The following is a 56,608-nucleotide window of genomic DNA, read 5'->3' as shown; positions in this document are numbered from 1 at the left end:
GGTGTCGCCGTTGCTGTACTTGTAGACGTTGCTCTGCCGCGTCGCGTCCGGGTTGCCCTCGGGGACGTCGATCACCAGGTAGAGCACGATGAACGCGCCCATGCACAGCAGCACGAACCCGAAGAACGCCCCCAGGATCTTCTTCCAGGTGAAGAGACGGCGTATACCCGTCCGCCGGGTGGACGAGCCCCCGCGCCCCGCCCGGCGCGCGCCGCCGCGCTGCCGTGCTCGTCTCTCGTCCGCTCGACCCATGGCTCCCGTTACTCCGCTTCTAGTCGCTGACACGTCAGCGCGCACGTGCGCACTTCACACTCATCGGTGCTGAATCAGCTCATGAAGCTAACACCGCACCTAAGGGCAAAAGGCTGCCGATCCGGGCATTTCCGGACGTGACAATCAGCACCCACCCCACTGGGAACCGACGATCGGGAGGTGCAGATGGTTGCCGCACGCGATAAAGTGATATCACTTTGCTAGAACTGGTTCGCGAGAACCGCCAGCTCACAGAACGGGGACCCTCATGTCCGAGACGGACACCACAGCCGACGTACCCGAGATGCCCAAGCCGCGCGTCAAGGAGGTCGTCGCCCACAGCATCGGCGGCGGGCTCGCCCTGCTGCTGGGCCTGCTCGGCCTCATCGCGGGCGTCGCCCTCATCGCGACCGGCGCTTCACTGCCCTCGGCGGGCGCGAAGGCGGGCCTGATCGTCCTCGGCGTCGTGGTCGCGATAGTCGCGTTCTTCGCGATGTGCGGGCTGAACATGGTGGCGCCGGGCGAGGCCCGCGTCGTCCAGCTCTTCGGCCGCTACCGGGGCACGATCCGCGAGGACGGCCTGCGCTGGGTGAACCCGCTGACGTCCCGCACCAAGATCTCGACCCGCGTACGCAACCACGAGACGGCCGTCCTCAAGGTCAACGACGCCTACGGCAACCCGATCGAGCTGGCCGCCGTCGTCGTGTGGCGCGTCGAGGACACGGCGCAGGCCACCTTCGAGGTCGACAACTTCCTGGAGTTCGTGGCCACGCAGACCGAGGCCGCCGTGCGGCACATCGCCATCGAGTACCCCTACGACGCGCACGACGAGGCCGGCCTCTCGCTGCGCGGCAACGCCGAGGAGATCACCGAGAAGCTCGCCGTCGAGCTCCACGCGCGCGTGGAGACCGCGGGCGTGCAGATCATCGAGTCCCGGTTCACGCACCTCGCGTACGCCCCCGAGATCGCCTCGGCCATGCTCCAGCGCCAGCAGGCGGGCGCCGTGGTCGCGGCACGGCGGCTCATCGTGGACGGCGCGGTCGGCATGGTCGAGGACGCGCTCGCCCGGATCACGGAGCAGGACTTCGTGGCGCTCGACGAGGAGCGCAAGGCGGCCATGGTCAGCAATCTGCTCGTGGTCCTGTGCGGTGACCGCGCCGCCCAGCCGGTCCTGAACACGGGAACGCTCTACCAGTGAGCCCTCCAGACGAGGCGCACGAGTCGCACGAGGAACCCTCTCAGGGGCCCGCACGCCGGTCGCGGCCGCAGCGCAAGCAGGTGCTGCTGCGACTCGACCCGCTCGTGTACGACGCGCTCGCGCGGTGGGCCGGGGACGACCTGCGCTCGGCGAACGCGCAGATCGAGTTCCTGCTGCGGCGCGCTCTCGCGGAGGCCGGGCGGCTGCCCGGCTCGGCGGGGCCGCTGCCGCGGCGGGGGCGGCCGCCCAAGGGATCCACGGGAGGCGAGGCGCAGTGAACGGTCCGGGGCACACGCCCCGGACCGTTCACGTCTCCCCCCCGAAGTCCTCCCGGAACCCCGCCCCCGAACAGCTATACACGCAACGTATACCCGCTATGTATAGTGACCGCCATGTCCATCGGTCACACCCTTCTGGGACTTCTCGAGTCGGGCCCACGGCACGGCTACGACCTCAAGCGCACCTTCGACGCCACCTTCGGGCACGACAAGCCGCTGCACTACGGACAGGTCTACTCGACCATGTCCCGGCTCCTGAAGAACGGCCTGGTCGAGGTCGACGGGATCGAGGCCGGCGGCGGCCCGGAACGCAAGCGCTACGCCATCACCGACGCCGGCATCACCGATGTCCAGCGCTGGCTCGCCACCCCCGAGGCGCCCGAGCCCTACCTCCAGTCCGTCCTCTACACCAAGGTCGTCCTCGCGCTGCTCACCGAGCGCGACGCCACCACGGTCCTGGACACCCAGCGCGCCGAGCACCTGCGCATGATGCGCATCCTCACCGACCGCAAGCGCAAGGGCGACCTCGCCGACCAGCTCATCTGCGACCACGCCCTGTTCCACCTCGAAGCGGATCTGCGCTGGCTCGAACTCGCCGCCGCCCGCCTGGACAAGCTCGCCGCGGAGGTGCGCACGCCATGACCCCCGCCGGCTCCCTCCTGACCGCCCACGGTCTGCACAAGACCTACGGCGCCACCAAGGCCCTCAACGGCGCCGAGTTCTCCGTCCACCCCGGCGAGGTCGTCGCCGTCATGGGCCCCTCCGGCTCCGGCAAGTCGACTCTCCTGCACTGCCTCGCCGGCATCGTCACCCCCGACGAAGGCACCATCACCTACGCGGGACAGAACCTGGCCACCCTGTCCGACGCCGCCCGCAGCGCCCTGCGCCGCAGCGACTTCGGCTTCGTCTTCCAGTTCGGCCAGCTCGTCCCCGAGCTCACCTGCCTCGAGAACGTCGCCCTGCCCCTGCGCCTCAACGGCGCCAAGCGCAAGGCCGCCGAGGCCACCGCCCGCGCCTGGATGGAGCGCCTGGAGGTCGACGACCTCACCGGCCAGCGCCCCGGCGAGGTCTCCGGCGGACAGGGCCAGCGCGTCGCCGTCGCCCGCGCCCTGGCCACCAGCCCCCGCGTCCTGTTCGCCGACGAACCCACCGGCGCCCTCGACTCCCTCAACGGCGAGCGCGTCATGGAGCTGCTCACCGAAGCCGCCCGCTCCACCCACGCCGCCGTCGTCCTCGTCACCCACGAAGCCCGCGTCGCCGCGTACTCGGACCGCGAGATCATCGTCCGCGACGGCAGGTCCCGCGACATGGAGCGCATCGCATGAGCGTGACGCGTACGAAGCCGCAGCCCTCGCCCGCGGTCACGGCGCAGGCGTCCGCGCCCACCGGCGTGCGCGCCTGGATCCGCGATCTGGGCATGGGCATGCGCTTCGCGGCCGGCGGCGGGCGCGAGGGCTGGGTCCGCACGATCCTCACCGCCGTCGGCGTGGGCCTCGGCGTCGCGCTGCTGCTGGGCGCCGCGTCCGTGCCGTATCTGACCGACCACCGCGGCGACCGCTCCTCGGCGCGCGAGGCCGCGGACCGGATGACCCTCGCGGGCAAGATCAAGCGGTCCGACACGACCGTGCTGATGCGGGACGCGTTCACGACGTTCCGCGACCACTCGCTGGAGGGCAGGTTCGTACGCGCCGAGGGCAGCCGGCCCGTCCTTCCGCCCGGCCTCGGCAAGCTGCCCGGCGACCACGAGTTGGTGGTCTCGCCCGCGCTGCGCGACCTCCTCGACGACCCCGGCGCGCAGCTCCTCAAGGAGCGCTTCCGCGACTACCGCGTCACCGGAACGATCGCCGACGCCGGCCTGGTCTCCCCCCAGGAGCTCTTCTTCTACGCCGGATCCGGCACCCTCACGACCCGCGACGGGGGCTACCGGGCGGCGCGGTTCGGCTACGACATGTCGGAGCCGCTGAACGCGCTCCTGATGGTGCTCGTCGTACTGATCTGCGTCGTACTGCTCACGCCCGTGGCCGTCTTCATCGGTACGGCGGTGCGGTTCGGCGGCGACCGGCGCGACCGGCGCCTGGCCGCGCTGCGCCTGGTCGGCGCGGACGCCAGGGCGGTACGGCGGATCGCGGCCGGTGAGTCCCTGTTCGGAGCGCTGCTCGGCCTGGCCGTCGGCGCCGTGTTCTTCCTCGCCATCCGGCAGCTGGTCGCCGTGGTCGACGTCGACAGGGTCAGCGCGTTCCCGTCGGACCTGCGGCCGGTGCCGGTGCTCGCCGCGCTGATCGTCGTGGCCGTGCCGCTCGCGGCGGTCCTGGTCACCGTCTTCTCGCTGCGCTCGGTGGCCATCGAGCCGCTCGGTGTCGTGCGCGGCGGCACGCCTCGCAGGCGGCGTCTGTGGTGGCGGCTGCTCCTGCCCGTCGCGGGCATCGGGATCCTCCTGGCCGTCGGCCGGGTCAGCAGTACCGACCAGGACATCAACACGTACGCCATCGCCACCGGCGCGACCCTGGCCCTGGTCGGCCTGAGCACGCTGCTTCCCTGGTTGCTCGAATCGGTCGTGGCCCGGCTGCGCGGCGGCCCGGTGCCATGGCAACTGGCCACGCGGCGGCTCCAGTTGAGCAGCGGCACCGCGGCCCGCGCCGTCAGCGGCATCACCATCGCGGTGGCCGGCGCGGTCGCCCTGCAGATGATGTTCGCGTCGATGCACGACGACTTCAACCGGGCCACGGGCCAGGACCCGCACCGCGCCCAGCTGACCGTGCACTCCCTGGTCGGCGACGGCAGGCTCGCGCAGCGGATGATCGACGACTTCCGTGCCACGAAGGGCGTCAGGAGCGTCATCGGCACCGTGTCGACGTACGCCACGCGCCCCGGCCCGGTCGCGGAGGGCGACATCCCGCCCACGACGACGATCAGCGTCGGCACCTGCGCGACCCTGCGCGAGCTGGCCCGCGTCGGCAGCTGCCGCGACGGCGACACGTTCGTCTCGCACACCGGCGACCGGAAGATGAACGACTGGGTCGACCAGTCGGCGCGCCCCGGCAAGCCCGTCGACGTGGGGCCCGGCGACGGCAGCAAGGCGAGCCAGAATCTGTGGACGCTGCCCCGGGACGCGCGCACGGTCCAGGCGCGGCCCAGCCCGACCGGCGACAAGGTCGACGGCATCCTCGCCACCCCCGGCGCGATCGACAGCACGAAGCTGACCGAGGCGACGACCACGGCCATGGTGCAGATCGACCCGAAGGTGCCGGACGCCGAGGAGTACGTGCGCAACACCGCGGCCCACATCGATCCGATGCTCGACGTGATGTCGATCAAGGCGGTCAACCGCGACAAGCAGTACGCGAGCATCGCGAGGGGACTGCAGATCGGCGCGGCCGCGACGATGGCCCTGATCGCGGCGTCCATGCTGGTCTCCACGCTGGAGCAACTGCGGGAGCGCAAGCGGCTGTTGGCGGCCCTCACCGCGTTCGGCACGCGGCGCCGCTCCATGGCCTGGTCGGTCCTGTGGCAGACGGCGATCCCGGTCGCCCTCGGCCTCGGCCTGGCGATCGGGGGCGGGCTCGGCCTGGGCTACGTCATGACCCGCATGATCGACAAGCAGGTCACCGACTGGTGGGTGTTCGCCCCGCTGACGGCGGGCGGCGCCGCGCTCATCGCGGTGGTGACACTCCTCAGCCTGCCGCCGCTGTGGCGCATGATGCGGCCGGACGGCCTGCGCACCGAGTAACGCACCCTGCCGGTACGGGAGTTGCCACGGCCTCTCGAGGTCACAACACCCGTACCGGCAGCGACCGCACCGCCTCGCGCAGGGCCGCGGCCAGCTCCTCGTACTCGGCGCTGCGCGCGGCGCCCGTCCGCATGGCGAGGGCGATGCGGCGGGTCGGCGCCGGGTCCTCGAAGAACCCGGTGAGCAACTGGCTGCTGCGGCTGGTCTCCACGGCGAGCGCGGTGCGCGGCAGCAGCGTCACGCCGAGCCCGCCCGCGACGAGCTGGACCAGCGTGGACAGGCCGGCGGCCGTCGTGGTCACCGGGGCGTCCGCGCGGCCGGCCTCGCGGCAGATGTCGAGCGCCTGGTCACGCAGGCAGTGCCCCTCGTCGAGCAGCAGGAGCCGCAGCTCGCGCAGCGCCTCGCGCGGGATCCCCTCCCGGCCCCCGAGCCAGTGGTCGAGCGGCGTGACGAGCACGAAGTCCTCGTCGAACAGGGGCAGTTCGGTGACACCGGGCACGCCGAGCGGCACGGCGAGCAGCAGCAGGTCGAGCCGCCCGGCCGCGAGCCCTTCCAGCAGGGACGACGTCTGCTCCTCGTGGACCTGGAGATCCAGGTCCGGGTACTTCTCGTGGACGAGGCGCAGGACCGCGGGCAGGAGGTAGGGCGCCACGGTGGGGATGACGCCGAGCCGGAGCGCGCCCGTGAACGGCGCCCGCACCGCCTCGGCCTCCTCCATCAGCGCGCCCACCTCGTCGAGCACGGCCTTCGCGCGCACCGCGAGCCGCTCACCCGCGGGCGAGAGCAGCACCTTGCGGGTCGTGCGTTCGAGCAGGGTCACGCCGAGGGACTCCTCCAGGGCGGACACGGCGCCGGAGAGCGCGGGCTGGCTCATGCCGATCGCGGCGGCCGCGTCCCGGAAGTGCAGATACTCCGCGACGGCGGCGAAGGCGCGCAGCTGAGCAAGGCTCGGCTGTCGCCGCTTGGCGCTTGCCACGATCACTCCCCTTTACCCAGGGCTACTGATAGCTGGTTCCGATCAACACAACCGAGTCTAGCTATTTCCATAATCAATGCACCCTGTGCCACGATCGTGACCAGTCCAACCCCCTTGGAAAGCCCCCAAAAAGGGCCCCTCCATGCTGCAAGGAGTAGTGCGTGCTCACTGTCGGTGACAAGTTCCCCCAGTTCGATCTGACTGCCTGTGTCTCCCTGGAGAAGGGCAAGGAGTTCGAGCAGATCGACCACAAGACCTACGAGGGCAAGTGGAAGATCGTCTTCGCGTGGCCCAAGGACTTCACCTTCGTGTGCCCGACCGAGATCGCCGCGTTCGGCAAGCTGAACGACGAGTTCGCCGACCGTGACGCCCAGATCCTCGGCTTCTCCGGCGACTCCGAGTTCGTGCACCACGCCTGGCGCAAGGACCACCCGGACCTGACCGACCTGCCCTTCCCGATGCTCGCCGACTCGAAGCACGAGCTCATGCGCGACCTCGGCATCGAGGGCGAGGACGGCTTCGCGCAGCGCGCCGTCTTCATCGTCGACCAGAACAACGAGATCCAGTTCACGATGGTGACCGCCGGTTCCGTGGGCCGTAACCCCAAGGAGGTCCTGCGGGTCCTCGACGCCCTGCAGACCGACGAGCTGTGCCCGTGCAACTGGACCAAGGGCGAGAACACCCTCGACCCGGTCGCGCTCCTGTCGGGCGAGTGATCTGACATGGCTCTCGACGAACTCAAGTCCGCCGTCCCGGACTACGCCAAGGACCTGCGCCTGAACCTCGGCTCGGTCATCGGCAACTCCGACCTGCCGCAGCAGCAGCTGTGGGGCACCGTGCTCGCCTGCGCGATCGCGTCCCGCTCCCCGCGCGTGCTGCGCGAGCTGGAGCCGGAGGCGAAGGCGAACCTGTCGCCGGAGGCGTACACGGCCGCCAAGTCGGCCGCGGCCGTCATGGCGATGAACAACGTCTTCTACCGCACGCGCCACCTGCTCTCCGACCCGGAGTACGGGACGCTGCGCGCCGGCCTGCGGATGAACGTCATCGGCAACCCGGGCGTCGAGAAGGTCGACTTCGAGCTGTGGTCCCTCGCGGTCTCCGCGATCAACGGCTGCGGCCAGTGCCTCGACTCGCACGAGCAGGTGCTGCGCAAGGCGGGCGTCGACCGCGAGACGATCCAGGAAGCGTTCAAGATCGCCGCGGTCGTCCAGGCCGTGGGCGTCACCCTGGACTCCGAGGACGTCCTGTCCTGACGGACGGATCACCCCGGTCACCGCATACGAGAACGCCGGGCGGGCTGAATTTCCTTCAGCCCGCCCGGCGTTCTCGTATGTCCGGACGCGAGCCCGGCCTGACCGGGCCGGGAGGCCCTAGGTCTTCGTGGCCGTCGGATCGACCGGTGCCACGTCGATGGCCGTCGCCCCGTGCGGCGAAGGTGCCTGCCGCAGCGCCGCCTCGCGCGAGTGCGCGCGCAGATAGCCGACGACCGTGTTCGTCACGGCCACGAGCGGCACCGCCACCACCGCGCCGCCGATCCCGTTCACCAGGCCACCGGCCGCGACGGAGAGCACCACCGCGAGCGGATGGACCCGCACGGCCCGGCCCAGGATGAACGGCTGGAGGATGTGGCCCTCGATCTGCTGCACGGCCAGTACCACCGCGAGCGTCATGACGGCCGTGAAGACGCCCTGGGTCACCAGGGCCACCACCACCGCGAGCGCTCCCGAGATCACCGCGCCCACCAGCGGGATGAACGCGAACAGGAAGATGAAGACGGCGAGCGGCACCGCCATCGGGACACCGAGGAAGAAGATGCCGAGCCCGATGAAGATCGCGTCGATCAGGGCGACTATCACCGTGCCGCGCACGTACGCGGTGAGCGTGCGCCACGCACGGGGGCCCGCACCCGAGATGCCCGGACGGGCCTGCGCCGGGACGAGCCTGGTGGTCCACTCCCAGATGCGCCGGCCGTCGTAGAGCAGGAACAGCGTCGAGAACACCGTGAGCAGGATGCCGGTGAGGGCCTCGACGATGACGGTCACGCCCTCGAGGCCGGCGGACGTGATCTGGTCGGTGTTGGCGCCGACCGCGTCGCGCAGGGACTTGGCGATGTCGTTGATCTGACTCTCGGTCACATGGAACGGGCTGTTGAGGAGCCACCTGCGCAGCTCGTCGATGCCGTCCTGGATCTGGTCCGAGAGGTTGTCGATGTTCTCCTGGACCTGCCAGACGACGAACCAGCCGACGAGTCCCATGATGACGAAGCCGAGGATCGCGGTGAGTGCGGTGGCCAGGCCCCGCGGCACACCGTGCCTCCTCAGGCGGGCCACGGTCGGCTGGAGGAGCGCGGTGATGAGCATCGCGGCGACGAACGCGTACACGACCAGCTGCACCGCGCTGATGACCTTCATCAGGACCCAGAGGGCGCCCGCGAGGACGAGCAGCCGCCAGCCGGCCTCGGCCGCGACCCGCATCCCCCACGGCACGGCCGCGACGGGGTCGGGCCTGGCCGCTATCGCGGGCGCGTACGCGGGCGGCGGGGGTACGTGGTCGCCGCCGCCGTTCTCCGGCCGGGTGACGGGCACTTGGGACGCTTCGGCGGCCAGGTGCGCGGGCGTCCGAGCGGCATCACGGGCGTGCGGAGCGACGTCCGGAGCGGAGTCGTGCCCGCCGTCGTCACGCTCGGCCTCGGCGCGGCGCTCGTCCAACCGCTCCCCCATCCGGCTCAGCTCATGGCCGAGCCGGCCGAGCCATCCTGGAACTCGCGACATGATCCGCCCTCTTCCCCCGTGCTCTCTCACCACTCCCCCGGGAGTCGTCGGCTCCGACCGTACATGCCCGAAGCCCCTCACCGTAGGACGGCAAGGGGCTCAGGAAGGTTGACGGGCTCCGGGGCCCGTCATGAAGCTGTACCGGCTTCTAGTACCAGTGGTTGGCCTGCCAGAAGGTCCAGGCCTCACACGGGCTGCCGTAGCGGCTGTCCATGTAGTTGAGGCCCCACTTGATCTGGGTGGCCGGGTTGGTCTGCCAGTCGGCGCCCGCGGTGGAGTACTTGGACGCGGGCAGCGCCTGGAAGAGACCGTAGGCACCGGAGGAGGCGTTGGTCGCGCGGTAGTTCCAGCTGGACTCGTGGTCCACGATGTTGCTGAAGCACTGGAACTGCCCGGCGGGCACCATCTGACGCGCCATCGCCTGTATCTGCGACGTCGAGTAAGAGGCCTGCGTGGCGAAGCTGGAGGCGTCGCGGGTGGCCGAGCGGCTGGCGACCTTCTTGGCCTCCTCGCGCTCCTTGGCCTCCTTCTCCGCCTTCTCCTTGGCGTCGGCAGCCGCCTTCTGCTTGGCGACAGCGTCCTCGGCGGCCTTCTTGCGGGCCGCTTCCTCCGCCGACTTCTGAGCGGCGTTGTCCGCGGCGATGGCCTGCGTCTCCGCCTGCTGCGTCAGCGTGGCGGTCTGCACCTGGGCCTGCTGACCCGCGGGTATGTCGGCGAGGAGGGTCGCGTCGCTCGCCGTGGCCTCAGCCTCGTTGGTGGAGGGCTGAGCGGTGCTGCCCGAGGCAACACCCACGACTGCGCCGACTGTGGTGACCGCGGTGGCCGAAGCCACTGCGAATCCCCGGACCGAAATCCGGCTCACACGGTTTCCTTCCAGCATCGCCCGCTGTAGGTGACCCTCGCGGACGCAATCTTGCCCCTGGCGCTGGCCTCCCACCTGCGGGGTCACGGGAGACACGGGCCCGGTGGGCAACTCCCGCTACGGGAGAGCCGCGTGGTGCTCGGGCGGCATACGACGGCCTCTGTGAAGTTCTGGTGTCCGTGGTGCTCTTAATGCTGTGGATGCACAAGTGTCGTATGCGGGGCCTGACAGGACTGAGACTCTGCCGGACGCGGTTGCCTCAAGGCAATTCTCATCCAAGTGGGAAAGCTCACACCTCGTTTGCCCCAGCGGTTCCACGGAAACAAGCGCACGGCACAACGCCGCCCGGCTAAGCTCCTTCGCTTCGCCGGGCGGCGCCAACTACCGCGTAACCCCTACAAGATGGGGCGCTTCGCTCGCTCTCTCCTCACAAGTGGCCGTCCTCCAGCATCTCGGTGACCAGGGCCGCGATCTGCGAACGCTCCGACCGCGTGAGCGTGACGTGCGCGAACAGCGGGTGCCCCTTCAGCTTTTCGACGACGGCGACCACACCGTCGTACCGGCCGACCCGAAGGTTGTCGCGCTGCGCCACGTCGTGCGTGAGCACAACCCGCGAATTCGCCCCGATCCTCGACAGAACGGTCAAAAGGACGTTCCGTTCGAGGGATTGGGCCTCGTCCACGATCACGAACGCGTCGTGCAGGGAACGGCCGCGGATGTGGGTCAGCGGCAGGACCTCGAGCATGCCGCGCGCGGTGACCTCCTCGATGACGGCCTTGCCGGCGACGGACCCGAGCGTGTCGAAGACCGCCTGCGCCCACGGGCCCATCTTCTCGGCCTCGGTGCCGGGCAGATAGCCGAGCTCCTGGCCACCCACCGCGTACAGCGGGCGGAAGACCATCACCTTCTGGTGCTGGCGCCGTTCGAGCACCGCTTCGAGGCCCGCGCAGAGCGCAAGCGCCGACTTGCCGGTGCCGGCCCGGCCGCCCATCGACAGGATCCCGATGTCCGGGTCGAGGAGCAGATCGAGCGCGATGCGCTGCTCGGCGCTGCGTCCCTTGATGCCGAACGCCTCACGGTCGCCGCGCACCAGACGGACGTTGCCCTCAGCCGTGATCCTGCCGAGCGCCTTGCCGCGCTCGGACTGGATGGTGAGGCCGGTGTGGACGGGCAGCTCCGCCGCCTCCGGTACGTACAGGCTCTCCTCCTCGAAGAGGAGGTCCACCTGCTCACCGGAGAGCCGCAGCTCGGACATCCCGGTCCAGCCGGAGTCCGTGATGGCGAGCTCGGCGCGGTACTCCTCGGCGAGCAGGCCGACCGATGATGCCTTGATGCGCAGCGGCAGGTCCTTGGAGACGACGGTGACGTCGTATCCCTCGGCCTGGAGGTTGCGGGCGACGGCGAGGATGCGGGAGTCGTTGTCCCCCAGGCGGTAACCCGCCGGGAGAACGCCCGGATCCGAGTGGTTGAGCTCGACGCGCAGGGTCCCGCCCAGATCGCCGATGGGGATCGGGGCGTCCAGGCGTCCGTGGCGGACACGGAAGTCGTCGAGCAGGCGCAGGGCCTGCCGGGCGAAGTATCCGAGCTCCGGATGGTGCCGCTTGGCCTCCAGTTCCGTGACCACGACGATCGGGAGCACCACTTCGTGCTCGTCGAACCTGGTCAGGGCGTTCGGGTCGGCCAGCAGGACGCTGGTGTCGAGAACATAAGTGCGCCGGTCGGGCTGGCGCTTGTTGCTGGTCACCACGGAAGGACGTACCCCCTCGGATGAGGTCGGGGAGCGACAGAGGGATCCCGGGCCGGGCGGGGCGGGTCGTACCCGCCGGTCGACGGCCGCGATGCGTGGGCCGTGGACCGGCCCCCAGCCTCTCCAGCGGAGCACGTGCTCTCCGCGTGATCGTTCTGGCGCAAAGGGCCTCCCGGGCGGACAGCCCCGTGCCGTCCGCTGAGACTCGACGTCCGTGAATCGGACATCGACCTGGAAGGCTTATTCCCTCGAACACGCGCGGCCATGCCACGGCATATGACGGCGCGCGCGTTAACTCCTGGTGACGTACGTCCCCGAGGTCAGCCGCCGTAACGCCGGTGGCGGGCGGCGTAGTCGCGCAGGGCGCGCAGGAAGTCCACCTTGCGGAAGGCGGGCCAGAAAACTTCGCAGAAGTAGTACTCCGAATGGGCCGACTGCCAGAGCATGAATCCGGACAGGCGCTGCTCGCCGCTCGTGCGGATGACGAGGTCGGGGTCGGGCTGCCCACTGGTGTAGAGGTGCTTGGAGATCTCGTCGATGTCGACGCTCTCGGCGATCTCCTCGAGCGCGGTGCCCTTGTCCGCGTGGTCGAGGAGCAGGGAGCGCACCGCGTCGGCGATCTCCTGGCGGCCGCCGTAGCCGACCGCGACGTTCACGAGTATTCCCGTGTTGTCCGCGGTGGCCTGCTCGGCCTCCTTGAGGACGGTCTGGGTGCGGGCGGGGAGGAGGTCGAGGGTGCCGACGTGGTGGACGCGCCAGCGGCCGTCGACGGCGAGGCTGCGGACGGTCTCCTCGATGATGCCGAGGAGCGGCCGCAGCTCCTCCTCGGGACGGTCGAAGTTGTCCGTCGACAGCATCCAGAGGGTGACGACCTCGACGTCCGTCTCGGCGCACCAGCCGAGGAACTCCTCGATCTTGTACGCGCCGGCCTGGTGACCCTGCGCCGCAGTGCCACCGGAGGCCTTCGCCCAGCGCCTGTTCCCGTCGAGGATGACCCCGATGTGTTTGGGCACCTGATCGTGGTCGAGACGGCCTTCCACCCGGCGTGCGTAAAGTCCGTACACCAGGTCGCGCAGGTTCACTGTCTTTCAGCCCCTCCGTGCAGACGGCAGTCCCCGAGGGCGAAAGCCTACCGCTGTGAGGCGTCGTCCTCACTGTGGGGTGTCTGTGCTCCGATGCTGTGGGCTGTCGGTGCTCTGACGTAGCTTCGTACCCATGAACGACACCTCTTCCTACCGCGCCGCCGCGGACCGCTACGACTCGATGGAGTACCGGCGCACCGGTCGCAGCGGTCTCAAGCTGCCCGCGATCTCGCTCGGCCTGTGGCACAACTTCGGTGACGACCGCACCCTGGACTCGCAGCGGGAGATCCTCCGCCGCGCTTTTGACATCGGTGTCACCCACTTCGACCTGGCGAACAACTACGGGCCGCCCGCCGGCTCCGCCGAGCTGAACTTCGGCAAGATGTTCGCCCAGGACTTCGCCCCGTACCGGGACGAGCTGGTCATTTCAACCAAGGCGGGCTATCTCATGCACCCGGGCCCGTACGGGGAGTGGGGCAGCCGCAAGTACCTGCTGTCGTCCCTCGACGCGTCCCTGTCCCGGATGGGCCTCGACTACGTCGACATCTTCTACTCCCACCGCTTCGACCCGGACACCCCGCTCGAGGAGACGATGGGCGCGCTCGCGTCCGCCGTGCAGCAGGGCAAGGCGCTGTACGTGGGTGTGTCCTCGTACAACAGCGAGCAGACCGCCGAGGCGGCGCGTCTGCTGAAGGAGATGGGTGTCCCGGCGCTCATCCACCAGCCCTCGTACTCGATGATCAACCGCTGGACCGAGGACGACGGCCTGCTCGACACGCTGGAGACGGCCGGCATGGGCTGCATCTCCTTCGTGCCGCTCGCGCAGGGCCTGCTCACGGACAAGTACCTGAAGGGCATCCCTGAGGGGTCGCGCGCCACGCAGGGCAAGTCCCTCGACCCGGGCCTCGCGGGCGACTCCGAGGTCATCCGCCGGCTGAACGGTCTGAACGACATCGCGCAGCGCCGCGGCCAGTCCCTCGCGCAGCTCGCGCTCAACTGGGTGCTGCGGGACGAGCGGATGACGTCGGCCCTGATCGGCGCCTCCAGCGTCCGGCAGCTCGAGGAGAACGTGGCGGCGCTGGCGGGCCCGAAGCTCACGGACGAAGAGCTGTCCGAAATCGACTCGTTCGCGGTGTCGACCCCGGGCACGAACATCTGGGCCGGGCGGAGCTGACCCCTCCCGTTCCGTTCCGCGGGCCGCGGCCCTCGCGCCAGGACACTCCCTAGGCGCCGGGGGTTCGCGGCCTGCGGAACCACGCGCCCGCGCTCGCCTGGCTGAGCAGGACGACCATGACGACCGCCCCCACCAGCGCGATGGGCCCGCCGATGTTGCCGCGCATCGTGGCGCTCAGGCCGAGCAGGATCTGCACGCTCGCGATGACGATCGACGCGACGCGCAGCCCACGCCCCGCCCTGCCGTAGAAGCAGGCGAGGACCAGCAGTGCGACGCCGAAGATGTTCCCGCCGAACGCGGCGCCGGCGCCCCGCGCCCCCTCCGTCACGCCGACGGCCACGGAGGCGAGGAGGGCGAGGCCGACCATCACGTACGTGGTCGTCCGGGCGGTGCGGAGCGAGGACGGCATGCTCAGGGACGGCTCGGGGGCGAACTGCGGGTTCGCCCCGTGCGGTCCGGGCCCGTTGTAGGGGCTGGGGATGTAGGGGACGGGGGCGCCGTGCTGACCCGGGCCGCCGTGCGGGCCGGAAGCGGCGGGCGGCGCCTGGTGCGGATAGTCGTTCGGCATGCCGGGGACTCTAATCGCGGCGCCGGGACCCGGGGGGCGCACGCGCGCGGCCCGGTCGGAGACAAAAAACGGGCCGGTCCGTGGGGGGGGAGACGGACCGGCCCGAGGGGGGGTTTCCACCATAACCCTTCGTAAGTGATCCTGGGTGCATCGGCGTGCCACAACTACTCTCCGAAGTCGCCCGACGACGGCTGGACGTCTGTTTCCGGCCGGTTCGGGCGGGGTTTCGCAATGGTTTTCCCGGCTTGCGGCCCACACGCGGCGTCCCTCTGACGGGTTAGTCGGGTGACGAACGCGCGCTTGACGTCACAGGCGCCCCAGAGGTTGGCTGCGCCCCCATGGCGACCTTCACCGTGCCGGGACTCGGGGCCGAACTGCCGCTGGAAATCGCGGAGTCGGGACCGGCGCGGCGACGTGGTCTCCTCGGCCGGGACGGGGTGAACGGCGCGCTCCTGCTGACGTCGTCTTCGAGTGTCCACACCATGGGGATGCGCTTCGTCGCGGATGTGGCGTATTTGGACCGGCGCGGCACGGTGCTCGCCGTGCGGACGATGCGGCCGGGGCGGATCGGACTCCCCCGTTTGCGCGCCCGGTGTGTCCTGGAGTCCGAGGCGGGGGCGATGGCGCGGTGGGGAGTGCGGCGAGGGGTGCGGGTCACGATCCTGGGGCGGTGACGGCGTCTCGCGTCTCGCGTCTCGCGGGACGGTCCCGTGATCGCGGTAGGTCCGGTGACCGTGGATCGGGAGACGGTGGATCAGCGACCCGGCGACCGTGGTCGCGGGAGGTCCAGTGACCGTAGACGGGGGGAAGGCACGCGGCACCGCGCAGCCCCCTCCACTGCACGGTGCCGCCGCGCAGCTTTGCTCACGCGAATTGCCTTGGTCTGAACCTACGCGACGGTGACACGTGTCGCGAGCCATTGTCGATAACGATGCGGAATCGGTTGGACGGCGGGCCTCCGGAAGAGGCCGGCGAACTCGTCCCGCTTGTACATCAATTGCCGTGAATCACCCGGCGACCGGCTTGCGGGCCTCGATCAGGTGGCGCGTGCTGTGGGCGACGAACGGCCCTTCCTTCGCGAGCCGTTCATGGAGTTCCAGGAGGCGCGGCCGGTACGCCTCCACGGTGAAGCCCGGGACCATCCAGATCACCTTGCGCAGGAAGTGGACGACGGCACCGACGTCGTAGAACTCGATGCGCAGACGCTCCGCGCGCAGGTCGACGACATCGAGGCCGGCCGCCTCGGCCTCGGCCCGCTCGCCCTCCGGGTCACGGCCGTTCCTGACCTCTTCCGGCTGCGGACCGAGGAAGAACTCGACGACCTCGAAGACGCTGCTCGGGCCGACGTGCTGCGCGAAGTACGTACCGCCGGGCGCCAGCACCCGTGCGATCTCGGCGAACGGGGCCTTCACCGGGTGGCGGCTGGTCACCAGGTCGAACGTGCCGTCGGCGAACGGCAGCGGCGCGTCCTCCGGCGAGGCGACGACCACGACACCGCGCGGGGCGAGCAGCGCGGAGGCCTTGGCCACGTTGGGGGGCCAGCCCTCGGTGGCGGCGATCAGCGGGGGCAGCTTCGGGGCCGAGGCGAGTACCTCGCCGCCACCGGTCTGGAGGTCGAGCCCGGCCGAGGCCCGGCCCATGCGCTCGCCCATGGCACGCGCGTACCCCCAAGAGGGCCGCTCCTCGGTGGCCCGGCCCTCGAACCACGAGAAGTCCCAGCCCTCGACGGGGGCGGCGACCGCCTCCGAGACGAGCTCGTCGAAGGGGCGGCCGGCGTGGGTGGGAGGTGTGCTCATGGGGCCATGTTCGCAGTGGCGTCCCGCGGCGGCACGTGCTTTTTGTACTGCCCGCGCGGGAGGGGGTGTTGTCGGCGGGCGCTGCTACGTTCCCCGCCATGGGAATCCACGTGCCCTACACCGGGGGCGAGAAGGAAAGTCTGCTGGCGGCGCTGGACCGGCACCGTGACGTCGTGCTCTGGAAGCTGGAGGGGCTCGACGAGGAGCAGGTGCGGCGGCCGATGTCGCCGTCGGGGAACAGCCTCCTCGGCCTGGTCAAGCATCTGGCGTCGGTCGAGTACGGCTGGTTCTGCGAGACGTTCGGACGGCCGGTGGAGCCGCTGTGGTTCGACCCCGAGACGGACGAGGACCTGCGGGTGGACCCCGAGGAGTCCACGGAGAGCATCACCGCGTTCTACGGCCGGGCGCGGGCCGCGGCCGACGCCGTGATCGCCGAGGTCGGGCTGGAGGAGACCGGCACGTCGTGGGACGGCAAGAAGGTGTCGATGCGGTGGGTACTCATCCACATGCTGGAGGAGACGGCCCGGCACGCGGGCCACGTCGACATCCTGCGGGAGCTGATCGACGGCGCGGCGGGGGATCACCGGGGGACTTCGAGGGGGTGACGGTCGGGTACCGGTCGAGTGCGCGTCGAGTGCCGGTCGCCGGATCGCGGGGAGGCGGGGGCATGATCGTCGCGGTCCGGGTGACGAATTGCCGGGCGACGGCCGCGTGATCGACGCACGGTCTGACCGAACTCCCGCCCGGTTCAGGGAACCTGCCCGCTCAAGTGGGCGGGGGAGGTCACTGTCCGCCCGGCCTCGGCCTACGAGGGTTCTCCACGTACCCTGGGCGGATCCGCTCCGGGCACCGCTGCCCGACACAGGTAACGGCACCGTCCGTCCCGCGCCGAAATGCGAGCACATGTCCGATCGTTCCCTCCGCTCCGTTCGTTCTGCCCGTTCAGCGATAGCGGCCTGGCTCACCCGCCTCTACTTCGCCCGGCTCCGGAAGAAGGGCGGCCTCGACCTCTCCGTCCTCTCGAAGCTGCCCGACGCGGCCCTCCTCCCGCTGCGCCGCGAGGGCCTCGACCCCGTGGCCGAGATCGGCGAACTCCGCGACCGGGAGCCGGTCAGCAGGCTGCCCATCCCCGGCATGACGGTCTGGCTGGTGACCGGCTACGACGAGGCGAAGGCGGTACTGGGCCACGGGTCCGCCTTCAGCAACGACTTCCGGAACCTGGTCGGCAACACCGGTGTCACCGACGACCAGAACCCGGGCGGACTCGGCTTCACCGACCCGCCGGACCACACCCGGCTGCGGAAGATGCTGACGCCGGAGTTCACGATGCGCCGGCTGTCCCGGCTCACGCCCCGTATCCACGCCATCGTCGAGGAGCGCCTCGCCGACCTCGCGAAGGCGGCGGACGGCGACGGTGCCGTGGACCTCGTCGAGCACTTCGCGATGCCGGTGCCCGCGCTGGTGATCTGCGAACTGCTCGGCGTCCCCTATGAGGACCGGGACGACTTCCAGCAGTTCTCCGTGGCCCGCTTCGACGTGTTCGGCGGCGCGGGCGCGTCGTTCAGCGCCGTGTCGCAGTCCCTCGACTACCTGCGCGGGATCGTCGCCGAGCAGCGCCGCAACCCCGGCGACGGCCTCCTCGGCATGCTCGTACGCGAATACGGCGACTCCATCACGGACGAGGAGCTCACGGGCCTCGCCGACGGCGTCCTCACCGGCGGCCTGGAGACCACCGCGAGCATGCTGGCGCTCGGCACGCTCATCCTGCTCCAGAACCCCGAGCACTTCACCGCGCTGCGTGACGCGGATGACCCGGAGGCCGTCGCCGCGCCCTTCGTCGACGAGTTGCTGCGCCATCTGACCGTCGTCCAGACCGCGTTCCCGCGCTTCGCGCGCGAGGACGTCGAGATAGGCGGGGTCCAGATATCCGGCGGAGACATCGTCCTCGTCTCCCTCAGCGCCGCCGACCGCGACGCGCGCCTCGGCGAGGACATGGACCGCTTCGACCCGTCCCGCCAGGTCACCGGCTCCCACCTCGCGTTCGGCTACGGCATCCACCGCTGCATCGGCGCCGAACTCGGCAAGATGGAACTGCGCGCAGCCTTCCCCCAACTGGTCCGGCGCTTCCCAGAGTTGAAGCTCGCCGTCGAGCCCCGGGACCTGGAGTTCCGCAAGCTGTCGATCGTGTACGGGGTGGACTCACTGCCGGTCCGGCTCGACTAGCGGGCGCCTCGCCGGGGGTACTACTGGCCCGTGTCGGCCGAGCCGTCCGAACCGGCCGAGTCCGTGGCCGAGCCCCTCGGGAACGACACCTCCACGCGGCGGTTCTTCTTGCGGCCCTCTTCGCTGTTGTTGTCGGCGATCGGGTAGTCCTCGCTGTAGCCGCGCACCGCGAACGTGACGTCCTGGTCCTGTGAGCCGAGGGCTGCCGCCAGCTCGTCGTGCACGGCCTCCGCGCGCTTCTTCGAGAGCGTCAGCCCGTGTGCGTACGACCCGAGGTCGTCCGTGAAGCCGAAGACGCGCACGTTCGTGGCGTTCTGCGCCTTGATCTCGTCGGCGATGGCCTGAATCCGGGACTTGGCGTCCGGATTCAGCTTGGAACTGTCCTTCTGGAACAGCACCTCCGCCTGGAGCGCGAACTTCACGTCCTGATTCGTGTCCTCGCGCCGCTCGTCGCCGGACAGGTCCTCGACGACGGACTTGATGTCGAGCACCTTGGCCGGCGCCAGGGTGGCGCCGTCGGCGAGCTTCAGCCCCGGACTGTTGGCGTCGACGTCCGGCGGCGGCGAGGTGGTCGTACTCCCCGGAGGAGCGCCTGACGGCTCCGGATCATCGGCGTAGGCACTGCCACCACTGAGGCTTCCGCCGAGGGTGATCAGGGCGACGGTGGTGAGGGCGGCGAGGTGACGGGTGAGGGGCATGGGGTTACTCGCCCTCGGAGATTTCTACGGGGGCGGGGGGCATCGCGCCGACTTGAAAGCTGACCTTTGTGGTGCCTTCCGGGGGCGCGGGGAACTGGGCGAACCAGGTGGCGCTCTCCCCGGACCTGAGCCGGCTGAATTTCGTGCAGAGGCAGCGGCCGTTGGTATCCCGCAGGACGAGGTACTTCTTCTTTCCCTGCTCGTCCACGAGACTCGCGCCGGACAACGAACCTCCGTTGGCGGCGAGTTCGCGTTCGTCGCTCTGCCAATCGGCTCCGAGCCATGAGCCGGATCCGTCGTTGCGCACAGTTCCCGAGACAGTCACGAACCCGCCTTGGTCCCGTGTCGCGGAATTGATCGCGACAGAGACGTCGCCGTCCTTGCTCTCCGCCAGGACTTTGTCCGTGGACGGGGCAGGCGACGCGTCCTGCTTGTCGTCGCTCCCCTTTCCCGCGGGTGCGGACGACGAGGATTCGGCCTTGGAACCACCGTTGTCATCACTGCCGCCACAGCCGGCCACCGTAAGGACCAACCCTGAAGTGATAGCCACCGCAGCCAGTGCCCGGCGGGTCGTCATGGTGCGCCGAAGATTCATTGCCGCGGCTTCCCTCTCGTGATGTGTCAGTCGGCCAGGTGTACGGAGAAGAGGACGGAGGGATCGGGCAGATCACCCACCTCGAAGTCATCCGGGTCGAAATCAAAGGAATCGCCACCGTCACAGTCGAATTCCACGACCTTTTCCGGATCGGCGGACCGAGCCACCTCGCAGCGCGGCTCGATGACAGCGGTGGCCTCGGCTGTCGCGTGCTTCGATTCCGTACCGGGAATGACGGAATCGCCGACCGTGCCGTTGGACTGCACTTTCGCCCAGTAGCCCGGGTAGCCGTTCACCTCGGACGACCCGAACCCGACGACGTGCGCATCGTTGCCCGCAGCCAGGTCGTCCGCCGCGCCCCGGGCCCCGTCGCCGGTGAACTTGTCCCCCGCGAGCCAGTCCAGCCAGTCGTCGCCCGTGCCGATGGCCTTCCCCAATCCGGTCATCAATTCGTCCCTCGAGTCCTGGGCAGCCGCCAAAGCGGCGGCATCCGCGGCCGATTGGGCGCCATTGCGCGCGGACGCCGCCTGGGCGAATGCGAAGAACGCGAAAGCGGCGAAGAGCAGGATCGCCGTAAGCCAGATGTAGATGGGCAGAGTCTGACCACGATCGCCGGAGAGCTGCGCGATGGTCAGCCGCCGCCGATGACCCGATCGACCGCGTCGCCGATAGCTCCGGAGATCAGCCCGTCCAACCCCAACTGGTCGATCAACGTGAAGATCCCGGCAATCAGGATCATCAGCCCCGCATACTCCACGAACCCCGCCCCGGAATCCCGTTCTCTCCCCCGGACGCGGTCCCCCACCGTCACGGTCCACTTCACCCACACCCCGAGTACGCGTTCCTTCAGCACGGTTTCCCCTTCGTTCCCGCACGACTTCGCCGCCCCGAACCTCCCGGGCACCATACGCAACGTACGGGAACTGCAACCCTCTGTGCCGTGTTTCGCACATTAACGGTGCACGCTTGACCGGAAGTTGGTCGCTTCCTGTCATGCCCCTCACCGCCCGTCGTACGCCACCACGACCCCACCCAGGTCACGGGCGACCTTCGCGCCGAGGGTGGTGTCGCAGAGGTTGACGGTCCAGTTCCCCGCGGTGACCAGCTCGGCGGGGACGCCCCGGTACTTGATCGCCTCGCGCAGCGCGGCGTCGCGGCGGGCGTGGGTCGGGTGCAGAGTCAGGACGGCGCAGTTGGTGGAGCCCGAACCCGGCTTTCCGGTCTCGCACTTGATGCTTCCGGTGCTCGTCGTCTCCCGCTGGAAGCAGCCCACCGACGCGGCCAGGTCGTCCGCCAGGGCGTCGACCTTCTTGTAGGCGGGGTGGGAAGGGATGTCCGGGAGTGGGTACTCGGGGGTCGCGGCCTTCCCCTTGGCGTCCAGGACCACCGCGTGCAGCGCCTTCGCGATCGCCGGGGCGGACGGCGGGTCCATGACGCGGATGTACCAGTTCCCGGCCGCGACCAGCGTCTGCGCGTACGCGCCCGTCCGCCGGGACTCGATCGACGTACCGATCTCGGTCTTCGACACGACGTCGGGGTCGAAGACCGAGATCTCGTTCTCGACCTTCACCCCGTCGACCGTCGCGACGCAGTCCGCCGTGGAGCTGCCGTCGTAGTCCCGGCTGCGCACGGTCTCGCAGTCGAGGCCGGCCTCGCCCATCGCCCGTACGACCGCCTTCGCCGTGGTGTACGTCGGCTTGGCCGGCACGCTGGACGGGATCGCCGTACCCGACGGTTCCGGGTGGGACTCGAAGCGGCCGCAGGCCGTGAGCACGGTGAGCGCGGTCAGTGCCAGGCAGGCGCCCGCCGCCGGGGCAGCTCTGTTCTTCATCGGTCAGCCATTTCCGGGTGGGGTCGGTGCGGGGCCCGGTTCCGGCGACGGGGTGCCCGGCTCCGGGTCCCCCGATCCCGTGCCCGTCGTCACGCCTGAGCCGTAGATCGGATCCAGCGACACATGGTGGCCCTTCGGGGTCTGCGACTCCAGCTGCTGCAGCGCCGTGGCGCGCTGCTCGTCCGTGAGCCCTTCCCAGGCCGCCGCGTCGTCGAGGTGCGGGCTGAGCTGCTCCCAGTTGTGCAGCCGCGACTTGATGGCGCCGCCGCGGTGCTCCGACTCGTCGCCGTACTGCTCGTTCTTCTCCCGGACGTCGGGGGTGTCGGCGGCGTAGAGCGTGAACAGCTGGGCGTCGCTCCTGGTCCCGTACGACGACTGTTCCTGGAGCGTCTTGTAGTGGAAGGCGCTGAGGCGGACGTCGAGGTCGGGATTGCCCTCGATCACGGCCGTGAGTTCCGTGTCGCTCAGCGTGCCCAGGTCCTTTCCGTCCGCCGTGAGGAACTTCCTGGGGTTGGCCTCGATGACCTTGCGGGCCGTCTCCATCTTCATGTGCGTGATGCCGAGCGACTTGTCCGGTACGGGTCCCAGGGTCAGGCCCCAGTCGAAGAACCGGCCGAACTCGGTGAGCGGGCCGCGCAGGGACGGGTTGTGGTTCTGGTACCACTGCTGTTCCTGCCAGAGGGTGGCGAGGAGCAGCTTCTTGCTGATGCCCGTCTCGGCGGAGGCGCGGTCGACGGCGTCGAGGACCGTCTGCGGGACGTTGATGGGGTGCAGGCCGTCGCGGCCTCCGGACAGGCGCAGCGCGATGGCGAGCGGGCTGCCCGGGTCGAGTGCCTGCCGGGCCAGCTTCGGGTCCTTGAGGGCCACCATGCCCTCGACGACGCGGAGTTGGGAGGTGGCCGTCAGGTCGGCCTTGGTCGCCTTCGTGAGGGCGTCGCCGATGATGTCGGCCGCGTGATGGAGCGGCTTGAGGTGTTCGGTGTCGCCCGCGGGCACCATGATGGGCTTGGCGTAGCTGACGCGGCCGCTCTCGTCGACCTTCAGGCCGTGGCCGTTCGCGTACGTCAGCGCCCCGGTGAGGTCGCGTTGCGCGTCGATGATGTCGAGGGCGAGGGCGTCGTAGACCCGGGCGAGTTCCTTGAGGGCTATCTCCGCCGACTCGTACTCGCCCGCGTGCTTGACGAACTTGTCGCGGGCGGCGCGGCCCCCGTCGCCGACCCAGCACATCTTCAGGGTGTCGGCGATCTCGTCGCGCGCGTATCCGGCGAGGGCCGCGCACTGTTTCGCCGCGCGGACCGCGTCGTCGGCGGCGTCCTGCCACTGGGTGGGCTTGGCGTCCTTGAGTTCCTGCACCGACACCATCAGGCACCGTCCAGGAACTTGCCGGCGGCGCGCACCTTGGCGCCCACGTCGCCGTCCCCCGCGAACTGCTGGTTCATGGCGGGGGTGAGCGCGTCGACCGCCGCCTCCACCATGTCCCCCAGCGTGTGCAGCTGGCGCTGCCAGGCCGCCACGCAGGTGTTGCTCGCCGGGCCCGCCTCCCAGCCGGGGTGCTGCTTGCCCGCGGCCTCGCAGTCGTCCAGCTTCGACTGCCCCTTGGCCTGGGCCTTCACCGCGTGGAAGCCCTCGGCCTTCTTGCGTATCGGGCCCGCCTTGATGCCGAGGTCCGGATCGCCGGTGGCCCCCGGCGTGGGGCTCGTGGTCGGCCCCGGGGCCGGTGATGTGGCGGACGCGAGGCTCATCGCCGGGTCCCCGACCCCGGCGTCCGCCCTGCGCTGTAACGCGTCCTCTTTGAGCTGAGCCCATTCCTCTTGGAACGACATGTGATCCCCCGTCAGTGAGTCGTCGCGGTTGCCGAATTCGCAACTGCCAACTAATCGCTCACACCACTGTAACCAGTCCACGTCTCACACCGCAGTGCCTCAACGTCCCAGAATCGAACCAAAGTTGGACCCGGAGCCGAGGAACATGCCCGTCGCGATCAGGATCATCGTGGCGGGGAGCATGAAGACGAGGGTGACCATCGTGGCCTTGGGAATCGTCTTCGCGGCCCGGCGGCGGGAGTTCTGGGCGTCGGTGCGCCGCATGTCCGTGGCGATCTGGATGAGGGTCTCGGCGATGGGCGAGCCGAGTTCCTCGCCCTGCTGGAGCGCGGAGACGAACTGGGCGACCTGTTCCGACGCGTTGCGCCGCCGCAGCTCGTCGAACGCCTGGCGCCGGCTGACGCCCATGTCCATTTGCCGGAGCGTAATACGCAACTCGTCGGCCCACGGCCCCTCGTACTTCTCGGCGACCCGGTCGAGCGCCTGCCGGAAGCCGAGGCCCGCGCTGACGACGACGGCCAGTACGTCGAGGAAGTCGGGGAGCGTGCGGTCGATGACCTCTTTGCGGTCGCGTGTGGCCTGCCAGATCAGACCGTCCGCGGCGAGGAGGCCGAAGGCGAGGGTGAGGGCGGCGAACAGGGTCTGCCCGTTGGTGAGGAAGACCAGGCCGAGGACGACGCCGAAGATCCCGTAGACCGCGCGGCGGGCGGCGTAGCGGTCGATGGTGAGGCCGCCCGGGTTCCCCGCCATGTCGATCTTGCGACGCTTCGAGGCGACGCGGCGGGGACCCATGGCCCGAAGGACGAGGGGGGCGAAGCGCATGCCCAGGCGGTCGACCGCGGACCCGGCGACGGACACACGCGTGGCGCCGACCTCGAGGGCGATGGCCAGGTCGCCGGGGAGCTTGGCCTCGGCGCGGTACATGCGGATGCCCAGGAAGATCCCGAGGACGGCGAGGCCCATCGCGAGGGCGAGCAGCAGCCCGATCAGACCCGTACTCATGACCTGCCCCGCTCGGCGTGGGCCGGATGACGGACGCCCATGTCAGACCTCGATCTTCCCGAGCCGGCGGATCACGAAGAACCCGATCCCGTACAGGCCGAGCGAGAGAAGGATCAGCGCCTGGCCGACCGGCGATCCCGTCACTCTGGCCAGCGCTCCCTCGTTCGACGAGTTGATCAGGAGCAACGAGCCGAGGCCGAGGAGCGGCACGGTGAACGCGGTCGCGTTGACCTCGGAGAGCATCGTGCGGATCTCGCGCCGGGTCTCCTTGCGGTCCTCCAGGGTCTGGGTGAGGTTCCGCAGGGACGACACGACCGAGCCGCCCGCCTTGTTGGCGAGGACGAGGGTCGTGACCAGGACGACGAGTTCGCGGGACGGGAGGCGTGCGGCGAGCTCGCCGAGGGTGTCGTCGATGGTGCGGCCGAGCGCGAGCTGGTCGGCGACCATGGACAGCTCCTCGCCCGCGGGCGCCTCCAGCTCCTCCGCGGCCATCGCGAGGGACGTACGCAGGGCGAGCCCGGCGGCGGTGGCGTTGGCCAGGAGGCGTGCCACGTCCGGGAGCTGATTGATGAACGCCTCGATGCGTTTCTGCCGCTGCCAGTTGAGGAAGATCACCGCGCTCCACACACCGACCAGCCCCGCGATCGGCCCGAAGAAGGGCGCGAGGGCGGCCGACGCGATCAGCCAGAGGGCGACGACCACGGCGAGTACGTACGTGAAGAACTCCCCCGCCGTCAGGTCCAGCCCCGTCGCGGACAGGCGCAGATGGATGGCGCGGCCGAGCCGGGTGCGGCGCAGCCTGCGGTCGACGGTGGCGAAGCGGCGTACGCGACCGGAGGCACCGCCGTGCGGCCCGGCGCCCGACAGCCCGTCGAGCCGGTCGACGAGGGCCTGGCGCTGCGCGCGCCCGGACGCGTACGCGTGAAGGCCGGCGACGGCGAGTGCGCAGGTCAGGATGGTGGCGCCGAGGGCGATGAGGGCGGGGTCGCTCATGATCCGCCACCCTCGACGGCGGGTCGCTCGGTCCTCATCCGATGGCCTCTCTCGTGTTGCGTCCGTCGATGCCGTCCAGCACGCCGAACGCCGGCGGGATCGGCTCGTTCGCGACGTACAGGCGCTCGGCCACGCGGCGCGGCAGCGGCAGATGCTCGAAGGTGCCGCGCACGCGGTGGTCGTGGCCGAGCGGGTGCGGCACGAAGCGCGAGACCGTCGAGATCCTGAACTGCTCGCGGCCGTGCGAGACCAGCAGGGCGATCTCGGTGACCTTGCGCGAGCCGTCGGCGTGCCGGGTGAGCTGGACGAGGACGTCGACGGCCGAGTTGATCTGGTCCTTGAGCGCCTCGAACGGGATCTGCACCTCGGACATGGACCCGAGGGTCTGCAGGCGCATGAGGGCGTCCTCGGCGGCGTTCGCGTGGACGGTGGCGAGCGAGCCGTCGTGGCCGGTCGACATGGCCTGGAGCATGTCGAGGGTCTCACCGCCGCGCACCTCGCCGACGATGATGCGGTCGGGACGCATGCGCAGGGAGTTGCGGACGAGGTCGCGAATGGTGATCTGGCCCTTGCCCTCGACGTTCGGGGGCCGCGATTCGAGGCGGATCACATGGTCCTGCTGGAGCTGGAGTTCGGCCGAGTCCTCGATGGTGATGATGCGCTCGTGGGGCGGGATGAGGCCGGAGAGCGCGTTGAGGAGGGTGGTCTTCCCGGAGCCCGTGCCGCCGCTCACGATGACGTTGAAGCGGGCGCGGACGAACGCGGACAGCAGCATCAGCATCTGCTCGTCCAGCGAGCCGAGGCCGATCAGCTCGGGCAGGGTGTAGGCGCGCGGGAAGCGGCGGATCGTGAGGGTGGCGCCGGTGAGGGACAGCGGCGGGATGATCACGTTGACGCGCTCGCCGGTGGGCAGGCGGGCGTCGACCATCGGGTTCGACTCGTCGACGCGCCGGTTCACCGTGGAGACGATGCGCTCGATGGTCTGCATGAGCTGTTCCTGCGAGGCGAAGCGCAGGGGGAGCTGCTCCACGCGCCCGGCGCGCTCCACGAAGATCGCGTCCGGGCCGTTGACCATGATCTCGGTGATGGACGCGTCGGCGAGGAGGGGTTCCAGTACGCCGAGCCCGAGCGCCTCGTCGACGACGCGGCGGACCAGCTGGCTGCGCTCGGAGGAGGAGAGGACCGGGCCCTCGCGGCTGATGATGTGGCCGAGGACGCGTTCGAGACGGATCCGCCGGTCGGCCGCCGCGAGCGACGACATCTCGGCGAGGTCGATCTCCTCCAGGAGCTTCGCGCGGTAGACGGCGACGAGGCCGTCGTCGCGGGAAGGGCCGGGCTCCTCGCGGACCGTCACCCTTGATCGCAGGCTCATGTTCCGGCTCAACCCCCTTCCGGGTCGCGGTCGTTCGGCATGGTGGCGGTGCGCCGCACGTCCCACCGGTCGTCCAGGAACGGGACGAGGACCGGGACGTGCACGGTGACGGTGGCGGTGGTCGTGTCGCCGCCTCCGCCTCCGGCGTCGACGTCCGCGTCGAGCCAGCCGCTCATCGCGGCCTGCCCGGCGCCGGTGCCGTCGCCGCCCTGCGACTGCACGCGGGCGGCGGCCCTGGCGCCGGAACCGGCCTGGTTCGCGCTGTAGCCGACGAGGCCGAGCTGGATGGCGGCCATGCCGATGAGGAGGAGGAAGGGCAGAAACCCGGCGAACTCGAGGATGGAGACGCCTCGGTCGTCGGTGCCCAGGCTGCGGCGGGGGGCGCCTTCCGTGCGCGGGCGCCGGGCGTCACCGCCTCCCGTCTGAAGGCGCTGGGCGCCGTCGCTTCCCTTCCGCGGGTGCCAGGCGTCACCGCCTCCCGTCTGCGGGCGCCGGGCGCCGTCGCTTCCCTTCCGCAGGTGCCAGGCGCTGTCGCCTCCCGTCTGCAGGTGCCGGGCATCGTCGCCTCCGGTCTGCGGGTGCCAGGCGTCACCGCCTCCCGTCTGCGGGCGCCGAGCGCCGTCGCTTCCCTTCCGCGGGTGCCAGGTGCTGTCGCCTCCGGTCTGCGGGCGCTGGGCGCCGTCGCTTCCCTTCCGCGGGTGCCAGGCGTCACCGCCTCCCGTCTGCGGGCGCCGAGCGCCGTCGCCTCCCTTCTGCGGGTGCCAGGAATCGTCGCCTCCCGTCTGCGGGCGCCAGGCGTCGTCGCTTCCCGTCCGGGGGCGCCTGACACCGTCACTTCCCTCCCGCGGGCGCCAGGCATCGCCGCTTCCCGTCCGGGCCCGCCACCCGTGCCCGTACCCGTACCGGTGCCCGTGCCGGAGGCGGCCCTTTGCGCCCGGGAGCCGGCGCCTCACGGCGTGACCCCCTGGTCGTCCTCCCTCGCGGCGCCCGCCTCGCCCTTGACGGTCCACCCGGCGTCGATCCCGGGGAAGAACACCGGCACCTCGAGCCGCACGGTCGCCTTCATCACCGATCCGTCGGGTCCGCAGGTGATGGCGGCGCCTTGCCACGCGCCGGGCAGATTCTTCTCGCCCGCGGTCTGACACGCACCCGCCGTGTCGCCGCTCCCGGCCTCGGCGGAGGTCGCGGCCCTGGCCGCCTCGTCCGCCGCGTTCCCGGCGAGCGAGTACGTGTATCCGTACAGGACGCACTGCCACAGCAGGCCCATCACCACGAGCAGCAGCGGGAACATGCCCGCGAACTCCAGGGTGACCGCGCCCTTGTCGCCGCCCCGGCGGCGGGCGCGGCGGCCGGATTCCTGCGCGGCGGCGTCGACCAGGCCCAGCTCGCCCGCGAGTCCCCACAGTGCCTGCTTCACCGTCGACCGGCTGTCGAGGTCCTGCATACGGCCCGCGTCGACCGCGCCCTGGAGTTCCTTGAACCCGGCGGGCACGCTGGCCCGCGCGACCCGGGTGCCCGTCACGCGCTCCACCAGCGACGCGGTGATCTCGGATCCGCGCGCGTGCCGGTTGATGACGGTGACGGTCTCCTCGGCCTTGCGGATCTGGAGGCGGTCCCACATACGGATCATGCGCTTCGCGGCGCGTACGGCGACGACGTCGGGGGTGACCAACAGGAGTGCCTGGTCGGCGAGTTCGACGGCCGCCGCGTTCGCGGACCCCATCTGCGTACCGCAGTCGACGACCACGAGGTCGTAGCGGCTGCGCAGCGCCTGGACGACCTGGCGGGCCACGCGGTCGGTGACCTCCTCGCCGCGCTCGCCGTCGGACGGCGCGAGCAGGAGGCCGAGGCCGGTCTCGTGGGTGAAGACGGCGTCCTGGAGGACGCGCGGGGTGATGTCGCGGATCGCGGCCAGGTCCGCGACCGAGCGGCGGAACTGGACGTCCAGGTACGACGCGACGTCACCGGACTGGAGGTCGAGGTCGAGGAGCGCGACCGAGCGGCCCGACGCCTGAGCGGCGAGGGCGAGTTGGACGGCGGTGACGGTGGTGCCGACGCCGCCCTTCGCACCGGTGACGGTGATGACGCGACCGCCGGGCGTGCCGGCTGTGATCGCCAGCTCGCCACCGGTGCCGAGGTGCCTGCGCATGCCGCCGGACCAGGACGCGGCGGCCTGCACGCGCTCGGCGAGCGCGTCGTACCCGAGAGGGAACCCGACGATGCCGCGCGCACCCGAGTCCATCGCGGCGGTGAGCAGGGCGGGGCTGGTGTCTGCGGTGGCGAGGACCACGCCGACGGCCGGGAAGCGCAGGACGAGGTCCCGGATCAGTTCGAGGGCGGGGACGGGCCCGATCCGCTCGTGGACGAGGACGACCTCGGGCAGTTCGTCGAGCGACTCGGCGGCGAGCCGGGCGAGGGTGTCGAGGAGGGCGGTGGAGTCGGCGACGGGCGGCGCGGGCTCGGCGTCGGGCAGCTGCCCGAGCAGCGTGACCAGGGACCGGGCGGCGTCCAGGTCTCCCACCGCGGGAAGAATACGGATGCTCACAGTGCGGCTCGCCTCCTCTCTGAGTCTATTTGTCGGCTTTGCCGTCTACTTGTCGCTGTTCTGCTTGTCGCTGTTCTGCATGTCGCTGGACTACAGGTGACGGGAGTGCATGTGGCTGGCGTAGACGTGGCTGGACTGCATGCGGCTGGACTACTTGTCCTCGTCGAGGGTGTACGAGCGGTCGCCCGGCGGGACGGCCGCGTCGCTGCCGGCGGCGACGAGGGCGAGCCGGACGTGGGTCGCGAACGACTCCGCGTACGCGACGCGCTGCGCGTCGGCGGGGTCGAGGGCGAAGGTGATCGGCACGGCCTCGCCCTGCCGGCGCCGGCCGTTGTCGCCGCCCTGTTCGTCGATGGGCGTGAGTTTGCCGACGTCCATGACCTCCGCGTTCTCGACGATGACCTTGGACTGGTCCTTGGCCTTCTCGTTGGCGGCCTTGAAGGTGGCGTAGATGTTGACCTTCGACCCGGGCGTGATCTTCCCGGCCACCCCGGTCTCGGCATCGATCATGATGGCGATCTCCTGCTGCCCGTCCCTGAGTTGGGGCCGGGCGACGATCATGTCGGTCTGGAGCAGGGACCCCTTCTTCAGCGTCGTGACGGCGATCTTGCCGCGGATCTGGCTGAGGCTGGTCACGGCGGTCTTCGACAGCCACCGCTCCGGCATCTCGACCTTCTCGAACCGGTCGGCCGTCAGCTCCTTGTACGGCGCGACATCGTCCTTCAGCCGGTACGCCGCGACTTCCGGGCCCACCTTCGAGTTCACGTCACGGATCACCGAGAGCACCCCGGCGAAGGCGCCGACGGCGCACAGGGCCGAGATGACCAGCAGGATGACGCCGCGACGCTGACGTGAGTTCATGGACCGGACTACCTCGTGGGGATCTCGTCGGGGGACTCGATGGGGGACGCGTTGTGGATCTGACCTGCATCTGGTGATGGATCTGGTTGTGGACCTGGTTGTGGATCTCTTTGCGGATCAAGAGGTCATGGGCGGGCGGCGGGTGGCAGGGCGGCGCGGGCCGGGCCGGTGACGGGTGCGCGGCCGACGGCCGGTGCGAGGGCGGTGGCCGCTGCGAGGCCGGGAGCGAGGGCGCGGCCTCCGGGCGGTTTCGCGGCCGGGGCGGGCGGGTCGGCGAGCGGCGCGGCGCAGAAGCCGCAGCGGTCACCGATGAGTTCGAGTCCGCACCAGTGGCACGCCTCGCGCCGGACGGACGAGACGAGCTGGTAGAGCACCGAGATGTCGGGGATGGCGGCCGCGAACTCGGCGAGCTTCCCCGGGTTCCCGGGCTTCCCGGTCGCCCACCAGCGCCCGGACTCTGCGGGCAGCCTGGTCTCGACGGCGCCCTGCACCTGCCAGGCGGGCGCGAGCGTGCCGGTGATCCAGTCGGTGGGCTGCTGCCCGGCGGCGTAATACATACGGGTGCCGAAGGCGGGTCCGCTCAGGCGGGGCGGTTCGGGTCCGGTGAGCCGTACGAGTTCGGGCTGCGGGGTGGCGAGTACGGCGAACTGGGCGCCCGGCACCCACGACTTGGCGTGCGAGGTGAGGCTGACGGGGACGCGGTCGAGCCGGGCGACGGAGCCGAGCACGGCGCCCGCGTAGATGTAGTGGGCGAGGAGGCGCGCGGCTGAGGCGAGCACTCCCGGGCTGAAGTCGCACATGGTCAACTGCCGCAGCTGGAGCACGAGTACGGCGAGCCCGAGCGGCGGAAGATCCGGCCGCAGGATGGCGATCCGGTCACTCTCCAGCACGGAACGCACAGCGTGCAGCCGATGAACGACCAGGTCCGGCACGGAAGCCGGACACAGGGCGATCACATAGCCGTGGTGCTCGATCAGGGTGTGCATCTCGACGATCGCGCGATCGAGGTCGTACGGCTCCGCCCTGCCGCCCCTGTCCTCGACGGAGTGCAGCACGGCGGCGGACGGCGTATGCCGGTCGGCCGCGGCGAGGACCAGGTCAGGGCTGGTCACGGCTATCGCGGTCGGCACGCTCGTACACCCCCCGGTCTCTGTGCACTCCTGCCTCAGCACCATATCCGCGCATTGCCCACTCAACACCCAACTTCCCGGTGTTCACCGGGAGGTTGCCCGGGCGGTCGGCGCGGCTCGGCCAGGAACCAGTAATTCCAGAGGCCTTGACAACCCAAATGGTCTGGACCAGTTTGTGGAACCGACAACTGCCCCTCCCCCCCACATCTGAACCGGAGGCAGCAATGGCACGTGCGACGACGAAACCCGCGCGGAAGCGTTCATTCCTGGCGGCGGCGCTGACCACTCTGGCCCTGGCCCTGACCGGCACGGCGACGGCCACCGCGGACCCCGCCGGGACGGACGCGGCACCCCCGGCCCACGCCGTCACCGGCTACTGGCAGAACTTCGACAACGGCGCGACGGTCCAGAAGCTCAGCGACGTACCGGGCGACTACGACATCATCGCGGTGGCGTTCGCCGACGCGACGACGACGCCGGGCGCGGTCGATTTCACGCTCGACTCGGCGGGCCTCGGCGGCTACACGGAGGACGCGTTCAAGGCGGACATCAAGGCGAAGCAGGCCGCCGGAAAGTCGGTCGTCATCTCGATCGGCGGCCAGAACGGCACCGTCTCCGTCAATGACTCGAATTCCGCGACGAACTTCGCGAACTCGGTCTACTCGCTGATGCAGGAATACGGCTTCAACGGCGTCGACATCGACCTGGAGAACGGCCTGAACTCGACGTACATGTCGCAGGCCCTGAAGTCCCTCGCCGCAAAGGCGGGTTCGGACTTCGTGCTGACGATGGCCCCGCAGACGATAGACATGCAGTCGACGTCGGGCGAGTACTTCAAGACCGCACTGTCCGTTAAGGACATCCTCACGGTCGTCAACATGCAGTACTACAACAGCGGTTCGATGCTCGGCTGCGACGGCAAGGTCTACAGCCAGGGCTCGGTCGACTTCCTGACCGCACTCGCCTGCATCCAGCTGGAGGGCGGCCTGGCCCCCTCCCAGGTAGGCCTGGGAGTCCCGGCCTCCACCAGCGCGGCGGGCAGCGGCTACGTGTCCCCGTCCGTGGTCAACGCGGCCCTGGACTGCCTGACACAGGGCACGAACTGCGGCTCCTTCAAGCCGTCGAAGACGTACCCCGGCCTGCGCGGCGCGATGACGTGGTCGACGAACTGGGACGCGTCGACGGGCAACGGCTGGTCCTCGACGGTGGGCCCACACGTACACGGCCTCTGACCGCCCCCGCCTCGCCCGAACGCCCCGCTTCCCCCCTCAGATCCGCAGCGCCGCCGCTCCCCCGGCGGCGCTGCTGTGCGTTTGGGGCGCGGTGCCGGAGGAGTGCGCCCGGCACAACCCTGCGCCTTTCGGAACATTGAGTTGACATTGCACTCGTCAACACATGGATGTGACGATGCCTGGCATGGCTGAAGACGGGGGAGACGGAACGACCGGGAACATACCCAGGTCACGCCTTCGGGATTACGCGAAATTGGTTGAGCCGCTGACTGATTCGGTCGCCACCACGCCGCCCACGACGGCCACCCACGTTCGCCGCGAATTTGCGGCTCTCCTGGGCGAGTTCCGGCGCACAGCCGTCCTCCTCCCACTGAGCGGCGACGGATTCCCTCTCACCGGAGACTTCGGCGGCGTCCGGTGGATCTACGCCTTCTCGGACGAGGCGGCCTTGGCACGGTTCGCCGCTGAGCGGAGTGCAGGCGACCGCGCGTGGCAGTACGAGCGAGTTCTGGGGGCACGGCTGCTGGACGCCGTGGCACCTGCGCTCGGCGTGCCCTGCGGAATGGCCGTGGACGTCGCGAGTCCCGGCGATGAGCTGCTGCTGCCACCCGTCTCCGGGGTCGTACCGGACGCGGTGGCAGTGGACGCGGGAGCGTACAGGGAGGGCAACGGGAAATGAGTGAAGACGCGAAGGATCTCCAGGCCGGCGGTCTTGGCAAGATTGCCGAGGGCATAACGCTCGTGCTGGCCGAGCTGAAGGAGATCGGCATGGTCGGCACCGCCAGTGCCGGGAGGGGATTCGACGGGATCTCTCTGTCGGGGATGAAGCTGGGCCACAGCGATCTCACCTCGGCCTTCGAGTCGTTCTGTGAGCGCTGGGAGTGGGGTGTGCGCACTCTCGTCAACGAGGGCAACACGTTCGCCGAGGGCATCGGTCTCGCGGCCGGGACGCTCTACGAGACGGACCAGTACGTCGACGGCGCGCTGAAGGTCGGTGTGAACTCCGTGATCGGCAACCCGTACGCAGGCGAGGAAGACGTCGCGAAGATGAGCTACGGCGACCTGGTCAAGCACAACGCGCTTGCCGACCCCGACTACAGCAAGAAGTCCTCCGACGAAGCCGACGAGATCATCAGGCAGGGCTGGAAAGACGCCGCCCGTGACGCGGCCACCTCGAACGTGACGGGATGGAGCCCCCAGCAGGCCGGCGGGATGAGCCCTGAGGAGTACGAGGCCTGGCTCGACCGCGAGTTCGGACCCTCTCCGGAGGAACGCGCCGAAGCGGCACCCGAACATGGCGGGAGCGCCGGCTGATGGGAATCGGTGACTGGGCCGACAAGGGCCTGGGCGCCCTGGAAGACGGCTGGGACAGCGGTAAGAAGGCCCTCGGTGAAGGTGTCGAGTGGGGTGCCCACAAGCTCGGGGACGGCCTCGAGTACGTAGGCGCCGACTGGGCCGCCGACAAGGTCGAGGATCTCGGCGACTCCGTCGCCTCCGATCTTGGCGCCACGGTCGACGAACAGCAGCTCGGCGAGACCGAGCAGGCCGACGAACTCGTCCACGGCGACCCCGGGGACATCCGCGCGAGCGCGAGCCACCTGAAGGACTTCCACAAGGCCTTCGACAAGGTCAGCGGCGGGATGCGGACCCTGGACTCCTCTCACTGGAAGGGCCGGGCGGCCGACGCCTTCCGTAAGAAGTTCGCCATGCACCCTTCCAAGTGGCTGCACGCGGCGGACGCCTGCGACAAGGCGGGCAAGGCCCTGGACAGCTACGCGGACACGGTGAAGTGGGCCCAGAGTCAGGCGCAGGACGCCATCGACCTGTACAAGAAGGGCATGGCTGCCTCCGACAAAGCGGTGGAGGCGTACAACAAGCGGGTCGACGCCTACAACAACGCGCTGAAGGCCGACAACGACCCCGGCCCGCGCCCCGAACCGTTCAAGGACCCCGGCGCGGCCGACATCAAGCACGCGCGGGAGAAGCTCGGGGAGGCACGCCGCCAGCGCAACGAGGCAGGCGCGACCGCGACACACGCGGTCAAGGCGGCCCTGGCCCACGCACCGGCCGAGCCACCGCCGCTCGATCGCCTCAAGTCCGAGGTCACGGACGGTGTCCAGGCCACCAGTACGGAACTCACCCACGTCGTGGGCGGCGTGCTCAAGGGGAGCGCGGGCCTGCTCAATTTCGTACGCGGCCTCAACCCGGAGGACCCGTACAACATCACGCACCCGGCCGCGTACAAGCAGAACATCAACCTCACCCTGGCCGGCCTGCTGTCCACCGCCACGCATCCCGACCGTGCGGCGAAGGACGCGTACCAGAGCCTCAAGAAGGACCCTTCCGAGTTCTTCGGCCGGATGGCGCCCGAGGCGCTCGGCAGCAAGGGGCTCGGGCTCGCCAAGAGCGGGCTCCGGGCTGGGGTCGAGCACGGAATGAAGGAGGCCGCCGAGGCAGGGGCGCGGCGTTCGGCGCGGCATGCGGTTGGCGACGACGCCGCCAAGGGCTCACGCTCGGCGGACTCGGTGAAGCACGACGGCACGGACCCGGTCGACCTCGCCACCGGGAAGATGTTCCTGCCCCAGACCGATCTGTCGCTGCCGGGCAGTTTGCCTCTGGTCTTCACCCGTCGTGCGGAATCCGGCTACCGGCTGGGGCGATGGTTCGGCCCCTCCTGGTCCTCGACAGTCGACCAGCGTCTGGAGATCGACTCGGAGGGCGTCGTCCTCGTCACCGAGGACGGTCTGCTGCTTCCCTATCCCCACCCCGCACCGGGCCTGCCAACGCTCCCGACCCACGGCCCGCGCCGGCCACTGGACCGGGTGGACGAGGGGTACACGGTCACCGACCCGGAGACGGGACGTGTGTGGCACTTCTCCGACCGCAGCGACAGCCTGGCCGTCCTGGAACAGATCGACGACCGCAACGGCAACTGGCTGATCTTCGAGTACGACGATCAGGGAGCACCTCGCGGGATCCTCCACAGCGGTGGCTACCACGTGAAGGTGACGACGGAGGCCGACCGGGTCACGTCCCTGCGCCTCGCCGGGGCGGCCGAGGACGGTTCGGACCAGGAGCTGATCCGCTACGCCTATTCCTCCGACGGCGACTTGACCGAAGTCATCAACTCCTCCGGCCTTCCCCTGCGCTTCACGTACGACGCACGAGGGCGGATCACCTCTTGGACGGACACCAACGACCGCGCCTACACGTACGAGTACGACGACCAGGACAGATGCATGGCCGAGGGTGGATCCGAGGGCCACATGAGCCTGCGGATCACGTACGGCGAACCGGACCCGGCGACGGGTCTGCGCACAACGACCACGACGACCGGCGAGGGCCACGTCCGCCGGTTCCTGGTCAATGAGGCCTGGCAGGTCGTCGCGGACATCGACCCACTCGGCGCGGTCACACGCTACGAACGCGACCGGTTCAACCGCCTCCTCTCACGGACCGACCCGCTCGGCCACACCACGGCGTTCCGTTACGACGAGTCAGGACACCTGCGGTCGGTCACCCGCCCCGACGGCCGCGAGTCCAGCGCCGAATTCAACGAACTGGGCCTGCCGACACGGGTGATGGCCCCGGACGGAACGGTCCTTCGCCAGAGTTACGACGCGCGCGGCAACCGAACGTCGGTCACCGGCCCGGCCGGGCTGACCACCCACTTCGCGTACGACGAGACCGGTCGCCTCACCGCCGTCACGGACCCTCTCGGCAACACGACGACGGTCCGGTGCGACCGGTCCGGGCTCCCCTTGGAGGTCACAGACGCACTCGGCGCGGTGACACGCTACGAGCGTGACGCCTTCGGCAGACCGGTGACGATCACGGACGCGGCGGGAGCCGTGACCCGCCTGGAGTGGGCGATCGAGGGACACCTCGTACGTCGCGCAGCGCCCGACGGCACAAGCGAATCCTGGACGTACGACGGTGAAGGCAACTGCACCACGCACACCGACGCCATGGGCGCCGTCTCCCGCTTCGAGTACACCCACTTCGACCTGCTCGCGGCGCGGACGGGCCCGGACGGCGTGCGCTACAGCTTCGACCACGACGCGGAGCTCCGGCTCACCCAGGTCTCCAACCCCCAGGGCCTGACCTGGACGTACGAGTACGACCCGGCCGGCCGCCTCGTCTCGGAGACGGACTTCGACGACCGGACCCTGACGTACACCCATGACGTCGCGGGCCGACTGTTGTCCCGGACGAACGCCCTCGGCCAGACGACATCTTTCGAGCGCAACGCACTCGGCCAGACGACACTCAAGGACGCGGACGGCCGGATCAGCACGTTCGCCTATGACTTGACGGACCAGCTGGCGGAGGCCACGGGGCCGGACGGATCGGCGCTCACTCTCCTGCGGGACCGCTTCGGCCGCCTGCGTTCGGAAACGGTGAACGGGCGCGTACTGGCGTACTCGTACGATGAGTTGGGACGCCGCAACGGCCGCACGACGCCCACAGGCGCCACGAGCACATGGACGTACGACGCGACAGGACGCCGTACCCAGCTGACGGCTTCCGGTCGGAACATCGACTTCACATACGACGCGGTGGGCCGGGAACTCGCGCGCCAGGTCGGCGAGAACATCACCCTGGCGAACGCCTTCGACGCAATGGGCCGCCTGGCCACCCAGTCAGTCACCTCCACGGCCGACGTGCGCCCGATCCAAATCCAACACCGCGCGTACGCATACCGGGCCGACGGCAATCTCATCGGCATCGACGACCGGCTCTCCGGCCCCCGCACCTTCGACGTCGACGCGGCGGGCCGCGTCACGGCCGTCCACGCCGCGAACTGGACAGAGACGTACGCCTACGACGACGCCGGTAACCAGACAACGGCGTCCTGGCCGACCGACCACCCCGGCCACGAGGCGACGGGACCCCGGATCTACACCGGCACCCGCATCACCAGCGCCGGCAGCGTCCGCTACGAACACGACGCTCTGGGCCGCGTCACGCTCCGCCAGAAGAGGCGTCTCTCCCGCAAGCCGGACACATGGCGCTACGAATGGGACGCGGAGGACCGCCTGACATCGACGGTCACCCCGGACGGCACCCGCTGGCGCTACACATACGACCCACTTGGCCGCCGCACGGCGAAACTCCGTCTGGGTGACGACGGCGAGACGGTCGTCGAACGGGTCGACTTCACCTGGGATGGCACGACGCTCTGCGAACAGACGACGTGGTCACGGGAGTTGCCGGACCCGGTGACGCTCACCTGGGACCACGAGGGGCTACGCCCCATAGCCCAGACAGAACGGATCATTCCTGCCGCCGACGCCTCCCAGGACGAGATCGACTCCCGCTTCTTCGCGATCGTCACGGACCTGGTCGGCACGCCGAGTGAACTGGTCGACGAACAGGGCGAGATCGCATGGCGCACACGGAGCACGCTGTGGGGCACCACAGCGTGGGCCGCAGACAGCACGGCGTATACGCCACTGCGCTTCCCGGGCCAGTATTTCGACCCGGAAACGGGGCTGCATTACAACTATTTTCGACATTATGACCCGGAGACGGCTCGGTATCTCAGCGCTGATCCTCTGGGGCTGACTCCTGCACCCAACCCTTCCACCTACGTCGGAAATCCGCTTTCCGGGACCGATCGACTTGGACTATCTCCTGATGCATGCGCACGGAAAGGTGAGACTCTCTACAGAGGAGACGGGAGATCACCCGACGAGATCAGAAAGAGTGGGGGGTTCATTTCTGTCGCGCCAGGAAGCAATGTCTCCTTGTACGACCACGTCGTTAACCACACGGCAAGCGACTTCATTTCTACATCTCGATCCGCGGACGCAGCACTGAAGTTCAGTAGACCTGGAAGCTACATGTACGAGATAGAGTCACCCCCAGGCGGGATACACGTAAACAACGAACTCGGCCCCCTCAATCCCACCCCGTTCGAAAGGGAGATAGCATTCAAGGGCAAGATTCCATTCGACCGAGTGACTAGAGCATGGAAGCTCGACGAATTCTGGGAACTAGACGAAGAATTGTTGGTATATGTTCGTGAAAACTAAAAAATCTATTCGAATCTACGACCCAGAGTCGCAAGGGGAAGAATTTATCGATTCGCTCCTGGAGTGGACGCTGGGGCCGAATGATGCGCGGGTTAGCATTTCTCGCCCAGACGGCCCTACGTACGAGTCCTGCCAGTCAAATCTCTGGGAGTGCCTCCTGGAGATCAGGGGCGCCTGCGAGCCGCTCGGCGTGCGCATTTGCATCAACGGCTGCAGAAGCGACTGTTACCCATCCGGAATGGGGATTCAGATGGGGGGAGGGCGTCAAGTAATCATCAGAACGATGGGGGAACAAGTCACCGATCTAGCCGCGGTTGTTGAAACATTCGCCCCTGCTGAACTATCACAGGTCGGCACGGTAAATGAGCAGGAAGCCTACTACCGGGCCTGGCTCAGCAGCCTGCCTCAGTGACGCATTGCTTCACCGGGAATTACCTGTCGCCACCATGACCGATTCAAACGATACGTTCATGCCCCAATCCGGCAAGCCCCCTTCTCAACCGCAGGGGCTTCGAATGACTACGCCCCACCAGCCACCCCCACCTGGATACGGCGCGCCGCGGTACGGGGCTCCGCCCGTACCGGCGTCCCCACAGCCCGGTACGCAGTGGCCCCCGCACGGGGCGCCGCCTCAAGGGTTCCTCACCAGCGCATGCCTCCGCAAGGGCCATACGGTGGCCCGCCCGTGGGCGGGTGGGGGCCTCCGCCTCCGAAAAAGGTCGGGGCCGGGAAGACCAATACCATCGTCGCGGGCTGCATTGTCGGCGCCGCAATCCTGCTGGGCGGCATCCGCGCAGTGCAGGGAGGCCGTGCCACAACACCCGATCCGTCCGCCCAGCGGTACCGACTACCCCTGCCCGAGACCATCGACAGCGGCGCGTTACGGCTCGGGCAGGACGTGAGCGGCCGTTACGAGAACTCGGCGAACGGCGGCGACGCCTACGCACAGTCCCTCCAGGCGAAGACCGGGGTGTACGGCGCGGAATCCGGCCCGGGGCAGCTGTTTTACACCGGCTCCTTCTCGGAGCAACAGAACCCCCTCTATCCCAAGTTGGGCCTGCTCGACGGGATGGGGAAGAACGACTCAACGACCGTCGCCATCTCGCGGCGCGATATGACCGACCAGAGCTCTTACGGCGACAACATGGCCTGCAAAGTGCTGACGAAAGCCCAGGGCGACCAGGAGTTGACCATGGCCGTCTGCTCCTGGTCCGACCGCTACACCCAGGGCACGGTCATCGACGACAGCCCCGACAGCTTCGGCGCCGCCCCGGCATAGTGCGACCTCGACGCCCTGGCCAGGCGCACCGCACGCATCCGTGGCGAAGTCTGGGTTCCCGTCACCGACTGATCACCGGGTCTCAGTCCGGCGCGTCGCCCCTGGCAGAATCGCGTCACGCCTGCGCTCCGTGCAGGCGCGCGAGGGGTGGGGGTTGGTTGTGAAGAAGGTTGTCGGCGGGGTCGCGTTGGGTGCCGTCGTTGTCGGGGCCGGGCTGTGGGGTGTTCTCGGGCCAGACGGCGCCCGGGAGGCGCAGGCCGCGTCGCCGGCCGCCTTCAAGTTGTGGGCCGCGGCCGCCCACGCCGCCGTCACACGTGAGGGCGGGACCGCCACCTTCAACCAGCGCAACGGCAACGGAGTCGCCGGCGCTCACCAGCTCGGCCTGCGCAACGGCGGCCACGCCACCATCCGTATCCGCGATCTCGACCAGTCCCCCGAGAAAGCCACGATGCTCGAGGGCCGTACGTATTCACTGACCTTCGCCTGCGCCGGTTCGGGCAAATTCACCGTCCACGCCGTCGGCGCGAAGGCCATGCGCCGGGACATGTACTGCACGCCCACCAGGAAGATCGAGACCGTCGTCCTCAATCATCTTCAGGGCAGTCACATCGGCGAGCAACGGTGGGACGGGCGCATGGACCTGACCATCACCACCCACGGCGTACAGGGAGTCCTCTCCTGGCACGCCGCCCAGATGTTCATCGCGGACTGACCGCACGCGGCCCGCCGTACGCCGACGCCGTGCTCGTACGTGGCAGCGTCGCCCACATGCGCGTACCGCCTCCCGGCTCGCGGGCCGGGCCGTAGCCCCAGTCGCCTCCGCACGTGCGGGTGACGCAGGCCAGCAGACGCAGCGCCGCCCGGCGCCGGGCCTCGCAGGCCGCGGCGACCCGGGCGTTCGCGTGGCGCGGGTGGCTGTCGTACGTGATCAGGCGCAGCGCGTCCTCGCGGTAACGCAGCGATACGTAGATCTCGGGTGAGCCGGTGAATTGGCAGGCGGTTGCCGTCAGTTCGGCGACCGCCTGGAGCGCCGCGTCCAGGATGTCGCGCAATCCGTGCGCCGCGAGGAGCGTGCGGGTCGCTGCGCGGGCCATCGCGGGCGAGCTGAGCGTGGAGGGAAGGGTGAGGCTGTACGTGAGGTTCTCGGGCGTGGGGGCCCTGCGGTCCGCGTGCGCGGGGCAGGCGGAGAGGGTGACCGGCATGGCGAACTCCCTTGTGGGGTGGAGTGGGCAACAGTCGGTGGCTCGTCTCCCTGACGCGAACCCGACCCTTCCAGGGAGGAAACGTGCGGGCAGGCTCGCGCGATGCACTGCCAACTGCCGTGTGTAGCTTGTGCGTTACCGACTGTAGCGCGAGTGGAGTACATGTACTACGAGCGATAGAGGCATTCACCCATCCGAGCCCCGAGGCAGACTGTCCCCATCGCCGTCACTGGAGGTCTCATGCCGCCGAGAAGCACACCGACCGAACGTCAGCGGCGCCTCGGGGCGGAGTTGCGCAAGATGCGGACCGCCGCCGGGATGACGACCGAGTTCGCCGCCGGCCTTCTCGGTGTCCCCCGCACCAACGTGCCCAACATGGAGTCTGGACGGTCCGGCATCAGCCCGGAGCGCGTCCGCACACTCGCGGCCAACTACGGCTGCGCGGACCGGGGACTCGTGGACGCACTCGCAGACATGGCGGGCGAGCGGGTCAAAGGGTGGTGGGAGGCTTACCGGCCCCAACTCCCCTCCGGTTTCTCGGACATCGCAGAGCTGGAGTGGCACGCGCGCAAGCTCCGCATCGCCCTCACCGTTCACCTGCCGGGGCTGATCCAGACCGAGGAGCACGCGCGGGCCGTCTTCGAGCACGTCATTCCGCCCCTGCCCGAGCACGACATCGACGTACGCGTCGCTCACCGAATGGAGCGCCAGCAAGTCCTGAACAAGGCCGACCCGCCCCGGCTCGAACTCACCATGCATGAAGCAGCGCTCCGCATGCAGTTCGGAGGCCCCGGCGTCGCCAGGCTTCAGCTGGAGCACGTCCTGAGCGTGGGTGAACGCCCCGAAGTGTCCGTACGGGTAGTGCCGTTCAAGGCCGGCGGGTTCCCCGGAGCGGGGCAGTCGGTCGTATACGCCGAGGGGCCGGTGGCCGACCTCGACACCGTGGAACTCGATGCCACCCACGGGCCGGAATTCATCGACTCCTCGATGCAGTTGCACAAGTACCGGGCTCAGTTCCGCGCGCTGGAGGCGGTGGCCTTGCCGCCCGAGGCGTCCCGTGATCTCATCCGAACGCTCGCCGACGACCTCGTCTAGGAGAAGCCACCGTGCCGACGATCACCTGGGAAGACCCCTTCTGCGGCGAGGGCGCCAACTGCTTCCGCCTAGGAACCGACCCCGACGGCAACGCCTACATCACCGTCGCCGGCGACGAAGAAACGTATCTCACCGACTCCCGCGAAGCGCTCCGCACGATGATCCTGGACATCAAGGCCGGCAAGGCGGACCACCTCCTCTGACGCAATGAGCGGCGCAGGATCGGATGATTTGGGCCACCCCTCCCCCGCTGTCAAGGCGCCCCACTGGCCCAAATCCTCCAATCACCCCTAGGAGGCGTCACCGTGCCGACGGGGCGCCTGCATCACCGTCTCCGGCGACGAAGGCACCCGCCTCATCGACTCCCGCGAAGCGCTCCGCGCGCTCATCCGGCATCAAGGCCGGCGAGGCCGATCACCTGCTCTGATCCGGCTCCGTCACTCGCGGAGTGGCGCCCGGTCCCGCGTCCCCATCCGCATACTTGCCCGCCCGTACCGCCCCCGCCGCGCACACGAACGTCGCTGCCAGCAGTGTCCATTCCAGGGTCCCCATCCAGCCCGGGACCAGGTCATACGTCGTGCCGTCCGCGTAGACGCACGTCGTCTGCGCGGGGAACGGTGTGCGGTGGACCGACTGTGCCCGTTCGTAGATGCCCGTGGTGAACGCCGAGCAGGTCTGGAGGGGGTCGCTCTTCGGCGAGCCCGTGACGAGGAACGCGAGAGCGTAGACCGCGGCCAGTGCGGCGGCGCCGGTGATCGCCAGCTTGCTCAGACGGGACGCCGCCCTGGCGCCGCGGACGCCGGCGAGTTCCAGGGCGAGTGCGCCCAGGCCCGAGAGGGTCAGGACCACGACCGCCGCCCAGAAGATCCAGACGAGGGCGCCCGCGCTGGAGAGGGTCGTGCCGTCCTCGTACACGCAGCTCACATTGGGCGGGAAGCTGCTCTCCTCCAGGCGGAAATTGCCACCCGGGCCGACCATTCCCTGGGCGCATCGCTCGTCCTGCTCGGAGATCCCGGTGACGAGCCAGGACACCATCCACAGGACGAACGTGGCCCCGAGAGCAACCCCGAAGGCCCCCCACAACCGGTCGGCGTCACGCTGCGATGCACGTATGTTCGGCATGACGCGGGAGCCTAGCCCGTGCCCGGAGGGCGCAAGCGGCGACGAACGCCGGTCAGAAGAACTCCGACCAAGGCTGGTCCCGGACTTGCTGGGCGCACAGGACCACGAAGAGCAGGCCCGCCACCGTCAGCATTCCGTTGCTCAGCCAGCTGTTGCGCCACTCTCGGGGCGTGCGGGAGGAGTTGAGGAGCCAGATCAGGGTCAGGGCCAGGAAGGGCATGAAGGCCGCGCCCAGTACTCCGTAGAGGATGATCAGGCGGAATGGCTGGCCCTGGAAGAGGAGGACGATCGGGGGGAAGGTGAGCCAGAGCAGGTAGGCGCGGAACGGCCAGCCCTTCTCGCGTGCACCCGTCGCCACGTCCTCCCCCGTCACCGACACCCGCTCCGCGCGGACGCGTGTGCGGCGGTAGCGCTCCACGAAGTCCGCGAACATCAGGCTCACCCCGTGCCACACGCCGATGAGGGACGTGAACGACGTGGCGAAGAAGCCGATGAGGAAGAGCTTGGCCGTCGCGGTGCCGTACTGGGTCTGCAGGATTGCCGTCAGGTCGATCAGGCCCTTGTCGCCCGCCGCGATCGACGTGTGCGAGGCGTGCAGGAGTTCCGCGCCGACGAACAGCATCGCCACGACGAAGATGCCCGTCGTGATGTACGCGACCCGGTTGTCCAGGCGCATGACCTTCATCCAGCCCGCGTTCGTCCAGCCCTTCGCGTTGACCCAATAGCCGTACGCCGCCAGCGTGATGGTGCCGCCGACGCCGCCGATCAGGCCCAGCGTGTTGAGGATCGAGTCCTTCTCGTCTGGCAGGACCGGGAGCAGGCCGGCGAACGCGTCTCCGAGGTGCGGTGTCACCCGGATCGCCAGGTAGACCGTCACGACGAACATGACGCCCACCAGGACCGTCATGACCTTCTCGAACACCGCGTACTTGTTGAACCAGACGAAGACCAGGCCGACCAGCCCGCAGATGATCGCCCACGGCTTGATCGACCACGCGGCGGGGAACAGGTCGGGGAACAGTGCCTGGAGCGGGAGCGCGCTCGACGACATCGCCGCCGCGCCGTACACGAAGCCCCAGACGACGACGTAGACCACGAAGAAGTACGTCGTCCAGCGGCCGAGGCTCGCCCAGCCGTCGAACAGGGTGCGGCCCGTCGACAGGTGCCAGCGGCCCGCCGCCTCCGCCAGGCTGATCTTGACCAGGCAGCCGATCACCGCCGCCCACAGCAGGGTGTAGCCGAAGTTGCTGCCCGCGATCAGGGTGGCCACCAGGTCGCCGGCGCCGACGCCCGTCGCGGCGACGACGATGCCCGGGCCGATGTACTTCCAACTCGACTTGCGGGGTTGCGTGTTGGGAGGCGCGGTGTCGGTTCCGGTTCCTGTGTTGCCCGTGGTGTCCGCCATACCGTCAAGGAAGCGTAAAGCGCGGCAGGGGGCAAGAGGGCTTGCCGGAAGTTGTGCCGGTCAGTCCTCGAAGTACGCGTCCAGGACCTTGTCGAGCTCGTCCGCCCACTCCTGGGCCCGCGCCTTGTTCGGGGCCTCCACGTCGTTCGGGTACCAGCGGCTGTCCGGGGTGTGGACCGTGACGGTGAGGCGGCGCCGGGAGGTGCCGACCTCGACCGCGCCGATCTCGTCCCAGTGGAACTCGGCCTCTTGGTCGTCGAGTCGGAGGCGTACGCCGGTCGCGTCCGCGGTGATCGAGCCGCGGCGGTCGGAGGCGGTGAAGTCCGGGCCGTCCGTGTCGGCGGACGGGGCGTCGGCCGGGGCGGCGGCCGCGTCCTCGGCGGGCTCCGGTTCCGCGTCCAGCTCCGTGTCCGGCTCCGTGTCCAGCTCCCCCGCCGGATCCGTCTTCTCCAGGGACAGAGCCTTCTCCTCCGTCTCCGGGGACTGGCGCGGGGGCGTGAGGCCGGGGACGGAGGCCGGGTCGGCTCCGGCGGCGTCTACGGGCGTGACCTTCTGAGTGTCTATGCGCTGCTCCACGGAGCGAAGTATGGCGGACGAGCCTGTGGGGCGGGACCCTCAGCCCTGCGGAAGATCCGTGCGCCGCCGTACCGGGGAGAAGTGGACCGGCAGGAAGGCCAGGGCGAGACACGCGCCGCCCACCCAGAGTGTCGTGCGGAGCGACGTCAGTTCCGTGAGGACCCCGGAGAGGGCCGAGCCGATCGCGAGCGCCCCCATGAACATGAAGCGGAAAGTGGCGTTCATGCGGCCGAGCAGGCTGTCCTCGGTCATGCGCTGGCGCAGACTCACGCCGAGGACGTTGGTCATGCCTGTCCGCACGGCCGAGACGAACCAGCCCGCGCCCGCCACGAGCAGCCACGGACCCCGGTCGACGAGCGGGACGAGCAGGCCCGCCGGTGCCAGCCACAGACCCGCCGAGCCGAGGGTCCGGCCGAGGCCGAGGCGGGCGGCGACCGGGCGGGCGCAGCGGGCGCCGAGGAGGACTCCGGCGCCGCCGGCCGCCCAGAAGAGGCCGAGGGCGCCTGCCGGGAGGCCGAGTTGGCGCACGAAGAGGAGGGGCAGCATCGTGTTGATGACCGTGGAGCCGAAGTTGATCAGTGAGCCGTTGAGGGCGAGGGCGCGCAGCTCGCTGTTGCCGACGACGTGGCGCAGGCCCTGGGCGATCTGGGTGTGCAGCCGCACGCGTACGGAAAGCGTGGACGGCGCGGGGCCGCGGCCGATCGAGGTCAGGCCCAGGGCCGAGGCCAGATAGCTCGCCGCCGCGGTCGCCAGAGCGAGTGGTGCGGTGAGGAGTTGGACGAGGCCGCCGCCGGCGCTGCGCCCGCCGATTCCGGTGAGGCCTTCGAGGGTGACGAAGGCGGCGTTGGCCTGGACGAGGTGGTCCTTGCCGACCAGTTGGGGCACCACGCTGTGCGAGCCGACGTCGAAGAAGACGGTGGCGCAGCCGTTGAGCAGGACGACCGCGTAGAGCTGCCCGAGGGTGAGGGCGTCGAGCCACCAGGCGAGCGGGACCGAGGCGAAGAGCAGGCCGCGTACGAGGTCCGAGACGATCAGGACGCGGCGCCGGCGCATGCGGTCGACCCAGGCGCCGGCGGGGAGGCCGATCAGCAGGAACGCGACGGTGCTGAGGGTGGCGAGGGCGCCGATCTGGGCGGGGCTCGCGTGGAGTTCGGTGACGGCGAGGAGCGGTACGGCGACGTAGCTGACGTTCGTGCCGATCTGACTCAGCACGCTCGCGCCGAACAGGGAGCGGAAGGCGGGGGTGCGCCACAGGCTCGGGGAATCGTCCGGTCGGGCAGGCCCGTCCACCGTCGTCTCACGTCTGCCGGTCGTCACCGCGCGCCCCCTGTGTGTCCGCCCCTGTGTGGCTATGAGTCCGGGGCAAGGGTGCCGAAGCGAAGCGCGTAGAACAAATGGATAGTTGATAGTTGACTGGTGGTGATGGAAACGATGAACCTCACCGCCCCGTCCCGCCGTCGCGGCGGCCTTCTTGCCGCCGCTGTCGCGCTGACCGCCGTGTCGGCCGCGCTGCTCGCCGCGCATGTGTCCTTCGACGGGGACACGTTCCGGCACTGCAGGCACCTGGGACCCTCGGCGCGGATGTACGTGACCGCGTGGGCGGGGCCGCTCTGCAGTGTGGCCGCGCTGGTGACGTGTGCGGGCGTGGTCCGGCGCCGTGGGCGCGCGTGGCCGGTCATGGTGTGCGCGGTGCTCGGCCTGTTGCTGCTGTGCGTACAGGTCACGGCGCTCTACTGGGTGTACGCGCCTGATCCCTCGGGGGGGTACGACTGTTCCGGGCTCGCGGGGATCGAGCAGTGAGGCGTCGGGCCGGCGGAGGAGTGCTCCGCCGGCCCGACGCCTCAGCAGTCGGTGCGCGGCCCGTGTCCTGGACGAGGGCACACGGCCCCGCGTCCTAGACGAAGAGGCTGATCACCGCCGCCACCGCGAAGCCCGCCACCGAGAGCACCGACTCCAGGACGGTCCAGGTCTTGAGGGTGTCGCGCTCCGAGATGCCGAAGTACTTCGCGACCATCCAGAAGCCGCCGTCGTTGACGTGCGAGGCGAAGATGGAGCCCGCCGAGATGGCCATGATGACCAGGGCCGTGAACGGCTGGGAGTAGTGGCCCGACTCGATGAGGGGCAACACGATGCCGGCCGTCGTGACGATCGCGACCGTGGCCGAGCCCTGGGCGACGCGCAGGACCAGGGAGATCAGGTAGGCGAGGACGATGATGGGCAGGCCCACGTTGTTGAACGTGTCGGAGAGGGCCTGGGCGACGCCGCTTCCCTTGAGGACCGCGCCGAAGATGCCGCCCGCGCCGACCACCAGGAGGATGTTGCCGACCGGCTTCAGGGACGCCGTGGACACCGTCTCCAGGGACTTGCGGGACCAGCCGCGGCGGATGCCGAGCAGGTAGTAGGCCAGGAGCAGGGCGATCGTCAGGGCGACGAAGGGGTGGCCGAAGAACTCGATGACCGAGCGGACCGTGGACGGGTCGAAGGCGATCGAGGAGAACGTGGCCAGGAGGATCAGGACGAGCGGGATGCCGATGATCGTGAGCACGGTGCCGAGGGGGACGGGCTTCTCGGTCGGCTTCACGCCGGCCTTGCGCTGCTCCTCGATGAGCGCGGCCTTGGCCTCGTCGGCGGCCTCGACCATGTCCTGCGGGACGGGCACGAAGATGCGCTTGCCGATCCACGCGGACCAGACCCAGGCGGCGAGCACGGCGGGGACGCCGCAGATGATGCCCATGAGGATGACCCAGCCGAGCTGGACGTGGAGCAGTCCGGCGGCGGCGACGGGGCCGGGGTGCGGCGGCAGGAACGCGTGGGTCATCGACAGGCCGGCGAGCAGCGGCATGGCGTAGAGGACGATCGACTTGCCGCCGCGCTTGGCGGCCGCGTAGACGATCGGCGCGAGGACGAAGATGCCGACGTCGAAGAAGACCGGGATACCGAAGATGAGGCCGGTGAGGCCCATGGCGAGGGGGGCGCGCTTCTCGCCGAAGAGGTTCAGGAGGCGGGACGCCAACACCTCGGCGCCGCCGGAGACTTCGAGCACCGCGCCGAGCATGGTGCCGAGTCCGATGATGATCGCCACATGGCCCAGGGTGCCGCCCATGCCGGACTCGATGAGGGAGACGGCGTCGGACTTCTGGACGGTGCCGAAGAGCTCGGTGACGGAGAGGCCGGCCGCGAGGCCGACGGCTATGGAGACCGTCAGGAGGGCCAGGAAGGGCTGGAGCCTGACCTTGATGATCAGGAAGAGCAGAAGGGCGATGCCGAGCGCGGCGCAGGTGAGCAGGCCCGCGGTGCCGCCGATGATCGTCAGGAGACCGCCGGTATGAGGTGGCGCGGGGGTGGGGGCGGTCGCGGCGAGAGGCAGGAGGGACATGAGGGGGGACCTCGTAATTCCATGGGGCTTTCAGGGCAGGGGGGATCGCGGTGCGGCGCCGCGGGGATCGGCGCCGCACCGTGATGACGTACGGGTTACGGGTGTTGCGAAGGCGTCAGCTCAGGACGGCGAGCGCGTCGATCTCGATGAGGAGACCCTTGGGGAGGCCGACGTAGACGGTGGTGCGGGCGGAGGCCGGGGCCTTGAGGCCCTGCTCCTCGAAGTACGCGTTGTAGATCGCGTTCATCTCGGCGAAGTGGTCGACGTCGGTGAGGTAGACGCGCATCATCATGACGTCGTCCCAGGTGGCGCCGCCCTCTTCGAGGATCGCCTTGACGTTGGCGAAGGTCTGGAGGGTCTGCTCTCGCAGGGTCGGGCCCGCGGGGGTGGGGGCCTGGCCCTCCACGGCCGGCAGGAAGCCGACCTGGCCCGCGACCTGAAGGATGTTGCCCTTCTTGACGCCGTGCGAGAACTTCGCGGGCGGGGTCGTGTGCGTGGCGGGGGTGAGCGCGGTCTTCTCGGTCATCGTGAGGTGGCTTCCTTGGTGGGGGCTTCTTTGCTGGCGGCCTTGGTGGTGGCCTCTTTGGAGCCGGGTACGGCTCCGGAGTACTCCCGGCTGATCGCGTCGGCCGTGCGGCGGACCAGTGGGAGCAGGGTGAGGAGTTCCTCGGCCGTGACGACCACGTTCGGCGCGGAGACCGACATGGCGGCGACGACGCGGCCGTCCGCACCCCGGATGGGCGCTCCGACGCAGTTGATGGACTCCTCGTGGCCGCCGAGGTCGGTGGCCCAGCCCTGTTCGCGGACGACGGCGAGTTCCTTGAGGAAGGCGCCGGCGTTCGGGGTCGAACGGGCCGTGTACGTGGGGTAGTCGAGCTGCTCGGCGATGGCGCGGCGCTCGGCTTCGGGGAGGTCGGCGAGGAGGAGCTTGGCGACGGCGGCGACCGTGATGGCCACGGGCTTGCCGATGCGCGAGTACATGCGGACCGGGTAGCGGCTCTCCACCTTGTCGATGTAGAGGACCTCGTTCTCCTCGTACACGGCGAGGTGGACCGTGTGGCCGCACTTCTCGTTGAGCGCGGTGAGGTGGGGGTGGGCGATCTCACGGACGTCGAGGTTCTCGACGGCTTCCTGGGCGAGGGCGAACAGGCGCGCGCCGAGGCGGTAGCGCTGGTCGGACTGGCGGTAGACCAGGCCGTGTTCGTGGAGGGTCCGCAGCAGGCGCAGGGCCGTGGACTTGTGGACGCCGAGGCGGTCGGCGACCTGGCCCAGGTCGGCGGGGCCCTCGGCGAGCAGCGGCAGGATGCTCAGCGCTCGGTCGACTGTCTGGCTCATGGCGTACGTACCTCCTCCACGGCCCCGTCGGCGGTCCAGCCGGGGCCGAGGTGCAGTGTGCCCCAGGAGGCGCCGTCGAGGTCGGCGAGGCGGTCGGCGTGGGCGCGGCTCGGGGGCGCGGCGAGGTCGCCGGGGGTGGTGAGGGCGGCGGCGGCCATGAGGTGGCCGTGGCGCAGCCGGGCGGGTACGGGCAGGCCGCGCAGGGCGCCGGAGAGGTAGCCGGCGGCGAAGGCGTCGCCGGCGCCGACCGCGGCGACGACGTCCACGCGGGGCGCGGGCTCGGTATGGCGTACGCCATGTTCGTCGTAGGCGACCGCGCCGTCGGCGCCGCGCTTGACGACGAGCGTCGCGGGTTCGGGAAGGGCGGCGCGGATGGCGTCCGGGCCGCCGGTGATGCCCCAGGCGTCCTCGGCCTCGTCCTCGCCGACGAAGACGAGGTCGGCGCCGCGGGCCAGGTCGAGCAGGACGCGGGCGTCGTCGGGGCGGGGCCACAGGCCGGGGCGGTGGTTGACGTCGAAGGAGACGAGGGGCCGGCCGGCGGGGGTGCGGGCGGTGAGGTCGGCGGTGAGGTCGAGGCAGCCGGCGGAGAGCGCGGGCGTGATCCCGGACAGGTGCAGGACGCGGCCGGAGCGGATCGCGGCCAGGTCCATGTTCTGGCTGGTCATCGCGGAGGCGGCGGATCCGGCGCGGTAGTAGGCGACCTCGTGGGCATCGGTGGCGCGGTCCCCGGCGGTGCGGAAGTAGATGCCGGTGGGGCGGGCGGCGTCGCGTCGTACGGCGGAGGTGTCGACGCCGTACGCGCCGATCGCGTCGACCAGGTGGTCGCCGAAGCCGTCGGCGCCGACGCGGCTGACCCAGCGCACGGTGTGTCCGGCGGCGGCGAGCACGCACGCCACGTTGGACTCGGCTCCGCCGATGCCGCGGTCGAAGGACGGTACGTCGGCGAGGCGCCCGGGTACGGAGGGCACGAAGGTGACCATGGACTCGCCGAGCGTGACGACATCCACGGGTGCGTGGTGCGCGGGGGCGGCGGGTCCGGTGGCGGTCACGGTGGTTCGGGCTCCTCGTGGGATCTGGGCTCATGCCGGGGGGATCAACGGCTCCGTTGACCCGGCGTTGGCTCGGATGTTAGACAGCTGTAAGCGACATACGCAATGACCGTTGCATCATTTGCAACGGCCTTCTTACGAGGAGGCTCCATGGCCGCCGACAACGCCGTCAACGCCGTAGCCCGTCTCAGGGATCTGGATCTCGAGCGGGTCGACCACCGCTTCAAGGGGCTGCCCCCGGACGCGGAAGGCATGACCGTCGGCGAGCTCGCGGCCGAGCGCCGCAACCTTTTCACCGGCGGCTTCACGACCCCGGTCCTCGCACTCTCCGCCGAGCGGCTCGAGCACAACCTCGCGCTCATGGAGACATACGCCACTCGCCACGGCCTGGCCTTCGCGCCGCACGGCAAGACGTCGATGGCGCCGCAGCTCTTCCATCGCCAGCTCGAGCACGGCGCGTGGGGCATCACCCTCGCCGTGCCGCACCAGGTGCGGGTCGCCCGCGCCTTCGGCATCGAGCGGATCTTCCTCGCGAACGAGCTCGTCGACCCGGCCGCCCTGCGCTGGCTCGCGGGCGAACTCGACCGCGACCCCGACTTCCGTTTCATCTGTTACGTCGACTCTGTGCGCGGGGTCGAGCTGATGGACGCCGCCCTCGCCGAGGCCGGTGCCACGCGGCCGGTCGACGTGGTCGTGGAGCTGGGCGCGGGCGAGGGCGCGCGCACGGGCGTGCGGACCGAGGCCGAGTGCTTCGACCTCGCGAACGCCGTCGCGGCGGCGGACACGCTGCGCCTGGTCGGCGTCGCCGGTTACGAGGGCGAGGTGCCCGACGCGTCGCCCGAGACGGTCGGGGCCTGGCTGCGCCGGCTCACCGGGCTGCTCGTCGACTTCGACAAGGCGAGCCGTTTCGCGGACCTGGACGAGATCGTGGTCAGCGCGGGCGGCAGCGCCTGGTTCGACGCGGTGGCGGAGGTGTTCGCCGAACTGCCCGAACTCTCGGCGCCCGTACTGAAGTTGCTGCGCTCGGGCGCGTACGTGTCGCACGACGACGGCCACTACAAGCACCTCACGCCGTTCAACCGGGTCCCGGAGGAGGGCGCGCTGCACCCGGCGTTCCGGCTGTGGGCGCAGGTCGTCTCGCGCCCGACGCCGGAGCAGGCGTTCACGAACGCCGGCAAGCGCGACGCGGCGTACGACCTGGATCTGCCCGAGGCGCAGGTCGTACGGGACGCCCGTACGGGCGAGGTGCGCGAGGCCACCGGCGTGACGGTGACGGGGCTTTCCGACCAGCACGGCTGGGTGCGCACGGACGGGGGCGAGGACCTGGCGGTGGGCGACTGGCTCGGCATGGGCCTGTCGCACCCGTGCACGTCCTTCGACAAGTGGCAGCTCATCCCGCTCGTGGAGGCGGACGGCACGGTCGTGGACTACGTCCGGACGTTCTTCTAGGCGACGGCCATCGGGGCCGCGGGTGTTCGGGTACGGCTCCGGTGGGGGTTGGTCGCGCCGTTCCCCGCGCCCCCGAGATGCGCGCTTCGTGCGGCATCCCATCGGGGAAGGCTGCGCGCAGCGCATGCCTTCAAGGGGCGCGGGGGAACGGCGCGACCAGCCACAACGCACCCGTACCCGAACACCCGTACCCAAGAGAGGCACACCCACATGGACCTGGTCATCCGCGACGCGCGCGTCATCGACGGCACCGGAGGTGCCTCCTACCGGGCCGACGTCGGCGTCCAGGACGGCCGCGTCACGACGATCCACCGGGAAGGTGACGGCGGCCCCCGCCCCTCGGCCCACAGGACGCTGGAAGCGTCAGGCCTCGCCCTGTCCCCCGGCTTCATCGACATGCACGCCCACAGCGACCTGGCGCTGCTGCGCGACCCGGACCACAGCGCGAAGGCCGCGCAGGGCGTCACGCTCGAAGTCCTCGGCCAGGACGGCCTCTCGTACGCACCGGTCGACGACCGCACGCTCGCCGAGGTCCGCCGCGCGATCACGGGCTGGAACGGTGACGGTTCCGACATCGACTTCGACTGGCGCACGGTCGGCGAGTACCTGGACCGCCTCGACCGCGGCATCGCGGTCAACGCCGCGTACCTGATCCCGCAGGGCACCGTACGGATGTACGCGGTCGGCTGGGACGACCGCGACGCGACGCCCGAGGAGCTCGACCGCATGCGGCAGCTCGTCGCCGAGGGCATGGAGCAGGGCGCCGTCGGCATGTCGTCCGGCCTCACCTACACACCCGGCATGTACGCGAAGGACGCCGAACTCACCGAGCTGTGCCGGGTCGTGGCCTCGTACGACGGCTACTACTGTCCGCACCACCGCTCGTACGGCGCCGGGGCGCTCGACGCGTACCGGGAGATGGTGGAGCTCACCCGCGAGGCGGGCTGCCCGCTCCATCTCGCGCACGCCACCATGAACTTCGGGGTGAACAAGGGCAAGGCGCCCGACCTGATCTCCCTGCTCGACGCGGCGCTCGCCGACGGCGCCGACATCTCGCTCGACACGTACCCGTACACGCCGGGCAGCACGACGCTCGTCGCGATGCTGCCGAGCTGGGCGAGCGAGGGCGGCCCCGACGAGATCATGAAGCGGCTGCAGGACGACGCGACCGCCGAGCGGATCCGCCACCACATGGAGGTCATCGGGGCGGACGGCTGCCACGGTGTGCCCATCGAGTGGGACGCCATCGAGATCTCCGGTGTGTCCGACCCGGGGCTCGCGTCCTGCGTAGGCAAGACGGTCCAGGAGTCGGCCGACATGCGCGGCGAGGCGCCGTGGGTGACCGCGCGCCGCCTGCTCATCGACGACAGGCTGGGCTCGACGATCCTCCAGCACGTCGGCCACGAGGAGAACGTCCGGGCGATCATGCAGCATCCGGTGCACACGGGCGGCAGCGACGGCATCCTCCAGGGCTTCAAGCCGCACCCGAGGGCGTACGGCACGTTCCCGCACTACCTGGGCCGCTACGCGCGCGAGCTCGGCATCATGTCGCTGGAGGAGACGGTCGCCCACCTCACGTCGCGTCCCGCGGCCCGGCTGCGGCTGGCCGACCGCGGCCTGGTCCGCGAGGGCTACCGCGCCGACCTGGTCCTCTTCGATCCGGAGACGGTCGCGGCGGGCTCCACGTTCGAGGCGCCGCGCACGCTCCCCGTGGGCATCCCGCACGTACTGATCGACGGGAAGTTCGTGATGGAGGACGGACGCCGCACGGACGTGCTCGCGGGGCGGTCGGTCCGCAGGACGGCGTAACCGTCCCGGACGGCCGGACCGGGCGCGGGCCACCGCGCCCACCCGCGACGACGCCCCGAAACGCCCGCCCACGCCGCCCCACGTGTCCGAAAACACGAAGCGCCCTGCCATACCCGGCCGTAAGCTCACGGACATGCAGGTGATCCAGTCGACGAAGCTCGCCAATGTCTGTTACGAGATCCGGGGCCCGGTGCTCGAGGAGGCGATGCGTCTGGAGGCAGCAGGCCACCGCATCCTCAAGCTCAACACCGGCAACCCTGCCGCGTTCGGCTTCGAGTGCCCGCCCGAGATCCTCGAGGACATGCTCCGCAACCTCGGCGACGCGCACGGCTACGGGGACGCGAAGGGCCTGCTCGCGGCCCGCCGCGCGGTGATGATGCACTACCAGACCATGGGCGTGGAGACGGACGTCGAGAACGTCTTCATCGGCAACGGCGTCTCCGAGCTGATCGTGATGGCGATGCAGGGGCTCCTCGACGACGGCGACGAGGTCCTCGTCCCGGCGCCGGACTACCCCCTGTGGACGGCCGCGGTCTCCCTCTCCGGCGGCACCGCCGTGCACTACCGCTGCGACGAGCAGTCCGACTGGATGCCCGATCTCGCCGACGTGGAGCGGAAGGTCACCGACCGCACCAAGGCGATCGTGATCATCAACCCGAACAACCCGACGGGCGCCGTCTACAGCGACGACATGCTGCGCGGCCTGACCGACATCGCCCGCCGCCACAACCTCCTGGTCTGCTCGGACGAGATCTACGACAAGATCCTCTACGACGGCGCGACGCACACGCCGACCGCCGCCATCGCCCCCGACCTGCTGACCCTCACCTTCAACGGCATGTCGAAGGCGTACCGGGTGGCCGGTTACCGCGTGGGCTGGATGGCGATCTCCGGGCCGCGCGCGCACGCCGACTCGTACATCGAGGGCCTCACGATCCTGGCGAACATGCGCCTGTGCGCGAACATGCCGGGCCAGCACGGCGTGGTCGCGGCGCTCACCGGACGCCAGACGATCACCGACCTGGTGCTGCCGGGCGGCCGCCTGAAGGAGCAGCGGGACACCGCGTACGAGCTGCTGACGCAGATCCCGGGCGTGACATGCGTGAAGCCGAAGGGCGCGCTGTACCTCTTCCCGCGGCTCGACCCGAAGGTGTTCAAGGTCAAGGACGACCGGCAGTTGGTCCTGGACCTCCTGCGCGCCGAGAAGATCATGGTCGTGCACGGTACGGGGTTCAACTGGCCGGAGCCGGATCACTTCCGGGTGGTCACACTGCCGACGGCCGGCCAGCTCACGGAGGCCGTGACCCGCATCGGCCGCTTCCTGGACGGGTACAGCCAGCCGTGAGGACCGCCCGAGCGCCCCTCCCAGAAACAGGACTCAACTTTAGACTGAATCTAAGCTAGGATGGTCTTCAAGCTACCGCCTGGAGGCCATCCCATGTACGAGCCGATCCGCACCAAGTCGGTCCATGCCATGGCCGACCCCGGCGACTTCCCCCACCGTTCCCGCGAGGAGGAGCTCGACATCCAGCTCGCGGGGCATCTGGCGGCCCTGCTCGCGGTCACCGACGAACTCGGCCTGGACGAGGTGGGTGACCGCATCGCCGGCCAGGTCGCCCGGCTGCGCGGCACACCGCCCGCCCGGCACACCGGCCGGACCGACGCGTCCGCACTCGCGCTCCACCGCCGCGCCCACGCACTCGCGGGCCGCGCGCTGGTGGTGGCCGCGTCCCGCGCCGACACGGCGGCCGCGATCCTCGCGGCCGAGCAGATGGACGCGCACACGGCGGCGATCACCGCCGCCATCACCCCCGCCGCACCCGCTCGACTGGTCGGCGCCCTCTGACGGCCCCGGTCCGCGAGCCGGGGAGGCGCGCGGACCGGGTGCCCTTCATGTACCGCTCCTGACGACCCGGCGGCCGCCGGACGGGGTCAGGCGCCCACGAGTTCCCTCGAACCCAACTGTTCTCGTGACGATTCGAGGTTGCGCGTCACCCGCTCGAGGTGATCGGGCGGCACTTTGCCGCTCTCGAGGAGGCGTTGGCTGCAGTTCGCCGACTCCTCATATTCTCCGATCCAGTAGGCGGCTACGGCGAGTTCGTCGAGTGAGTGCCACTCGTACCATTCGAACTCGACG

At 69.9% G+C, this 56,608-nt stretch carries 56 protein-coding genes (2 of these 56 only partly in view); 24 read left to right on the top strand and 32 right to left on the bottom strand.

What is annotated here, in order from left to right:
* Positions 1-252, bottom strand: the beginning of a protein-coding gene (locus tag LGI35_RS28055; RefSeq protein ID WP_227297026.1) for a transglycosylase domain-containing protein. 2,025 nt of this gene lie to the left of the window's left edge; the window shows 252 of its 2,277 coding nt (coding positions 1-252); the start codon lies at positions 250-252; its stop codon lies beyond the left edge, outside the window.
* Positions 253-520: 268 nt separating this feature from the next.
* Here LGI35_RS28055 and LGI35_RS28050 point away from each other — a divergent pair, with 268 nt between their 5' ends.
* The 5 genes from LGI35_RS28050 (at position 521) to LGI35_RS28030 (ending at position 5,455) form a co-directional block, all read left to right on the top strand.
* Complete coding sequence (locus LGI35_RS28050) at positions 521-1,450, top strand: SPFH domain-containing protein (RefSeq protein ID WP_227297025.1); 930 nt, start codon at positions 521-523, stop codon at positions 1,448-1,450.
* Positions 1,447-1,728, top strand: coding sequence for a type II toxin-antitoxin system antitoxin (locus LGI35_RS28045; protein ID WP_227297024.1), 282 nt, complete (start codon positions 1,447-1,449; stop codon positions 1,726-1,728). The genes LGI35_RS28050 and LGI35_RS28045 overlap by 4 nt, the downstream gene beginning before the upstream one ends.
* A 114-nt stretch (positions 1,729-1,842) precedes the next feature.
* Positions 1,843-2,370: a PadR family transcriptional regulator gene (locus LGI35_RS28040; RefSeq protein ID WP_227297023.1), complete on the top strand. Its 528-nt coding sequence runs from the start codon at positions 1,843-1,845 to the stop codon at positions 2,368-2,370.
* Positions 2,367-3,053, top strand: coding sequence for an ABC transporter ATP-binding protein (locus LGI35_RS28035; RefSeq protein WP_227297022.1), 687 nt, complete (start codon positions 2,367-2,369; stop codon positions 3,051-3,053). Before LGI35_RS28040 ends, LGI35_RS28035 begins: the two co-directional genes overlap by 4 nt.
* Positions 3,050-5,455, top strand: a complete 2,406-nt coding sequence (locus LGI35_RS28030) for an FtsX-like permease family protein (RefSeq protein ID WP_227297021.1) — start codon at positions 3,050-3,052, stop codon at positions 5,453-5,455. Before LGI35_RS28035 ends, LGI35_RS28030 begins: the two co-directional genes overlap by 4 nt.
* A 40-nt stretch (positions 5,456-5,495) precedes the next feature.
* Here LGI35_RS28030 and LGI35_RS28025 read toward each other — a convergent pair whose 3' ends face one another.
* A complete protein-coding gene (locus LGI35_RS28025; RefSeq protein WP_227297020.1) occupies positions 5,496-6,431 on the bottom strand; it encodes a LysR substrate-binding domain-containing protein in 936 nt (311 codons plus the stop codon).
* A 161-nt stretch (positions 6,432-6,592) separates the two neighbouring features.
* Between LGI35_RS28025 and LGI35_RS28020 the strand changes: the two genes are divergently transcribed.
* Both LGI35_RS28020 and LGI35_RS28015 read left to right on the top strand, forming a co-directional pair.
* Positions 6,593-7,147 carry a peroxiredoxin gene (locus LGI35_RS28020; RefSeq protein ID WP_100598182.1) on the top strand — a complete coding sequence of 185 codons (555 nt, stop codon included), beginning with the start codon at positions 6,593-6,595 and terminating at the stop codon, positions 7,145-7,147.
* Between the two features lie 6 nt (positions 7,148-7,153).
* Complete coding sequence (locus tag LGI35_RS28015; RefSeq protein ID WP_227297019.1) at positions 7,154-7,684, top strand: alkyl hydroperoxide reductase; 531 nt, start codon at positions 7,154-7,156, stop codon at positions 7,682-7,684.
* Positions 7,685-7,801: 117 nt separating this feature from the next.
* Here the strand turns inward: LGI35_RS28015 and LGI35_RS28010 are convergent, their stop codons facing one another.
* The 4 genes from LGI35_RS28010 to LGI35_RS27995 form a co-directional block, all read right to left on the bottom strand.
* Positions 7,802-9,202: an AI-2E family transporter gene (locus LGI35_RS28010; RefSeq protein WP_227297018.1), complete on the bottom strand. Its 1,401-nt coding sequence runs from the start codon at positions 9,200-9,202 to the stop codon at positions 7,802-7,804.
* Between the two features lie 148 nt (positions 9,203-9,350).
* Positions 9,351-10,082 carry an aggregation-promoting factor C-terminal-like domain-containing protein gene (locus tag LGI35_RS28005; protein ID WP_227297017.1) on the bottom strand — a complete coding sequence of 244 codons (732 nt, stop codon included), beginning with the start codon at positions 10,080-10,082 and terminating at the stop codon, positions 9,351-9,353.
* Between the two features lie 409 nt (positions 10,083-10,491).
* A complete protein-coding gene (locus tag LGI35_RS28000) occupies positions 10,492-11,811 on the bottom strand; it encodes an RNA 5'-3' helicase PhoH2 (protein WP_227297016.1) in 1,320 nt (439 codons plus the stop codon).
* Between the two features lie 320 nt (positions 11,812-12,131).
* Positions 12,132-12,893, bottom strand: a complete 762-nt coding sequence (locus tag LGI35_RS27995; protein WP_227297015.1) for an isoprenyl transferase — start codon at positions 12,891-12,893, stop codon at positions 12,132-12,134.
* Positions 12,894-13,026: 133 nt separating this feature from the next.
* On the opposite strand from LGI35_RS27995, the gene mgrA reads away from it, so the two are divergent.
* Positions 13,027-14,067, top strand: coding sequence for an L-glyceraldehyde 3-phosphate reductase (gene mgrA / locus LGI35_RS27990; protein ID WP_116510475.1), 1,041 nt, complete (start codon positions 13,027-13,029; stop codon positions 14,065-14,067).
* 49 nt (positions 14,068-14,116) lie between these two features.
* Here mgrA and LGI35_RS27985 read toward each other — a convergent pair whose 3' ends face one another.
* Positions 14,117-14,635, bottom strand: a complete 519-nt coding sequence (locus LGI35_RS27985) for a hypothetical protein (protein WP_227297014.1) — start codon at positions 14,633-14,635, stop codon at positions 14,117-14,119.
* Between the two features lie 338 nt (positions 14,636-14,973).
* On the opposite strand from LGI35_RS27985, the gene LGI35_RS27980 reads away from it, so the two are divergent.
* Positions 14,974-15,309, top strand: coding sequence for a DUF192 domain-containing protein (locus LGI35_RS27980; protein WP_227297013.1), 336 nt, complete (start codon positions 14,974-14,976; stop codon positions 15,307-15,309).
* Between the two features lie 333 nt (positions 15,310-15,642).
* On the opposite strand, the gene LGI35_RS27975 is transcribed toward LGI35_RS27980, so the two are convergent.
* Positions 15,643-16,431 (bottom strand): class I SAM-dependent methyltransferase, encoded by a 789-nt coding sequence (locus tag LGI35_RS27975; protein WP_227297012.1) that lies wholly within the window; start codon positions 16,429-16,431, stop codon positions 15,643-15,645.
* A gap of 98 nt (positions 16,432-16,529) precedes the next feature.
* Here LGI35_RS27975 and LGI35_RS27970 point away from each other — a divergent pair, with 98 nt between their 5' ends.
* Together LGI35_RS27970 and LGI35_RS27965 are read left to right on the top strand one after the other, a co-directional pair.
* Positions 16,530-17,036 (top strand): DinB family protein, encoded by a 507-nt coding sequence (locus tag LGI35_RS27970; RefSeq protein ID WP_227297011.1) that lies wholly within the window; start codon positions 16,530-16,532, stop codon positions 17,034-17,036.
* A 298-nt stretch (positions 17,037-17,334) separates the two neighbouring features.
* Positions 17,335-18,654, top strand: a complete 1,320-nt coding sequence (locus LGI35_RS27965; protein ID WP_227297010.1) for a cytochrome P450 — start codon at positions 17,335-17,337, stop codon at positions 18,652-18,654.
* Between the two features lie 20 nt (positions 18,655-18,674).
* Here the strand turns inward: LGI35_RS27965 and LGI35_RS27960 are convergent, their stop codons facing one another.
* The 14 genes from LGI35_RS27960 to LGI35_RS27895 form a co-directional block, all read right to left on the bottom strand.
* On the bottom strand, positions 18,675-19,352 hold the full coding sequence (locus LGI35_RS27960) for an OmpA family protein (RefSeq protein ID WP_227297009.1): 678 nt from the start codon (positions 19,350-19,352) through the stop codon (positions 18,675-18,677).
* Between the two features lie 4 nt (positions 19,353-19,356).
* Positions 19,357-19,947: a hypothetical protein gene (locus LGI35_RS27955; RefSeq protein WP_227297008.1), complete on the bottom strand. Its 591-nt coding sequence runs from the start codon at positions 19,945-19,947 to the stop codon at positions 19,357-19,359.
* A 26-nt stretch (positions 19,948-19,973) separates the two neighbouring features.
* A complete protein-coding gene (locus tag LGI35_RS27950) occupies positions 19,974-20,537 on the bottom strand; it encodes a pilus assembly protein TadG-related protein (protein WP_481007112.1) in 564 nt (187 codons plus the stop codon).
* 41 nt (positions 20,538-20,578) lie between these two features.
* On the bottom strand, positions 20,579-20,776 hold the full coding sequence (locus tag LGI35_RS27945) for a hypothetical protein (RefSeq protein ID WP_227300544.1): 198 nt from the start codon (positions 20,774-20,776) through the stop codon (positions 20,579-20,581).
* A gap of 171 nt (positions 20,777-20,947) precedes the next feature.
* A complete protein-coding gene (locus LGI35_RS27940; RefSeq protein ID WP_227297007.1) occupies positions 20,948-21,778 on the bottom strand; it encodes a hypothetical protein in 831 nt (276 codons plus the stop codon).
* A 3-nt stretch (positions 21,779-21,781) separates the two neighbouring features.
* A complete protein-coding gene (locus tag LGI35_RS27935) occupies positions 21,782-23,140 on the bottom strand; it encodes a hypothetical protein (protein WP_227297006.1) in 1,359 nt (452 codons plus the stop codon).
* Complete coding sequence (locus LGI35_RS27930; RefSeq protein WP_227297005.1) at positions 23,140-23,520, bottom strand: hypothetical protein; 381 nt, start codon at positions 23,518-23,520, stop codon at positions 23,140-23,142. Before LGI35_RS27930 ends, LGI35_RS27935 begins: the two co-directional genes overlap by 1 nt.
* A gap of 180 nt (positions 23,521-23,700) precedes the next feature.
* On the bottom strand, positions 23,701-24,603 hold the full coding sequence (locus LGI35_RS27925; protein WP_227297004.1) for a DUF5936 domain-containing protein: 903 nt from the start codon (positions 24,601-24,603) through the stop codon (positions 23,701-23,703).
* A gap of 42 nt (positions 24,604-24,645) precedes the next feature.
* Positions 24,646-25,596, bottom strand: coding sequence for a type II secretion system F family protein (locus LGI35_RS27920; RefSeq protein WP_227297003.1), 951 nt, complete (start codon positions 25,594-25,596; stop codon positions 24,646-24,648).
* A gap of 34 nt (positions 25,597-25,630) precedes the next feature.
* Positions 25,631-26,968: a TadA family conjugal transfer-associated ATPase gene (locus tag LGI35_RS27915; protein ID WP_100598199.1), complete on the bottom strand. Its 1,338-nt coding sequence runs from the start codon at positions 26,966-26,968 to the stop codon at positions 25,631-25,633.
* An 8-nt stretch (positions 26,969-26,976) separates the two neighbouring features.
* Positions 26,977-27,264 (bottom strand): pilus assembly protein, encoded by a 288-nt coding sequence (locus LGI35_RS27910; RefSeq protein ID WP_376257728.1) that lies wholly within the window; start codon positions 27,262-27,264, stop codon positions 26,977-26,979.
* 653 nt (positions 27,265-27,917) lie between these two features.
* Positions 27,918-29,513, bottom strand: a complete 1,596-nt coding sequence (locus tag LGI35_RS27905; RefSeq protein ID WP_227297002.1) for a CpaE/TadZ family protein — start codon at positions 29,511-29,513, stop codon at positions 27,918-27,920.
* 150 nt (positions 29,514-29,663) lie between these two features.
* Positions 29,664-30,374 carry a Flp pilus assembly protein CpaB gene (gene cpaB, locus LGI35_RS27900; RefSeq protein ID WP_100598201.1) on the bottom strand — a complete coding sequence of 237 codons (711 nt, stop codon included), beginning with the start codon at positions 30,372-30,374 and terminating at the stop codon, positions 29,664-29,666.
* Positions 30,375-30,499: 125 nt separating this feature from the next.
* Positions 30,500-31,549, bottom strand: coding sequence for a hypothetical protein (locus LGI35_RS27895; protein WP_423835728.1), 1,050 nt, complete (start codon positions 31,547-31,549; stop codon positions 30,500-30,502).
* 179 nt (positions 31,550-31,728) lie between these two features.
* Here LGI35_RS27895 and LGI35_RS27890 point away from each other — a divergent pair, with 179 nt between their 5' ends.
* The 6 genes from LGI35_RS27890 (at position 31,729) to LGI35_RS27865 (ending at position 40,765) form a co-directional block, all read left to right on the top strand.
* Positions 31,729-32,736: a chitinase gene (locus LGI35_RS27890; RefSeq protein WP_341483399.1), complete on the top strand. Its 1,008-nt coding sequence runs from the start codon at positions 31,729-31,731 to the stop codon at positions 32,734-32,736.
* Positions 32,737-32,920: 184 nt separating this feature from the next.
* Positions 32,921-33,415 carry a hypothetical protein gene (locus LGI35_RS27885; RefSeq protein WP_227297000.1) on the top strand — a complete coding sequence of 165 codons (495 nt, stop codon included), beginning with the start codon at positions 32,921-32,923 and terminating at the stop codon, positions 33,413-33,415.
* Positions 33,412-34,050, top strand: coding sequence for a hypothetical protein (locus LGI35_RS27880; protein WP_227296999.1), 639 nt, complete (start codon positions 33,412-33,414; stop codon positions 34,048-34,050). The genes LGI35_RS27885 and LGI35_RS27880 overlap by 4 nt, the downstream gene beginning before the upstream one ends.
* Complete coding sequence (locus tag LGI35_RS27875) at positions 34,050-38,774, top strand: putative T7SS-secreted protein (RefSeq protein ID WP_227296998.1); 4,725 nt, start codon at positions 34,050-34,052, stop codon at positions 38,772-38,774. Before LGI35_RS27880 ends, LGI35_RS27875 begins: the two co-directional genes overlap by 1 nt.
* Positions 38,775-39,459: 685 nt before the next feature.
* Complete coding sequence (locus tag LGI35_RS27870; protein ID WP_227296997.1) at positions 39,460-40,053, top strand: hypothetical protein; 594 nt, start codon at positions 39,460-39,462, stop codon at positions 40,051-40,053.
* Between the two features lie 160 nt (positions 40,054-40,213).
* A complete protein-coding gene (locus LGI35_RS27865; protein WP_227296996.1) occupies positions 40,214-40,765 on the top strand; it encodes a hypothetical protein in 552 nt (183 codons plus the stop codon).
* On the opposite strand, the gene LGI35_RS27860 is transcribed toward LGI35_RS27865, so the two are convergent.
* Entirely contained in the window at positions 40,752-41,255 is a 504-nt protein-coding gene (locus LGI35_RS27860; protein ID WP_227296995.1) for an ATP-binding protein, read from the bottom strand. The two genes, LGI35_RS27865 and LGI35_RS27860, sit on opposite strands and share 14 nt — an antisense overlap.
* Before the next feature lie 240 nt (positions 41,256-41,495).
* On the opposite strand from LGI35_RS27860, the gene LGI35_RS27855 reads away from it, so the two are divergent.
* Positions 41,496-42,350 (top strand): helix-turn-helix domain-containing protein, encoded by an 855-nt coding sequence (locus tag LGI35_RS27855; RefSeq protein ID WP_227296994.1) that lies wholly within the window; start codon positions 41,496-41,498, stop codon positions 42,348-42,350.
* 11 nt (positions 42,351-42,361) lie between these two features.
* Positions 42,362-42,553, top strand: coding sequence for a hypothetical protein (locus LGI35_RS27850; protein WP_227296993.1), 192 nt, complete (start codon positions 42,362-42,364; stop codon positions 42,551-42,553).
* A gap of 211 nt (positions 42,554-42,764) precedes the next feature.
* Here the strand turns inward: LGI35_RS27850 and LGI35_RS27845 are convergent, their stop codons facing one another.
* Genes LGI35_RS27845 through LGI35_RS27830 form a run of 4 tightly spaced genes read right to left on the bottom strand, consistent with a single transcriptional unit; the run spans position 42,765 to position 46,770 of the window.
* Positions 42,765-43,472, bottom strand: coding sequence for a hypothetical protein (locus LGI35_RS27845; protein WP_227296992.1), 708 nt, complete (start codon positions 43,470-43,472; stop codon positions 42,765-42,767).
* A gap of 52 nt (positions 43,473-43,524) precedes the next feature.
* Entirely contained in the window at positions 43,525-44,877 is a 1,353-nt protein-coding gene (locus LGI35_RS27840) for an Nramp family divalent metal transporter (RefSeq protein WP_227296991.1), read from the bottom strand.
* A 60-nt stretch (positions 44,878-44,937) separates the two neighbouring features.
* Positions 44,938-45,453, bottom strand: coding sequence for a hypothetical protein (locus tag LGI35_RS27835; RefSeq protein ID WP_227296990.1), 516 nt, complete (start codon positions 45,451-45,453; stop codon positions 44,938-44,940).
* Positions 45,454-45,492: 39 nt separating this feature from the next.
* Positions 45,493-46,770 carry an MFS transporter gene (locus LGI35_RS27830; RefSeq protein ID WP_227296989.1) on the bottom strand — a complete coding sequence of 426 codons (1,278 nt, stop codon included), beginning with the start codon at positions 46,768-46,770 and terminating at the stop codon, positions 45,493-45,495.
* Between the two features lie 105 nt (positions 46,771-46,875).
* On the opposite strand from LGI35_RS27830, the gene LGI35_RS27825 reads away from it, so the two are divergent.
* Entirely contained in the window at positions 46,876-47,253 is a 378-nt protein-coding gene (locus tag LGI35_RS27825) for a hypothetical protein (protein WP_227296988.1), read from the top strand.
* A gap of 94 nt (positions 47,254-47,347) precedes the next feature.
* Here the strand turns inward: LGI35_RS27825 and LGI35_RS27820 are convergent, their stop codons facing one another.
* From LGI35_RS27820 to LGI35_RS27805, 4 genes are all read right to left on the bottom strand, one after another.
* Positions 47,348-48,829 (bottom strand): GntP family permease, encoded by a 1,482-nt coding sequence (locus tag LGI35_RS27820; protein ID WP_227296987.1) that lies wholly within the window; start codon positions 48,827-48,829, stop codon positions 47,348-47,350.
* Between the two features lie 115 nt (positions 48,830-48,944).
* The gene (locus LGI35_RS27815) at positions 48,945-49,355 is read right to left on the bottom strand and encodes a RidA family protein (protein WP_100598214.1); all 411 of its coding nucleotides are present in this window, start codon (positions 49,353-49,355) and stop codon (positions 48,945-48,947) included.
* The gene (locus tag LGI35_RS27810; protein WP_227296986.1) at positions 49,352-50,164 is read right to left on the bottom strand and encodes an IclR family transcriptional regulator; all 813 of its coding nucleotides are present in this window, start codon (positions 50,162-50,164) and stop codon (positions 49,352-49,354) included. Before LGI35_RS27810 ends, LGI35_RS27815 begins: the two co-directional genes overlap by 4 nt.
* Positions 50,161-51,213, bottom strand: a complete 1,053-nt coding sequence (locus LGI35_RS27805) for a sugar kinase (protein ID WP_227296985.1) — start codon at positions 51,211-51,213, stop codon at positions 50,161-50,163. Before LGI35_RS27805 ends, LGI35_RS27810 begins: the two co-directional genes overlap by 4 nt.
* A 150-nt stretch (positions 51,214-51,363) precedes the next feature.
* Between LGI35_RS27805 and LGI35_RS27800 the strand changes: the two genes are divergently transcribed.
* From LGI35_RS27800 to LGI35_RS27785, 4 genes are all read left to right on the top strand, one after another.
* Positions 51,364-52,662, top strand: coding sequence for an amino acid deaminase (locus LGI35_RS27800; RefSeq protein ID WP_227296984.1), 1,299 nt, complete (start codon positions 51,364-51,366; stop codon positions 52,660-52,662).
* Positions 52,663-52,872: 210 nt separating this feature from the next.
* Positions 52,873-54,471, top strand: coding sequence for an N-acyl-D-amino-acid deacylase family protein (locus tag LGI35_RS27795; protein WP_227296983.1), 1,599 nt, complete (start codon positions 52,873-52,875; stop codon positions 54,469-54,471).
* A gap of 133 nt (positions 54,472-54,604) precedes the next feature.
* Positions 54,605-55,816, top strand: a complete 1,212-nt coding sequence (locus LGI35_RS27790; protein WP_227296982.1) for a pyridoxal phosphate-dependent aminotransferase — start codon at positions 54,605-54,607, stop codon at positions 55,814-55,816.
* A gap of 93 nt (positions 55,817-55,909) precedes the next feature.
* Entirely contained in the window at positions 55,910-56,317 is a 408-nt protein-coding gene (locus tag LGI35_RS27785; protein WP_227296981.1) for an SCO4983 family protein, read from the top strand.
* Positions 56,318-56,403: 86 nt separating this feature from the next.
* Here the strand turns inward: LGI35_RS27785 and LGI35_RS27780 are convergent, their stop codons facing one another.
* On the bottom strand, positions 56,404-56,608 hold the final stretch of the coding sequence (locus LGI35_RS27780) for a glycosyltransferase (RefSeq protein WP_227296980.1). 914 nt of this gene lie beyond the right edge of the window; only the last 205 of its 1,119 coding nucleotides appear in the window; the start codon falls outside the window, past its right edge; its stop codon occupies positions 56,404-56,406.

Source organism: Streptomyces longhuiensis, assembly GCF_020616555.1.
Taxonomy (GTDB): domain Bacteria; phylum Actinomycetota; class Actinomycetes; order Streptomycetales; family Streptomycetaceae; genus Streptomyces; species Streptomyces longhuiensis.
Note: the sequence above shows the minus strand (reverse complement) of the source record. Positions and strands in the feature narration are given on the sequence as shown.

Bases quoted from the DNA above. Each gene is read 5' to 3' on its own strand.
- LGI35_RS28050 (WP_227297025.1), top strand. From the start codon at position 521: ATGTCCGAGACGGACACCACAGCCGACGTACCCGAGATGCCCAAGCCG.
- LGI35_RS28040 (WP_227297023.1), top strand. From the start codon at position 1,843: ATGTCCATCGGTCACACCCTTCTGGGACTTCTCGAGTCGGGCCCACGG.
- LGI35_RS28035 (WP_227297022.1), top strand. From the start codon at position 2,367: ATGACCCCCGCCGGCTCCCTCCTGACCGCCCACGGTCTGCACAAGACC.
- LGI35_RS28030 (WP_227297021.1), top strand. From the start codon at position 3,050: ATGAGCGTGACGCGTACGAAGCCGCAGCCCTCGCCCGCGGTCACGGCG.
- LGI35_RS28015 (WP_227297019.1), top strand. From the start codon at position 7,154: ATGGCTCTCGACGAACTCAAGTCCGCCGTCCCGGACTACGCCAAGGAC.
- LGI35_RS28010 (WP_227297018.1), bottom strand. From the start codon at position 9,202: ATGTCGCGAGTTCCAGGATGGCTCGGCCGGCTCGGCCATGAGCTGAGC.
- LGI35_RS28005 (WP_227297017.1), bottom strand. From the start codon at position 10,082: ATGCTGGAAGGAAACCGTGTGAGCCGGATTTCGGTCCGGGGATTCGCA.
- mgrA (WP_116510475.1), top strand. From the start codon at position 13,027: ATGAACGACACCTCTTCCTACCGCGCCGCCGCGGACCGCTACGACTCG.
- LGI35_RS27985 (WP_227297014.1), bottom strand. From the start codon at position 14,635: ATGCCGAACGACTATCCGCACCAGGCGCCGCCCGCCGCTTCCGGCCCG.
- LGI35_RS27980 (WP_227297013.1), top strand. From the start codon at position 14,974: ATGGCGACCTTCACCGTGCCGGGACTCGGGGCCGAACTGCCGCTGGAA.
- LGI35_RS27975 (WP_227297012.1), bottom strand. From the start codon at position 16,431: ATGAGCACACCTCCCACCCACGCCGGCCGCCCCTTCGACGAGCTCGTC.
- LGI35_RS27970 (WP_227297011.1), top strand. From the start codon at position 16,530: ATGGGAATCCACGTGCCCTACACCGGGGGCGAGAAGGAAAGTCTGCTG.
- LGI35_RS27965 (WP_227297010.1), top strand. From the start codon at position 17,335: ATGTCCGATCGTTCCCTCCGCTCCGTTCGTTCTGCCCGTTCAGCGATA.
- LGI35_RS27960 (WP_227297009.1), bottom strand. From the start codon at position 19,352: ATGCCCCTCACCCGTCACCTCGCCGCCCTCACCACCGTCGCCCTGATC.
- LGI35_RS27955 (WP_227297008.1), bottom strand. From the start codon at position 19,947: ATGAATCTTCGGCGCACCATGACGACCCGCCGGGCACTGGCTGCGGTG.
- LGI35_RS27940 (WP_227297007.1), bottom strand. From the start codon at position 21,778: ATGAAGAACAGAGCTGCCCCGGCGGCGGGCGCCTGCCTGGCACTGACC.
- LGI35_RS27935 (WP_227297006.1), bottom strand. From the start codon at position 23,140: ATGGTGTCGGTGCAGGAACTCAAGGACGCCAAGCCCACCCAGTGGCAG.
- LGI35_RS27930 (WP_227297005.1), bottom strand. From the start codon at position 23,520: ATGAGCCTCGCGTCCGCCACATCACCGGCCCCGGGGCCGACCACGAGC.
- LGI35_RS27925 (WP_227297004.1), bottom strand. From the start codon at position 24,603: ATGAGTACGGGTCTGATCGGGCTGCTGCTCGCCCTCGCGATGGGCCTC.
- LGI35_RS27920 (WP_227297003.1), bottom strand. From the start codon at position 25,596: ATGAGCGACCCCGCCCTCATCGCCCTCGGCGCCACCATCCTGACCTGC.
- LGI35_RS27915 (WP_100598199.1), bottom strand. From the start codon at position 26,968: ATGAGCCTGCGATCAAGGGTGACGGTCCGCGAGGAGCCCGGCCCTTCC.
- LGI35_RS27910 (WP_376257728.1), bottom strand. From the start codon at position 27,264: ATGGCCGCCATCCAGCTCGGCCTCGTCGGCTACAGCGCGAACCAGGCC.
- cpaB (WP_100598201.1), bottom strand. From the start codon at position 30,374: ATGAACTCACGTCAGCGTCGCGGCGTCATCCTGCTGGTCATCTCGGCC.
- LGI35_RS27895 (WP_423835728.1), bottom strand. From the start codon at position 31,549: ATGGTGCTGAGGCAGGAGTGCACAGAGACCGGGGGGTGTACGAGCGTG.
- LGI35_RS27890 (WP_341483399.1), top strand. From the start codon at position 31,729: ATGGCACGTGCGACGACGAAACCCGCGCGGAAGCGTTCATTCCTGGCG.
- LGI35_RS27885 (WP_227297000.1), top strand. From the start codon at position 32,921: ATGGCTGAAGACGGGGGAGACGGAACGACCGGGAACATACCCAGGTCA.
- LGI35_RS27880 (WP_227296999.1), top strand. From the start codon at position 33,412: ATGAGTGAAGACGCGAAGGATCTCCAGGCCGGCGGTCTTGGCAAGATT.
- LGI35_RS27875 (WP_227296998.1), top strand. From the start codon at position 34,050: ATGGGAATCGGTGACTGGGCCGACAAGGGCCTGGGCGCCCTGGAAGAC.
- LGI35_RS27860 (WP_227296995.1), bottom strand. From the start codon at position 41,255: ATGCCGGTCACCCTCTCCGCCTGCCCCGCGCACGCGGACCGCAGGGCC.
- LGI35_RS27855 (WP_227296994.1), top strand. From the start codon at position 41,496: ATGCCGCCGAGAAGCACACCGACCGAACGTCAGCGGCGCCTCGGGGCG.
- LGI35_RS27845 (WP_227296992.1), bottom strand. From the start codon at position 43,472: ATGCCGAACATACGTGCATCGCAGCGTGACGCCGACCGGTTGTGGGGG.
- LGI35_RS27840 (WP_227296991.1), bottom strand. From the start codon at position 44,877: ATGGCGGACACCACGGGCAACACAGGAACCGGAACCGACACCGCGCCT.
- LGI35_RS27825 (WP_227296988.1), top strand. From the start codon at position 46,876: ATGGAAACGATGAACCTCACCGCCCCGTCCCGCCGTCGCGGCGGCCTT.
- LGI35_RS27820 (WP_227296987.1), bottom strand. From the start codon at position 48,829: ATGTCCCTCCTGCCTCTCGCCGCGACCGCCCCCACCCCCGCGCCACCT.
- LGI35_RS27815 (WP_100598214.1), bottom strand. From the start codon at position 49,355: ATGACCGAGAAGACCGCGCTCACCCCCGCCACGCACACGACCCCGCCC.
- LGI35_RS27810 (WP_227296986.1), bottom strand. From the start codon at position 50,164: ATGAGCCAGACAGTCGACCGAGCGCTGAGCATCCTGCCGCTGCTCGCC.
- LGI35_RS27800 (WP_227296984.1), top strand. From the start codon at position 51,364: ATGGCCGCCGACAACGCCGTCAACGCCGTAGCCCGTCTCAGGGATCTG.
- LGI35_RS27795 (WP_227296983.1), top strand. From the start codon at position 52,873: ATGGACCTGGTCATCCGCGACGCGCGCGTCATCGACGGCACCGGAGGT.
- LGI35_RS27790 (WP_227296982.1), top strand. From the start codon at position 54,605: ATGCAGGTGATCCAGTCGACGAAGCTCGCCAATGTCTGTTACGAGATC.
- LGI35_RS27785 (WP_227296981.1), top strand. From the start codon at position 55,910: ATGTACGAGCCGATCCGCACCAAGTCGGTCCATGCCATGGCCGACCCC.